Consider the following 57,671-nt stretch of genomic DNA (forward strand, 5'->3'; position numbering starts at 1 on the left):
ACGAAAGAAATTGAAAAAGTTGGCGGAATGGAAATGAACACGGAGCTGATTGTCTCCATGAAGCCTGATCTTGTTCTTGCGCATGCATCAAGTGCCCATAATTCGAATGAGGGTTTAAAACAGCTTAAGGATGCTGGAATAGATGTCCTTGTAGTCAATGATGCACAAAGCTTTGACCAAGTCTATAAGTCTATTGAAATGATTGGACAGGCAACGGGGGAACAGGATAAGGCAAAAGAAATCGTTACGGATATGAAAACGAAGCTCAAGGATATCCAGGAAAAGGCCAAATCCGTAAAGGAAGAGGATAGGAAGACCGTTTTAGTGGAAGTTTCGCCTTCACCGGAAATATACACACCTGGTAAAAATACTTTCATGAATGAGATGCTTACTATCATTTCAGCGGATAATGCTGCTGCAGAATTGGACGGATGGGCAAAAATTGATGAAGAGTCGATGATTGCTGCAAATCCGGATGTCATCATTACAACGTATGGTTATTATACGAAAGATCCAGTTAGTGAAGTGACGGGCCGAAAGGGATGGCAAGACGTAAATGCCGTTAAGAATGGCCAAGTCTTTGATGTCCATTCAGACTTGGTGACCCGTTCCGGTCCACGTTTAATAGAGGGAGTAGAGGAACTTGCCAAATCAGTCTATCCGAACCTATTTGACAACTAAATGGGCTTTTGCTTATTTGATTGCGTTGTTCATTTTGTTATTCGCGATGACGATAGGCATTTCCTTTGGTTCGGTGCCAGTACCGATTCCCGTACTTATACAAATAATCGGCAAGGAGATTTTCCATTTGCCGATTTCTGCTGATCCGGATGTGATGCTTACGAATATCGTGATGAACATCCGCCTGCCGCGTGTATTGCTTGCGGGTTTGGTCGGGGCATCACTTGCGATTGCGGGTGCGGCTTTTCAGGGACTGCTCCGGAACCCGCTCGCTGATCCTTACACATTGGGTATTTCATCAGGAGCATCGGTAGGCGCCGTATTGACAATATTCTTGAATATTTCACTGCCGTTCATCGGTTTATATACTCTTCCGGCATTGAGCATCTTATGCTCAGTGCTCACGATGCTTTGCGTACTGACTTTCGCAAAAAAAATGGATCGATCGATGAAAGTGGAAACGATCATTTTAACGGGAATCATTTTCAGCTCATTTTTAAGTGCCTTCATTTCATTGATGATTGCGCTGACGGGTGATGAATTAAGACAAATCATCGGCTGGCTGATGGGAAGCGTTTCAATGCGAGGTTGGAATTACATTGCAATCATTTTGCCGTTTTTTATCATTGGCTCATTGATTTTGATCATGAATACAAGTGAATTGAATGCGATGACTTTCGGGGAAGACCGGGCAAAGCACTTAGGTGTGAATGTTAAGCGGCGGAAAATGTGGATCTTGATAGCCGGTTCGACATTGACGGGGGCAGCCGTTGCCGTTTCAGGGGCGATTGGCTTTGTAGGATTGGTCATTCCTCATTTTGTCCGAAAGATTTGGGGGCCTGACCATAAACATCTACTTCCTTTGTCATTGTTGGTAGGAAGCGGATTCTTAATATTGGCGGATTTTGTGGCACGAACGATCATTGCCCCATCGGAACTGCCGATCGGGGTGATCACCTCACTTATCGGGGCACCTGCATTTGCGCTGATTTTATTAAAGAGACGGAGAGAAGGGTAAAAACGGATGCTTGAAGTAAGAGGGTTAACAGGTGGATATCATAACAAAGCTGTTTTGGACTCTGTCTCTTTTGATGTACATAAAGGGGAATTATTCGGGATTCTTGGTCCAAATGGCAGCGGAAAAACGACGCTTTTAAGCATGCTTAGCGGGGTGCTCGATTATAAAGGCGGAAGCGTACGGATTAGAGGTAGGGATTTGAAGGATTATTCGTCAAAACAACTTGCACAGGTCATTGCTGTGCTCCCCCAACATTCCTCATTAGCTTTCTCCTATACAGTAAAAGAGACGGTCTCACTTGGGCGATATGCTCATCAATCAGGTTGGTTCCACAGTTGGTCCGCAGAAGATGAATCGATTGTCCAACGAGTTATGGAACAAACGGGAGTAGCTGATTTTCAGGACCTTCATTTTGAACGATTATCAGGAGGGGAGAGACAAAGGGTCTTGCTGGCACAGGCACTTGCCCAAGAGCCGGAAATCCTTTTTTTGGATGAACCTACGAACCACTTGGATCTTTCCTATCAAAAAGATCTTCTGGATCTAATGAGGAAAATGGCAAAAGAGCAGAACTTGACCGTTATTTCAATTTTTCATGATTTGAATTTGGCTGGATTATATTGTGATCGGCTTATGTTGCTTGAGAAAGGGCAGATTCAGGTTGTTGATGTGCCGAACGAAGTGCTCCAACAGGAACGGATTCAGGATGTATATCATACGACGATCGAAAAACATCCACATCCTGGCCTTCCGAAACCGCAGATGTTCATCGTTCCGGAAAAGCATGGCCATGATACTATCCCATTGGAAATCGATGGTTCTTATTTGACAGTCGGTCAAGAGATGATTCAATTGGATTCTCCGATTCCGCTTAGAACGATGTCTTCTGGAGTGACTGGTTCAGGGACGGGCTGGCATAAATATTTTGTGAATAGGCACGTCCATCATGGTTATGATTGCGAGGATCATCATGTTGAAATGGCCGACTATTTAAAGACTCATGGTTTTGAACCTCAGGAAACGGTAGGGATGATGACAGCCGTCTTTCTCGACACGGTTGCTTTCAAGCTATTAAGAGCTGAAGATTTCTCGGTTTTCATTATCGTGACGGCTGGTGTAGGCAATGCTATCGACGCTTCCTTAGCAGACCGGCATTCTTGGAGTTCCGCTCCAGGAACGATAAATACTTGGATATTCGTAAATGGTCATTTGGCAGAAGAGGCTTTCATCCACAGCATAGTTACTGCGACCGAGGCAAAAGTAAAAGCGCTTCATGATTTGCATGTCATGGATAAGGTGACAAATACATGTGCAACGGGAACATCGACAGACAGCATTTTGATTGCGGCAACTCAAAGAGGGGCAAAGCTTCAATATGCGGGCACCATCACTCCGTTAGGGAAGCTGATCAGCCGTGGTGTTTATGATTGTACAGTGGAAGCAGTAAAGAATACTCGGAAACGGATTGAGGATTTATGATTTATCATCATCTTTTTGCAGTTACGCTGGCGTTTTTCCTTGATCTATTAATTGGTGATCCGCCAAATTGGCCGCATCCAGTCAAATGGATAGGAACGATGATAAGCAAGTTGGACCTGGCATTCAATAGAGGGGCATATAAGAAACGGAATGGATTCTTCATGTTGATCATCGTCGTATCGGCGGTGATATTGATTACTGGTCTTACCGTCTATTTGGCTTATCAGATCCACCCGCTTGCAGGCATCCTTTGGGAAGCTGCTGTCATTTCCACTACGATAGCTCAGAAGGGCTTGAAGCAAGCTGGGATGGATGTTTGCAATCCGCTTAATGAACGGGATTTTCCTGAAGCGAGGCTAAAGCTTTCCTATATCGTTGGCCGTGATACTGCTGATCTTGATGAATCCGAAATAGTCAGGGGCACCGTGGAAACCGTAGCGGAAAATACCAGTGATGGGATTACGGCACCGATGTTTTGGGCAGCATTTGGCGGTGCGCCGCTCGCGATGATGTACAGGGCGATTAATACCTGCGATTCCATGGTAGGGTACAAAAATGATAAATATGGGCAATTCGGCTGGGCTTCAGCCAAGCTCGATGATATCGTCAACTGGATTCCCAGCCGCCTCACCGGATTCCTGATGTTGCTAAGCTCGAAATCCGGCCATCATGGATTTGGTGCCAGATGGAAGATATTATTCAATGACGCAAAAAAACATCCAAGCCCGAATAGTGGGTGGTGTGAAGCAGGTGTTGCTGCCATTTTGGGAATACAGCTTGGAGGCCGGAATATGTACAAAGGAGTTGTTTCCGACCGTGCGAGGATGGGAGTTCCGCTTGTTCGATTGGAAGCAAAACATATACCAAAAACGATTACCATCATGCATCGGTCATCATTTCTTTTTCTGCTGATGCTATGGCTAGGGGGACTTATTCTTGACATTACCTTCTCATGGCTCTAATCCTCATTATCTTTACGAAGCGCTGGAAATCGAGATGCCTGAATCGATTATCGACTTCAGTGCTAATATCAACCCATTGGGTCCGCCTTTATGCATAAAGGAACAGTGGTCTGGTTTTTTTGAAGGAATCCTTCAATACCCAGATCCGCATGCCATTGAACTGACAAAAACAATGGCAAAAAAAGAAGCGCTTCCTGAGCAATCCGTTTTGATTGGGAACGGTGGTGCTGAAATCATCATGTTGGTAGCGAACGGATTAGCCAATAAAAGGGTGCTAATCATTCAGCCGGCATTTGCGGAATATGCTGAAGCTTGTTTGGCAGCAGGATGTAAGGTCGATTTTCACCAGCTTGATGCTCCTGAGTGGCAATTGGACTTGGATCGATTGATTCCCCGATTACCCGAATATGATGCAATTTTCTTATGTACGCCTAATAATCCGACGGGTGTTTCATTTAAGCGGGATACAGTTAGGGAATTGATCATTGAATGCCAAAAAGCGGACTGCCTGGTAGTCCTGGATGAGGCTTTTTATGATTTTACTGAGGATGCCTTTAGTTATGCTTCTTTAATCAATATATTTCCACATTTACTCATTCTAAGATCAATGACTAAAATCTTTGCAATTCCGGGTTTGAGACTGGGCTATTTGCTTGCTGCACCTGACATCATAAAACGGGTAAGAAATTATAAACCGCATTGGAGCGTCAACCATGTGGCACTTGAAGTAGGGAAAATCTGTCTTGCAGAAGAGGCTTATTTGAGAAAAACAAGAGACTATATTGCATGGCAAAAGCAAAAACTATTCCGGTTTTATGAGGAGCAAGGGTTGAATGTCTCCGATAGCACAGTCAATTTTTATTTGGTGAAGGATGAATCCTTATCCCTTTTCCCCTTTTTGCTGAAAAAGGGAATCGTACCGCGTCATACCTATAATTTTCCCGGTTTGGATGGAAGGTGGCTTCGGTTTGCAGTGAAGAGTGAACATGATAACGAAGCATTGATGGAGGGGGTAAGACAGTGGAGAAAGCAAGGCTCTGTTTTATAACCGGGGGTGTTCGTTCCGGAAAAAGCAGCTTCGCAGAAAGAAAAGCACTGGAGTATGCACTCCAAACGGATGGGAACTTGCATTACCTGGCCTGTGGCCGTATCAGTGATGTGGAGATGGGTGAACGCATCCTTCGGCACCGGAAGGATAGAGAAAGCAGCCCGATTGCTTGGAAAACTTCTGAATATGCAACGGATATTACAAGGATAGGGGAGGACATTGATCAGGATTCCATCATTCTGCTCGATTGTCTGACAACCCTGCTTGATAACGAGCTATTTGGCCCTGGTATTCCGCTTGAAGAAGAATTTTTAGATAGCGTTTTTTCAAAAATAATAACCGGAATCAATGAGATAAGAAAACAATCCAGCTGTTTAATAGTCGTGAGCAATGAATTGGTGCAGGAACCGATTTTCCAGGATGATTTCCTTCATATATACGGAAAAACACTGGGCCAGCTTCATCAAACGATCGTCGGGCAGGCCGATGAAGCCTATCTTGTAGAAGCGGGAATTCCATTGCGGAAGAAAGGGTGCATGCAGGAATGAGCGGAGTGATCGGGTTTTTAATTAACCTGCAGTTCTTTACGGTTTTTCCAATAAAGAAGCAGCTTCCGATGGAGAAGAAATATATTCACCGTGCCATTCAAACCTTTCCGTTGGTAGGTCTTTTGCTAGGCTTGATATTGGGTGGTGTTTTGTATGCGCTCGTGGAATGGACCCCATTGTCATCGCTTGCGATTGCCTTTTTCCTTTGGTTTTTGACGATGGCATTAACGGGAGGTTTGCATCTCGATGGCTGGATCGATGCAAGTGATGCTTTTTTTTCCTATCAGGATAAAGAGCGGCGATTGGAAATCATGAAGGATTCCAGGACAGGTGCATTCGGTGTCATCTCTGTCATAGTCCTATTGGCCGCCCGGTTTCTATTTATCTATGAAATTGTCCAAAGGGTAAATGAATGGACATACTTCCTGATCATTGCCCTTCCACTCTTAAGCAAATGCGTGATGGGTTATTTGCTCATCCGGATGCCGCTGGCTAAAAAAGAGGGGCTCGGTGCTTTTTTTCAAAGTGCAGTAAAGAAAAGCAGTTTGCCCATTTATTGGCTGTACCTACTTGTAAGTCTGGCGGTTGCCTGGATCATCGATCTTAAGCTTGTCACCTTATTTTTCATCATGTGTCTGGCTGCGGTATTTTTCCTGGTTTATATAAAACGTAAAATCGTCAGTTGGTTCGGTGGGATAACGGGGGATGTACTGGGGGCATCCGTGGAAGGGGTTGAGCTTTGGTTATGGCTGATATTGTGGCTATTACACTACTTCGCCATGGGCTGACGGAAGCAAATGAGCGAAAGGCCTACTTAGGCTGGACCGATTCCCCATTAAGCATCAAAGGAGAAAGGGAAATAATGGAATTAAGAGGCTCTTACCCAAAGTATGAAAAAATTCACAGCAGTGATTTGCACCGCTGTGTGGAAACTGCACGACTGCTGTTTCCACATGCAGTTCCGGTCAAAGATCCTTTGTTCCGTGAAATGAACTTCGGCAGTTGGGAAGGTCGGACGTATCATGAGTTGAAGACAGATCGAGATTATCTAAATTGGCTGGAACGTCCCATGGAGGCCCTTGTGCCCGGGGGTGAAAGCTATCCGGCATTTTCCGAGCGTGTGAATAATGGCTGGAACCATTTGATTGCCTGTAAGGAGAACCGAATTGCCCTAATGACACATGGAGGGGTAATTCGTGATTTACTGGTCCGCCATGCCCCGAAGGAAAAGTCCTTTTTTGATTGGGAAATTTCCCATGGCAGGGGATATGAGCTGATATGGGAAGACCGGGAAAGCTTAAGGAGGGGAGAACGCTGCACTTTGTTACAGGAGGCGCCTATAATGGGAAAACTAAATGGGTAAAGCAATTGTATGGTTTGGAAAATGATGTCCTTTGGCTGTCCGGTTATCGAAAAGAACAGCCTGAATTGAATGGTTTTCAAGGCAAGACTGTTGTATTGCAAGGGTTGGATGCATGGATTCAACAAGATGCAGAAAAGATGGATTCAGATTCGATTCGAAAAAGATGGAAGGAAATCATGGCTGATTGGCGAATATGGGAGAAAGAAAAGGATGAGCACAATTGCATTGTGATCGGTTCTGATATTTCCAAAGGCATTGTCCCGATCGAAGCAAAAGATCGCAGATGGCGCGATGCTTGCGGATGGGTCTTTCAAGATGTAGCATCCATATCCAGTCGCGTTGATATCATCTGGTATGGAATGAACCAGCAAATAAAGTAGAGGAGGCAATTGGGATGAAAATCTATACACGTACAGGGGATAGGGGACAAACAAGCGTAATCGGAGGTCGGCTTGATAAGGATGACATCCGTGTTGAATCTTATGGAACGGTCGATGAAGTGAATAGCTATATCGGTCTTGCGGTGACAGAATTGGATTCAGCGATATTTACGGATGTACTGGCCGATCTAGAGAAAATCCAGCATGAGCTGTTTGACTGCGGCGGTGATTTGGCAACCGTTTCCGAGAAGGCCCCACAAAAGCTGACGGAGGAGGCCATTACCTATTTGGAAGAACGAATAGATGCCTTCATACTTGAAGCGCCGGAATTGGAAAAGTTCATCCTGCCTGGCGGCTCAAAAGCGGCTGCAACCATTCACATCGCCCGTACCGTTACAAGAAGGGCGGAACGATTGGTCGTTTCATTGATCAAGTCTGGTGTGGCCGTTTCACCATTATCACTTCAATATTTAAATCGTTTGTCGGATTACTTCTTTGCCGTTGCACGTGTGATCAACTTCCGTCTTGGTGTGAAAGATGTGGAATATATCCGCAGCGCAAATGTATTCCGTGGAGGGAAAAGGAAGGAAAAAGAGTAAACATGGATGTAAGAAAAATTAGTGCAATTGCTATATTCATTGCCTTATCGGCGGTAGGGGCAATGATTAAAATCCCTTCCCCGATCGGGAGTATCGCTTTGGATAGTTTTCCGGCCCTTTTGGCGGCTGTCATACTTGGACCGGTATCGGGGGCTATTGTAGCTGGGCTTGGCCATATCATTTCAGCGTTATTCGGCGGCATGCCACTTGGGCCATTCCATTTTTTGATCATGGTCGAAATGGCGGTCCTGACATGGATGTTTAGCATTTTATATATAAACGGAAAAAAAATAGGCGCATTTTTCCTCTTCTTTATCGGTAATGCCTTCATTTTAGCCCTGCCTTTCGTATTTCTGATCAGCCCTGGTTTTTACACGTTATTGGTTCCGGGATTGACGGCAGCGACGGCGGTAAATGTAGCATTGGCTGGCCTTTTACTGCCACGCTTGGAGCCTGTCTTGAAAAAAATGATTTTTAAAGATGGACTCGCAGAATGAGTGATTCATTGATTTTGCCATTTTCCGAATCAGATTCTTTGATTATTTCAAGTGATAATAGCGGCGGAATCGGCCTGAAGGAAAAAGATCTTGTCCATGTCCCTTATGAGGTCGTTGGATATTATTCCTTTCGGGTTGCCGTCATGGAATGTTTGGGCGTTGGCGGGAGTCCAGTATCCGTCGTTCTAAATAATTTTTGCGGCGATCAAGCCTGGGAGGACTTGACTAGGGGTGTCAGGAAGGGGCTGAGTGAATTGGGAATGGAGGATCTCCCCATTACAGGCAGCACTGAAAGTAACATGCCGCTTCTTCAATCAGCACTTGGACTTATGGTGATCGGTAAACGAACGAATAAATCCGTTAAAAAGCAGCATCCTTTACGGAAAATAGCTCTGATCGGCAGGCCGCTCGTTGGAGAAGAAGTAATGGACCAGCAAGATTGGGTCGCGCCGTTATCTTTATATAAAAGCCTTTGTGAAATGGAAGGTGTTCAGGCACTTCCAGTCGGTTCAAAAGGGATAGCATATGAATGGGGGCATCTGGATCAAAATGGTGAAGGTGTTTCTGTGCATATAAGTAATAAAGTCGATATTGCAAAATCATCAGGACCATCCACATGCTTCCTCATTGCTTATCCTGAACAACTGGAGGAAGAAATCAAGCACCGATCCGGTCCTCTATTTATTGGTGAATGATATTTCAAGACTGAATCAGGTATCGAGTTTAGTTCACAATGAACTAGTTCGATGCTTTTTTCTTTGAGAGCCATACCTTTATGGATTCCTTTCCTGATTTAAGATGTTTAGTTTTCTTGATCATTATCATGGACAAAGTAAAATGGCACCCATGTAGTGCGTTACTCCTCGCCTCCGTCGTTTTAGGGATTATCGCACGTATGGATATTCCAGATGTTGCAGATGCTGTTCAGACAGGGGCAGGTAAAATAGCACTCATTGTCGGTTTAGGTGCCAAGCTTGGAAAGGCGATGGCCGAGTGTGTAAATAGGAATTCCCATGTTTACTGGACCTGTTTTTGGTTCCTGAATATCTAAAAGAATGGATGGACAAGCACCCGAGGGGGTAGCGGATCAATGCTCCAATATACATAACCGTGTGCACCCAGGTTTCGGCATTACCTTGATCATGATTTTAATGCCGTTCTTACTAATGTTGATCGGAGTTTTCGGTGCTGTGTTTGGTGAAGATTCAATATTGGATGATGGGATTGCCTTCATTGGAAAACCGATCATCTCCTTATGTTTTCTGTGGTTGTTTCATTCTTTACATTAGGATGAGCTAAAGGTTTTAATAAAGAAGAACTATGCCAATTCATGGTCGCCTGCCTCGCCCCAACTGGATCCATCATCTTGATTATTGGAGCCGGCGGTGCATTTAAAAATGCATGGAGGTGAAGCCGGATTTTGGATGATCAAATAGCTTTTTTTAACAGGCGCGCAAACGTTAAAGTCTTGGTCGGTTATGGAAACGATTATATCAGTCGTTTCACTTATCCTAATCTTACTATTGAATTCAATTGTTTAAGAGAAAGGAGCATGATGTAAATATGGGACATTCAGGTTATATGATGGGGATCGATATTGGTACGACGAGTACGAAGGTCGTTCTTTTTTCTAAAGGGGGGGAGGTTGTCCAATCTTGTTCGAGGGGATATCCTCTTCACAGTCCAACTCCTTCCGTTGCGGAACAAGATCCCGAGGAAATTTATAAAGCGGTCATCATTGCAATAGGCGAGGTCATGATTGCAAGCGGAATAGAAAAGCAAGAACTGGGCTTCATATCGTTCAGTTCGGCGATGCATAGCTTGATCGCAATTGGTAAAGACGGCAACCCGCTGACGAATAGCATTACATGGGCAGATAATCGAAGTGTTGTCTATGCGGGGAAATTGAAGGCTTCGGAACAGGGGATGCAATTGTATCACAGAACGGGAACACCCATTCACCCAATGTCGCCAATTACGAAAGTAATGTGGTTAAGAAATGAGCATCCCGGGATTTTTAACGAAACGGAAAAATTTATAGGAATAAAAGAATACATCATCTATAAATTTTTCAATGAGTATGTGATGGATTATTCGCTCGCTTCTGCAACCGGCATGTTCAACTTGAATGACCTGAAGTGGGATGAAGAGGCACTCACCATCGCCGGAATCGGGGCTGACAAGCTGCCGGCGCTTGTCCCTACGACCCATATCCTCTCAGGCTTAAGTGAGGAATTAGCTGCAAAAATGAACATTCATGCTGGTACCCCGTTTGTGATTGGCGCGAGTGATGGCGTGCTTGCCAACTTAGGGCAAAACGCAATCAAGCCAGGAGTTCTGGCGGTGACAATCGGAACGAGCGGTGCGGTAAGGACCGTCAGTGACCGGCCGCTTACCGATCCCAAAGGCAGGACTTTCTGCTATGCCCTTACTGAGAATCATTGGGTAATCGGCGGACCGGTCAACAATGGGGGAATCACCTTCCGATGGGCTCGCGATCAATTGGGCCGTATGGAAATCGAAAAAGCGAAGGCTTCGGGGCAGGACTCCTATGAGATTCTGACGGATATGGCTTCTAATATTGCACCTGGTTCAGATGGGTTGATATTCCACCCGTATATGGCAGGGGAACGGGCACCATTATGGAGTGCCGATGCAAGGGGCTCCTTCTTTGGGTTGGCGCTTCATCACACTCGTGACCATATGGTCCGGGCAGTGCTGGAGGGTGTGATGTATAATTTGTACAGCGTCCTTATTGCTGTAAAGGAGCTGACTGGTGTTCCCGAGAAGATTCATGCAAGCGGCGGATTTGTCCGTTCGAAGCTCTGGCGCCAAATCATGGCTGACATATTCAATCAAAACGTGACAATTCCTGAAAGCTTTGAGAGTTCGAGCTTAGGTGCCGCCGTTCTTGGATTATACGCTTTAGGCGAAATCGAAAGCCTTGATGAGGTTGAGGGTATGGTTGGTGAAACGAATGAACTTGTCCCAATCGAAGAGAACGTTAAAGTGTATGAAGAGTTAATGTCGATTTATTTATCCGTGAGCAGGCAATTGGAAGGCGACTACAAGAGGATCGCTGATTTCCAAAGACGCCACTTAGAATAATTTTTAGGGAAAGCACAGATGAATAAGCACTGTGCTTTTCTTTTTGCCCGGTCTTTAAAATGGTAAGATGGTAGAAAACGATAAGGGGAATTTTCTTATGGGAGCCAGTAAAACGAATGCAATGCGAATTCTTGATAACAAACGTATAGAGTATGGCATGATGAGCTATGATGCCCGCGATGGAAAAATCGACGGGATCACTGTTGCGGACAAGATTGGAAAAGCGCCGGAAACCGTTTTTAAAACTCTGGTTACCCATAACGGACCGCAGCAGCTTTACGTATTTGTCATCCCTGTAGCAACCGAACTGGACTTGAAAAAAGCAGCGAAGGCAGCAGGTGCAAAAAAGATTGAAATGCTTGCGGTTAAAGATCTGCAAAAATACACAGGGTACATTCGGGGAGGCTGTTCCCCGATCGGAATGAAAAGGCAATACCCGACCTTTATCGATGAAAGTGCAACAAACCTGCCTGAAATCATCGTAAGTGGAGGGAAAATCGGTACACAAATCGTATTAAAACCGACAGAATTCCTGGAAGTCACCCAAGCGGAATCTGTAGCCCTCATAAAATAAACTGTTTGCCTTTAGGTATTCACCTATTGGGTCTTTTCATCATACGCTGTCTTGAAGTCATATCTGTATTGTGAGGGAGAGTGTGAAAGTGACAGGAAAAGTGATGAATTATTTTGCTGGGGGCAATACGGCTAAAGGTTTTTATAGTTTATATGATTCCAATTTAAAAGGTCTGGAAAGATTATTCATATTAAAAGGCGGACCTGGTTCCGGTAAATCGACCATTATGAAAAAAATCGGCCAAGAATGGCTGGATAAAGGCTTTGACATCGAGTATTTACATTGTTCATCCGATAATGATTCCATTGATGGAATCATCATACCGGCTTTGAAAATCGGGATCGTGGATGGGACCGCCCCGCATGTGATTGAACCGAAGGCACCAGGGGCCATTGAGGAATATGTCAATCTAGGAGCAGCCTGGGATTCCCAGCAGTTGGCTTCTGAAAGAGCGGCCATCATAAAGTTGACGAATGCGAGAAGCAAGAGTTTCGATAAGGCATATGCCTTATTCGCTGAAGCATTGAAAATACATGATGAATGGGAAGACATTTATAAGGCAAATATTGATTTCGCAAAATTGAATGGGTTGACCAATAAATTGATAGAAAGCTTTTATAGAGATATCGTCCTTAATAAAAAGTCGGATGTTCGCCACCGATTCTTAGGTGCAGCTACACCAAAGGGTGCAGTTGATTTCATCCCCAATATTACTGAGGGAATACAAAAACGGTACTTTTTAAAGGGCCGTCCAGGTTCCGGTAAATCAACGATGCTGAAGAAGATAGCAAAGGCTGCGGAGCAAAGAGGCTTTGATGTGGAAATATATCATTGTGGTTTCGATCCGCATAGCTTGGACATGGTAATCATCCGGGAGGTTGGAATCGCCATATTTGACAGCACATCGCCGCATGAATATTTCCCGAGTTGTGGAGGGGATGAAATCATTGATATATATAAAACGGCCATCCTGCCGGGAACAGATGAAATATATGCCGAACAGTTAAAGGATGTTTCCACTAGGTACCGGACGAAAATGAATGAAGCGACAGCAAATCTGGCTAAGGCAAAAGAGCTGCATGACGAACTCGAAAGGATTTATGTAAAAGCAATGGATTTTACAGCCATCGATGACATTCAAAAAGACATCCACGAACAGATTATTGAACGTGCCCAGGATGTCGATAGAAAAACGATTCTACATTAAGAAAATAAACTGCACCTATCATAGTTAGGTGCAGTTTATTTATATACATAATCGAATTTTCTAATGACTGAAGTCACACCAAGAATATATACGGGTTTGTTAAACGTGTTTATCCACGATCTTTCGGTTAAAATAGGGATTATATTGAAAAAAGGGGCCGATTGAATTGATAAAGACGATTGCGATTGATATGGACGGAACATTGCTAAACAAAATGCAAAAGGTCAGTGAGGAAAATAAACAAGCCATCCAGAAGGCGCAAAGCGAGGGTGTGGAAGTGATCATTGCTACTGGAAGATCCTATGTGGAAGCTAGGTTCGCCTTGGATGAAGCAGGCATCGTTTGCCCTGTCATCTGTGTAAATGGTGCGGCCATCTTCACGGAGGACGGAAAAATTGCCGCTTCCAATCCAATGTCAGCTGCCACTGCCAAAATGGTCGCTGAATTCCTCGAAGCACAAGGGATTTATTTCGAAATATATACGAGCCAAGGGATTTATTCTAAAGACTATGAAAATGCAATATCTGTTTTGGTTGATGTATTCGTTACAGCGAATCCTGACATTGACCCTGAGGACATGCGGAAATATGCAGAGCAGCGTTTACAGCTTGGACAGGTAACTTCCATTTCCGATTATTCCGAGTTATTCAGCCGTTCGAATGAGGAATATTATAAAATCCTCAGCTTCTCAAAGGACTTAACTTTATTAAATCAAATTGCCTCGAAATTGAAAGGACAGGGAGTTACAGTCACTTCATCGGGACGTGAAAATGTGGAAATCATGAGTGAAACAGCCCAAAAAGGTACGGCATTAGAAACATATGTGAATGGAAAATCCGGCTCGATGCAGGAAACGATGGCTATCGGGGATAATTATAATGATATATCCATGTTTGAACGGGTAGGTTTGTCTGTCGCAATGGGAAATGCCCCGCTCGAAATTAAAAAACTGTGTGATGAAGTAACAGGCAGGAATGATGAAGCCGGTGTCGCGGAGGCCATTTTAAAGGTGCTTAAACAGTCAGCCTATTAAACTCATGAATCAAAGGGGGAAAGATTTTGAAAAAATCGCTCTTTTTTTTCCTTATGGCTACATTGATTTTAACTGGTTGTACCATGAATGATGGTGACAGCAAACCCCAGCCGAATCCTGTCAAAGAAGAGGCGGGCACGTTAGGGGAAGACCCGGATGTGCTTGTAACGAACCTGAAGGCCCCATGGTCGATCCAGAAGAATGGCGACACAATGTATGTGTCAGAGCGGGCAGGAACAATCGTTGAATGGGACAAGGATAAGATGACACGGCAAAAGGTCAATCTTAAAAAGACATTGTCAGCTAAAGCGGAAGCCGGGTTGCTTGGGTTTTTGCTAGCTCCCGATTTCTCTAAGAGCGGGCAAGCTTTCGCCTATTATACCTATGAAGAAGGCGGGGATTCCATCAATCGAATCGTCATTTTAGAAAAAAATGATGATAAATGGCAGGAGATGGAGACCTTAATCGACGGAATACCAAGCGGGGACTTCCACCATGGCGGCAGGATCAAGATTGGACCGGATGATAAGCTATACGCAACAACAGGCGATGCAAGAAAAGCTGAAATCGCACAGGACCTGGATTCTTTAGGCGGGAAAATTCTGCGCATGAACCTGGATGGCACCATTCCGAAAGATAATCCTTTCGGGAATTCATACGTCTATTCATACGGTCACCGCAATCCACAAGGTCTGGCCTGGGATGGAGCAGGACAGTTATATGAAAGTGAACACGGAGATTCGGCACACGATGAATTAAATAAAATTGATCCAGGTAAGAACTATGGCTGGCCAGATATAGAGGGCGATGAGCAAAAACCTGATATAGTAATACCATTGATTCATTCCGGTGAGAATACATGGGCTCCATCCGGCATGGCCTATTTTGACGGAAAGCTCTATTTTGCAGCCTTAAGGGGCGAAGCGCTTAAGAGTTATGATGTAAAAAGCGGAAAACTGACTAATATCATTACAGGCTTAGGAAGGATACGTGATGTATTCGTTGATGAAGAATTCCTTTATTTCATAAGCAATAATTCGGACGGCCGAGGAAATCCTGATGAAAAGGATGATAAACTTTATCGTTTGCCACTATCTACCTTAATGGGAAATATGCCCTGAAGTTATCATGAGAAGCTCGGAGATGTGGATTTGTTCGAATGAAATCCTTCCGCAACGCAAGCATCGAATATCGGGAAGCCCCGCTTTTTAATAGCGGGGATTCCTTCTTTTTGTTTATGGCCTCGAAGCATCGACCACGAAGAGCATGGCATGGCCCGCCCCGATTTGACCCATACGATTTCGCCAAATTCACGAGTATTCGCTCGAAACTCACGAGTAAAAGCGTGAAACTCACGAGTATTCGCTCGAAACTCACGAGTATTCGCTCCAAACTCACGAGTAAAAGCGCGAAACTCACGAGTATTCGCTCCAAATTCACGAGTAAAATTGCGAAAGTCACGAGTAACGTCCAAACCCACGGGTATTTACTCCAAATACATAGTGTTTCTCACCAAACTTACAATTAAAAGCATGAGCCTCCTGAATTTTGTCCTGAAGCAATGGAGAAGCTGAGGAAACAGTGTGCATACGATTATTTTCGTTCAGCCGAAAGCTAGACATTTCTAATGAATGGGTGTATAGTTACCTAGGTAACTAATTTACAGGAGGAATACCTTTGTCCTTTAATAATGGTTTTTTTCATCATAACTTACAATTTTCGAGGTCATTTACCAAAAAGTTAAATGAACAATTGGCCAAGGTTGATCTTTTTCATTCCCAATGGTCGATTGTATATTATCTGAGTCAGTTTGGCTGTTCTACACTTGTTGAAATAAGCACATATCTAGATGTGGAGAAACCGACGGTAACCAGGACGGTAAACCGGTTGGAAGAACTTGATTTGATTGAACAAGTCCCAGGGAAAGATAAGCGGGAACGGAGAATACAGTTAACGGAGTCGGGTTTAAGGACTTATCATGAGGCCAAAAAGGTAGTTGAAGAATTTGAACTTCAATTAATGAGCGGTTTGGCTGAAGAAGATCGAGAGGCAACGTTACGAACGTTGGTTTTCCTGAAGGAAAAATTAAAACAATAGTAAGGAAGAAGGATTGAAATGAATCACAAACCGAAACTGTGGACGAAAGACTTCCTGATTGTCTCGTCTGCGAACTTTTTTTTATTTTTAACTTTTTATGTCTTGATGGTGACATTGACCATTTACACGATGGATAACTTTCATGCGTCGCAAGCACAAGCAGGACTTGCTTCAAGTATTTTTGTTCTCGGGGCTGTGCTTGTCAGACCGATTGCAGGGAAAAAAATTGACAAGATTGGCCGCAGAAAGATGTTGCTTGGATCATTGGTTCTATTCCTGGTCGCATCCATTGGCTATTTCCTGGTGAATGGTTTATCCCTCTTGTTGATTGACCGGCTTATTCACGGTTTTGCTTTTGGCCTGGCCACAACGGCGACTGGAACGATTGCTGCAGATATCATTCCGAATGAAAGACGCGGGGAAGGTACAGGTTACTTTGCCATGAGTACAAACTTGGCAATGGCATTCGGTCCGTTTATTGGATTGCTGATTACACAGCATTTCAGTTATTCCATCATTTTCTATGCAGCCTCCTTATTTGCCGCATTTTCTTTAGTTGCATCATTATTCATGAATGTGCCTGAAGGGGAAAAGGGTGGAGCTTCAACACAAAAAGGATTTAAAATCAGTGATTACTTTGAGAAAAGGGCACTGCCCATTTCCATTTTTATTGGATTTGCCGGATTTACCTATTCGAGCATTTTGTCCTATTTAACGTCTTTTGCAAAGGAAATGGATTTAATGGATGCGGCAAGCTTTTTCTTCGTCGTATTTGCTGTATTCCTTTTGGCGTCCCGTCCGTTTACAGGACGTATGTTTGATGTGAAGGGGGAAAATGCAGTCATTTACCCATCGCTCTTACTATTTGCCGTCGGTATGGTCATCCTCAGCCAATCCCATCACGGTATCACGCTTCTGATTGCCGGCGCCTTTATCGGAGTCGGGTATGGTACGTTCCAATCAAGCTGTCAAGCGATTTCGATTAAGGAAGCTCCATCAAATCGGATGGGATTAGCCACATCCACGTTTTTTACAATGTATGACTTCGGTATTGGTGTCGGCCCGTTCCTATTGGGATTCCTTATTCCATTTACAGGGTTCAAAGGGTTATTCATGGGAATGTCAATCTTTGCATTCATACTTATTGGCATTTATTTCTTGGCGCATGGAAAAAAAGCCTCGGCAAGAACGAAAATGCAGCATGAAAAACGCTTGTCCGCCTAATTTTTTTGTTTATGTTTGTATAAAATGAAGAATTTTGGGGATGCTTATATTATGATTGATTTTCCAAAGTATCCCCCTTTTCTCCGCCTGTAATCGACAGGCGTTTTTTTTATGCCATAAACAAAAAAACCGCCTATTGGCGGTTTTCTTAAAATTTATAGGTCCATAATCGTTCTTTGCGGATCCAGTCCAGAAAATCTGCATCCTGATTTTCGAATTTCTCTTTCCAATCGATCACCATTGCCTGCGTTTGCGAACGGTGGGCAGTGAATGCAGCTACCTTTTTTTCTTCGACGGCAGAGATATCCTGGATGATGTCAGGCTGTCCCAATTCGTCAATGCAGTTATTCGAGAAGGCGACACAATGAAGTTTAGGTCTCTCTTTCTCTTCCATCCTTTCCACTGCCCGAACCACAGCACGTGCTGTCGCTTCATGGTCTGGATGGACACTGTATCCTGGGTAAAACGTAATGATCAATGAAGGGTTCAATTCATTGATGGCATCGGTAAATAATGAAGTCAGCTTTTCATCATCTTCGAATTCAATTGTCTTATCACGCAATCCAAGCATGCGTAAATCTTGGATGCCAATCGCATTTGCTGCATCGATCAATTCCTTTTTACGAATTTTAGGCAGCGATTCCCTTGTTGCAAATGGAGGGTTTCCTAAATTACGTCCCATTTCTCCTAAAGTTAAGCATAAATAGGTGACAGGAGTGCCCGCTTCTCTATGAAGGGCAAGCGTTCCGGAGACCGAGAAGGCTTCATCATCGGGATGTGGGAATATAACTAATACATGGCGTTCTTTTTCCAAGGTATATTTCTCCTTCCGTTCTACTTACAGTGAGTATGGTTATCGGTGAATGGGAGTTCTCATCGGAATCATATGATATATATCAAGCAAGTTGTCATCATTCAAAGGGAGTGGGACTGAGCTGCATGGAGACAGCGAGCTTTCCGGAAAAATCAAGGCCTGCCAATAGCAATCTCCCCTGTTCATCCAATTCGAAGTGGTTAACGCCTTCTGCATATACCCAGCCAATATTGAGCTTCAAGCCGATGCGGTAGGGTCCATCCCCAACTATCTTCCCATGTTCATACTGTATAAAAGCGTTACGAATATAGGCACCTGCCGAAAAGAAAGCTTCATCTACATGAGTGGCATAGGCGCCATTTGTCGTTTCAAGGTGAAGATATACATCTTGTCCTGCGAAAGAATCAATGGCATTTTGCACCTCTGTACGGTCTATAGGTTTCATTCTATAATTTCCTCCTTAACTGGGCGGCTAGATAAGCTTTTCCTTCTTTCCATTTTACTAAATAAAAGCAAAAAAAGCGAAAAAGGCCGCTCGATGAATTTGAGCAGCCATTAAACTTGATGTTTTATTTTTGTGTTTTTTCCGCAATTCCATATTTATGGTATGCACCATGATTGACAGGTCCAACATAGTCATTCATCTTCCAAGAATGGCGAACCGCCTCGGTAATGAAGTCTTTAGCAATGAGGATAGCCTCACGCGGGCTTTTCCCTTCAGCCAATTGGGCTGCAATAGCTGCAGAAGAAGAACAGCCGGCACCATGTGTATTGGTCGTTTCGATTTTTTCTGATTCAAGGATTTCGAATTCTTTTCCATCATATAAAAGGTCGATGGCTTTATCAAGATCCAGCTTATTACCGCCTTTGATCAAGACATATTTTGCACCAAGTGCATGAATCTTCTCAGCTGCAGCCCTCATGTCATCAATTGTCTTGATAGGCGCAGTTCCCGCTAACTGAGCGGCCTCGAATAGGTTTGGCGTGACTACAGTTGCACGTGGAACAAGCAGTTCCCGCAGAGCTACGGCCGTTTCAGGGTGCAATACTTCATCCTCACCTTTACATACCATAACTGGATCGATTACGACTTTGTCCAGCTTCAGCTCGTCTATTTTACGGGCAACAAGTTCAATGATTTCCACTGATCCAAGCATTCCCGTTTTCATTGCGTCAATGCCGATTGATAAAATCGTTTCGATTTGGGCTTCCAAAACTTCGACCGGTGTAGGGAATACATTATGCGACCAGCCATTCTTCGGATCCATCGTCACGATTGTCGTTAAAGCGGACATACCGTAAACGCCGAATTCTTGGAATGTCTTTAAATCTGCTTGTAGACCAGCACCGCCGCTCGAGTCCGATCCGGCAACTGTCATAGCTCTTTTCATAGTCATTATGTGACCTCCTCAGGAGAATTAGTTTTCGATATTATCAGCATACCAGTTAATATCCTATTTTTAGAATATACCAAAATTTCTTTTATGTAAAACTTAGTTTTCACCCTAATATAAGTGTCTTAGAGAAAGAAGTGCAATGATCTTGCATAAGTCATTTTTCGGACCTGGAATTCTGGAAATCGGATGGACGGGTAGCCTGCTTCTTTAGCTTTGGACCCCACTTTCCATCCTTTGATATACAAAGTAAAGTTTGAGAAGGTGTCATTATTTTCAAAGTTGATTTAAAATATTTAAATATAGCGGACACATTTAGTATAGCTTTACCGTTCTATGCCGGATTAAACCCAAAAAGGGAGGGAGATTCTTGTGGAATGGACAATGTTGCTTTTAGCTGGTGGGAAATCAAGTCGTATGGGAGTGAATAAGGCCCTGTTGACGATAGGTGGCGTTGTGAACATTTCAAGAGTGGCATCCGAATTGAAAAAGGTATCAGAAAACATCATGGTCATTACGAATACTTTTGAAGAATATCGTTTTCTGCAACTTCCGCTCATTCCGGATTTACATAAAGATCAAGGCCCGCTTGGCGGATTGCATGCAGGGTTGACCTCATCGAAAACGGAGCTTCAGTTTCTTGCAGCCTGTGATATGCCGTTTGTGAGTGCAGAAGCCATAAAGGATATCATCTCCCATCATGAACCTGAATTTGATGCTGTCGTTCCAGAAATAAATGGCAGGCTCCAGCCGCTTTTTGCTGTTTACCATAAAAGGTGCCTTCCTGCATTGACGGAGTGTTTATTAAAACACGAATTAAAAATGAGTCTATTTTTGGAAAAGATTTCGGTGAAAGTCATGAAAGAAACCGACTTTAAGTTATATCGCGAGAATCCTGAACATTTTCAATACCTTTTTTTCAATATGAATACAATGGAAGATTATCAAGTGGCAGGTTATATTGATCAAACTGAATTATATATAAAGGATGGTAGACATGAATTATAATATTTCAAAAGAGCCGATTGTCATCCAGGAAGTGATTGATAAAGTAGTCAAGCGAAATGCAGGTGCCGTAACGACCTTTATTGGTACAGTGAGGGAAATGACGAAAGGAAAAAAGACTCTCTTCTTAATTTACGAAGCGTATGAGCCGATGGCCATCAAGAAATTGGAGCAAATCGGATTTGAGATCAAGGAACGTTGGCCTGATGCAGAAACGGCGATCACCCATCGTGTAGGTAAACTTGAAATCACGGATATCGCAGTGGTTATTGCCGTTAGTACGCCACATCGAAATGATGCATACGAGGCTAACAGGTTTGCGATTGAAAGAATTAAAGAAATCGTCCCGATCTGGAAAAAAGAACACTGGGAAGATGGGGAGACATGGGTAGGAAACCAGTTGGAAACCGTTCCATATCCATCGGGGAAACCGGAAAAGGGGGATATTGATGATTAATGTACTTTTATTTGCCCAATTGAAAGATGAGCTAGGCAAAGAGACTCTTTCTATAGAGGGAAATGGAATGAGTGTGGCGGAGCTAAAAGGAAAAATGAAGGTGGATTTTCAATTGGAAGGTCTAGAAACCGTGATGACGGCAGTCAATGAAGAATTTGCCGATGATGACACACTTCTATCTGATGGAGATACAGTTGCTTTCATTCCACCAGTAAGTGGGGGCTAAAGAGTTCGGAAGGGAGGGTTCACGGTGAAAGAGCGATATTCAAGGCAGACTTTATTCGGCCCCATTGGTGAAGGGGGCCAATTGAAAATTATGAAGAAGCATGTCTTGCTTCTTGGTGCAGGGGCTTTGGGATCTGCTAATGCCGAGGCCCTCACTCGGGCAGGAGTAGGAAAGCTTACCATTGTCGACAGGGATTATGTCGAGACCAGTAATTTACAGCGGCAACAGATGTATACGGAACGGGATGTCGAGGAGAAACTGCCAAAAGCAGAAGCGGCAAAGCGTCATTTGTTTGATATCAATCATGAAGTTGAAGTGAATGCCATCATCATGGACGCAACTGCCCAGAACCTCGAACAGTTGCTTGGTGATGTTGATTTGATATTGGATGCAACCGATAACTTTGAGACACGGATGATTATTAATGATTTATCACAAAAGCTTCATATACCGTGGATTTATGGGGCATGTGTGGGGAGTGTAGGCATGACTTTGACGATCCTTCCCGGACAGACTCCATGTTTGCACTGTTTGCTGAAAGCAATCCCCATTCAAGGAATGACCTGTGACACAGGAGGAATCATATCACCAGCTGTAACGATGGTAGTGGCACACCAAACTGCCGAAGCTTTGAAAATCCTTGTTGAAGATTGGGAATCGGTACGGCCTGCACTTGTTTCTTTTGATCTGTGGAGAAATCAATACCAAACCGTTAAATTGACAAAAGCAAAAAAGAAAGATTGTCTCTCATGCGGGGAGAAGAGGATATACCCCTTTTTAACACTGGAAAATGCAACGAAAACGGCTGTTCTTTGCGGGAGGGATACTGTACAGGTAAGACCGCCAAAACCTTTGGAACTTCAACTCGAGAAACTGGCCAACGATCTGGACGGCAGCGGCTATTTGGTGAAATTCAATCCATTTCTTCTCTCTTGTGAAAAAGCTGGGGAGCGTATCGTCATTTTCAAGGATGGCCGGGCGTTGATTCACGGTACGAAGGACATGGTCCATGCAAAGGCCACGTACCAAAGCATCCTGGGATAATGAGTATAAAAAACGAGGCTGCCGGTTAAGGAGCCTCGTTTTTTTATGAATCCATATAGGGTAATGGTTAGCGGGTATTAGTGTGTAACCCCGTCTTTATTATCTTGTTTGGAAGCAACGATGACTACTTTTCCTTCGTCAAGCACTTCCTCGTAACGTTCTGCCTCCATATCACTTAGGCCAAGGTTGCTCATTCGGTTACGAAGTTCATCTCCGCGTGATTTAAAGAGATTTCCGACAGTATCAAGGAAACCTTGTTCCTTCATTCCGACATCTTCTGTATTTGTATTCTCGGTAAGGTGTTTTGAACGGGTTTTATCATGGGCAAACAAATATACATCGTCTTTCGTATAACCTGTTGTAACTAATTCATCGATTTTTTCCTTTGCTTGTAAACCGTTTTCTACTACATGTACTTGATACATATAAACTCCTCCTTGAATTTAGTGAGATTCTCTTGAATATAGGTAAATGGAATCTTGCTTATTACAGTTGCTTTGCGGCTATAGTAATATATAACCTCATTTGGGCACTGATAAACATTTATATAAAAGAAATTTTTAGTAAGTGGTGAAGCGAAACACCTTCTGAATGCGGTAGGTCAAGTATTTAAAGACAGGCAGTTTCTTCTGGTATGCACTGTAATCCACCGTGTATGTTCCATTTTGATTTGTCCAGAGTCTTTGAAAATAGCTATCGACGTCCTTGGAGATATCCGCATCATTTGGAGCATGGATTTCAACATTCGTTTCAAGATTATAGTCATCTAGATTGCGTGACGTATAATTAGCCGAACCTCCAAGGATAACCGTTTCATCAGCTCTTTGGATCATCATCAACTTTGTATGGAACTGTTCTTTTTCTGTTTTGTACCAGCGGATCGAGATGTTTTCATCCCCCAGTTTTTCGAATTCGGCGGCAACCGGAAGATTGGGAAGCCCGATTTTTTCACTTCCGAAAGCGTTTTGGTTCGGATCCAGTATCATTTGAATCTTCACACCCCGTTTAGCTGCATCCGTTAATGCCTCAACAACTCCGCGATCGGCAATGTAGAACATGGCAAGGTGGATGTTGTCCCCCTTTTTTGCATCCTTAATAGCCTTAAGGACATGTTTATTGATTTTTCCTTCCGTTAGCAGTTGTACTGATATCGGTCCTTTATCTGCTGATGTCCCTTTAAATTCAGGAAATGACTTCGGTCCTCCCGAGAATTCCGAAGCGGCTTCTTCGGATTTAACAAAATCTCCGATGATATTCCCATCCATCTGGAATGCAATATTGGAATGGAATCCACTTGCGTCATGAGGATTGGCAGATGAGATGATGGCCGTTTTTTCAGTGGCGACCACTTTTCGGTGATTGGCTTTGATATTCATCAGTCTAAGATAAGAACGCAAGGTGACCTTTGGTGCGCTTTTAGCCATTGGATTCACAATCCAGCCTTTCCCGCTTTCACCGAACCATTGGAAAAAGGTCCGATATACACCTGAATAGAGAGGGTTCGGATCCCGGAGGCGGTCTAAGTTGGTAACAATGACATCAATGCCATTTTTCTTCATCGTTTCCAAGGCCTCTAGCTGGTAGGCATTATAGGAAGTATTCACTTCATCCGTAATGAAAATGACCTGGAGGCCAGGTTTCTTTTTCTTCTGTTCAACGAGATTATCCTTCAGAGTCTCGGTTAGCTTCGGGAAGTTTATCTTTTCATCATAAAAAGCATTAAACAAAAACATGTCGATTACGATATAAGAATCAGCCTCTTCTATGGCTTGATTTATGGTATTGAAAATTCGCTGCTCATGTTGTATTTCCCCTTGTTCATCGTGATAGGAAAGGTCATAGATGAAATCGATATCCTCGACATGGTGAACCTTTCCTTCATAGGAAATACCATCGGGGAGAGGCTTGTAGCTGTTATAGGCGATTACGAGTGCAAGGACGATCAAAATGCTGACAAGCAGATAAAATCGTTTTCTTTTGTACCATTTTTTCATAGGGAATCCTCCAACATGGTTAAATTGCTTGCTAACTTTCTATTTTCCCACTTTTGGGGTATATAGAAACATAAATCGTAATCTATGGAAAAAGGCAAGGCGATGAAGTTTGATATAATATAGTTTCAAAAAGTGGAGAGGGGCTGTGACAGATGGCAAAGCAATTATTAACAAATGATTGGTGGCCTCTATTGGAAGAGGAATTCAAAAAAGAATATTACCAGGAGCTAAGGGGATTCATAAAGCAAGAGTACAGCCAGCAGGTCGTTCATCCCGATCAGGACGATATTTTCAATGCACTTCACTATACTCCTTATGAAGACGTAAAGGTTGTCATCCTTGGACAGGACCCATACCATGGCCCTGGTCAAGCACATGGCCTTAGTTTTTCAGTTAAGCCGGGGGTTCGCATCCCGCCTTCTTTAAGAAATATTTTTAAAGAGTTACACACAGATCTAGGCTATGAGGTTCCGAATAATGGTTACCTAGTCGAATGGGCAAAACAGGGAGTGCTTCTATTGAATACCGTCTTGACTGTCCGTGAGGGAGAGGCCCACTCACACCGCGGAAAAGGATGGGAAATCTTTACGAATCAAGTTATTCACCTATTGAATGACCGTCCGAAACCTGTTGTATTCATCCTGTGGGGGAAACCTGCACAAACCAAAATCCCATTAATTGATGAGACCCGTCATAAAATCATTAAGTCTGTACATCCGAGTCCGCTGTCGGCATCCCGTGGTTTCTTTGGCACCAAACCTTTTTCCACAACAAATCAATTGCTGGTGGAAATGGGGGAATCCCCAATTGATTGGAAAATCTCGAACCGATGATATAGGCAAGAAAATGAAACGGGTGAATTGTATGGCGTGCCGCCATTTCTATATAACTTGGGATCCCAGTTTTCCAAAGGGCTGCCGTGCTTTTCAATTTAAAACATCAAACCAGCCTTCTCTTGATGTCTTTCATTCTTCAGGACAGCCATGCTTGAAATTTCAAGCCAAGCCAATTAAGAGGTAGGAAATATGCAAGGTGTTTTCTTCTCTGATTTTTGCTATGCTAGTTATGATAGTTCTGACCTGTATATAGACGAGGTGGTAAAGTTGGATATTTCATCAAGACAAATGTTGGATAAAATCGAAGAGCTTGTTTTAAAAGCGAAACAGGCAAATTCAGAGGATAAGGTGCAGGGGTATGTAATCGCCATTAAGTCCCTTTGTGAAGTAATGGTGGATGAAAAAGCGGCGAACATCAGCATGCCGAAGCCAATCACATTGACCCAGCCCGTTATGTCGGCTACACCGAATGTAGAACCGGTTAAAATGGATGAAGCCAATGGGGAGTCCTTGTTCGATTTTTAAATGAGGGAAGGGGAGCGAAATAATTGAAACTGTTCATCATTTTAGGTGCATTGAATGGGTTTATTGCTGTGGCACTAGGTGCATTCGGCGCACATGGACTGGAAGGGAAAATTCCTGATAAATATTTAGAAACCTGGCAAACCGCTGTTCAATATCAAATGTTCCATGCAGTGGGTTTATTGGTAATCGGTTTATTGGCTGGGAAAATCTCAAGTCCGCTGATCAACTGGTCCGGCTGGCTTATGCTAATAGGAATTATCCTGTTTTCCGGAAGCCTATTCGTTCTAAGCGTTACGCAAATCAAAGTCCTTGGGGCCATCACACCGCTTGGCGGGGTTTCATTCTTGGTTGCTTGGGTTTTGATGATCATTGCTGCATATAAATACTTGTAATGAAAAAATTCATTCCAATATAAGAAGAGCCTCAAAATCAAATGGATTCTGAGGCTCTTCTTTTTTGGATTTTCTTCACCTTGGCGAGTAGGTGGCAAGCCCAGCGCCTCCAAATGGATATTCATATTCGATTTCTTCATCAAACGTTATATAATCTAAGTATACCATCGGGATTAAGTATCGTTTTCCCGTTTGAGGGTCGCTTATGATCAAGTGATCGCGACCTGCAGCCTCGATGATTCCTTTGAAGATCTTAGCATTCCATTCCTTGTTGTTTTCAAACGTTGTATAAACAGTGGCTAATTTCCCTTTATTCAATCGCAAGATGTTCTCGATGTATGACGCTTCGATCGGGAGCATGCCAGGTATCTGTGGCCCGGAAGTGGCTGGACTCACCTGCATCGGCATTTGTTGTGGCGTGCCTGCCATAGTGGGCTGTTGTGGCTGGAATCCTTGCTGTTGGAACCCTTGCTGCGGGTAACCTTGTTGCGGGCTAGGATTCTGCTGCCTTAGTTCAGGATCATTATTCTCATAGGGATAATAGGGGCTTCCCCCGTACGGGTAGTTACCATAAGGATTATTTTGTGACATTGCATTCCCTCCTAAATTCAAGGTTTAGTTGATGCTGTGGAATTTGGACAATCCAAGAGTGTGGACTGGGAGAAACTGTGCGATTTATAGCGACCGGTAGTATTGTATATGTTTTCTGGACAATCCCCGGGTGGCTTAAAAAACCACAATGAAAGTTAAGCGATACATAACGGCTGCCGTTCATGATATAAACCATATCCTCTTGCCGGCCAATGAATAGAAGTAACGTTCCTTCACCTCGCTGGAGTCAGGAATTGCCTTGATCAATTTTCCTGATGCTGAATGGGACTGTGAAAAAATAAATTCATCACTATTGAAAATGTATGGGATGTGGATTGGATTTATTCCACAGCCGGGGAAAAATAAAAAGGAGGGGACGCAAAAAAAGCTTCCGGAAACCGGAAGCCCATCGTCTTATACGTATAGGAATGAAGGTACGTTTTCTTCCGGCAGGATATTGCCTACAAAGAAAGAACCAAATGCAGCGTAACGTGCACTCACTTCATCAAAACGCATTTCATAGATTAATTTTTTAAATTGAAGGACATCATCTGCGAAAAGTGTAACGCCCCATTCATAATCGTCAAAACCGACAGAACCCGAAATGATTTGTTTTACTTTACCGGCATAACTGCGGCCAATCAAGCCGTGGGAACGCATTAAGCCTTTGCGCTCTTCCATGGAAAGCATATACCAGTTATCATCGCCATCACGACGCTTGTCCATTGGATAGAAGCATACGTGTTTCGCTTTTGGAAGTATCGGATAAAGTCTTGAACGGACATGAGGGTTCTGGTAAGGGTCCTCACCATCTCCTCCAGCTAAGTAATTGCTCAATTCCACGACGGAAACGTATGAATAAGCGGGAACTGTATATTCGGCAAGCTTCGTTTTATTGAATTCGTTTTCAATTTCATTCAATTCTTCCATGGTTGGGCGGGCAAACATAAGCATGAAGTCCGCTTTCTGACCTACGATGGAATATAGGGCATGGCTGCCTTCATTGTCGCTTTGTGTCATATTCCATTTATCCAGTAAACCTTGGAATTCCGAGATGGCCAATTGGCGTTCGTCGCTTGATAACGTTTTCCAAGAAGCCCAGTCGATCAGACGGAAATCATGTAAACAATACCAGCCGTCCAGTGTTTGTGCTGCTTCACTCATTACGATCACTCCTAAGTCTTATTATAACTTTAATATAACATAGTTTCAGTATAAGGAAATTTATATCAACCCGCAAACACCATCACTGTTTTTCGGTGTTCAAACAATTTTCAAATTTGCGGCGGATTGGCAGGGTACCAAAGTGGCTGGAAATTACCTGGCTGCTAGAGTATTCTTAAAAGAAGACGACTATGGATTTTCACCGGATGGTTAAATATTGAAGGAAAGAGGGAAAACGTATCTAAAAAAGGAGGAAGAGCCAATGGGTGATTTATTTGAAATACTGGAAGCGAAAGTTATGGGGCATAATTTAAAGATCGTTTTTCCAGAAGGGCTGGATGAACGGGTTTTGGGAGCGGCAGCAAGGCTTGCCAAAGCTAAACTGGTGACACCGGTATTGATCGGGGATATCGGGTTGATTCAAGAGAAGGCAAAGGATATGAAAATCTCCCTTGATGCAATCGAAATATATGATCCGAAGAATTATATCATGATGGATGAAATGGTTGAAGCGTTCGTGAAGGTCCGTGAGGGTAAAGCGACCGAGGTACAAGCACGGGAAATATTAATGGATGAGAACTACTTTGGAACCATGCTCGTCCATATGAAACTGGCACATGGAATGGTGAGTGGTGCAACGCATTCGACTGCCGATACGGTTCGCCCCGCCTTAAAGATCATAAAAACAAAGCCAGGCGTCCAAAAAACATCGGGAGTATTCATCATGGTCCGGGATGAAGAAAAATATGTGTTCGCAGATTGTGCGATCAATATAAACCCCGATTCCCAAGATTTAGCTGAAATTGCTATCGAAAGTGCGAAGACTGCACAAATGTTCGATATCGAACCGCGTGTGGCGATGCTGAGCTTTTCGACGAAGGGGTCGGCAACATCCCCCGAAACCTTAAAAGTGGCTGATGCTGTCGATTTGGCAAAAGAAAGGGCCCCTGAAGTCATTCTTGATGGGGAATTTCAGTTTGACGCAGCTTTCGTTCCTTCGGTAGCAAGAAAAAAAGCGCCGGATTCCCTTATTCAGGGGGATGCGAATGTTTTTATTTTCCCAAGTCTCGAGGCAGGGAACATTAGCTATAAGATGGTACAGCGCTTGGGCGGCTTCGAAGCGGTCGGTCCGATCCTACAGGGGCTGAACCGTCCGGTGAATGACCTTTCGAGGGGATGCAGTGAAGAGGATGTATATAAACTGGCTGTCATTACAGCGGCACAGGGATTTGTGGCGCAGTATCAATAGGCAGCCTGAGGATTAAATGTAGAGGGAGATTCGTATGAGTGAAACAGATTCATTATTAATGCAGCAAGAGTGGAGGATTATTGATCAATCTTCCGTTGGGCCTCAGTTTCCAGCCCTGGAGTCCTTTGCGATGGATGATACATTTTGTGCTTCCGTAGGGTCAGGTAAATCAGCGGCCGTAGCGAGGGCGTGGGTACATCATCGAACCATCGTCATGGGTATTCAGGATACGAAGTTGCCTTTTCTTAAAAAGGGACTGGATCATTTAGAAGAACATGGTTTTCAGGCCATCGTGAGGAATTCAGGGGGGCTGGCAGTCGTGCTGGATGAGGGTGTCCTTAATTTGTCGCTCATTTTTCCTGAAAACGAGCAGAAAATTGAAATCAATCGTGGATATGATGCGATGTGGGAGCTTGTCCAATTGATGTTTGCCGATTTCCCGGTCACGATGGAGGCAAGGGAAATCGTCGGTTCCTATTGTCCTGGAAGTTATGATTTAAGTATTAATGGGCAAAAGTTTGCCGGGATATCCCAACGCCGGATCCGCAATGGCGTAGCGGTGCAAATCTATTTGTGTGTCAATGGAAGCGGGGCTGAACGTGCCAGCCTCGTGAAGGGTTTTTATGATGCAGCTAAAGGAAATGCAGAAACCAAATTCGCTTATCCTGATATCGTCCCTTCGGTAATGGCGTCCCTGACGGAATTGTTGGGCGTGCAATTGAGTGTTCAGGACGTTATGCTCAGATTCCTGCATGTATTGAAGGAACATAGTGAAAGGATATTCTCTGACACTCTTTCCGTTCAGGAATGGCCGATGTATGAGGCATACTTGACAAGAGTGGTGGAACGTAATGAAAAAGTATTCGATGCATTAAAGGATTGATATAAAAGAAACCGTTCCAGTAATTCAGGATCGGTTTTTTTCATTAAATACGACTTTAGCATTCACTGAAACTGTAAAAGGCCTGTATGATAGGCGGAGTTCTCGAAACAATGAAAAAAAAGAGCCTTGTCGGCTCCCTTTTTTAAGATAAACATGGGTGAAACGGCCTTTGGCATGTGGTTGATCTATTATAACTGAACCCCACATTATCTTATTACTCGGCCATTTTTTCCAAATTGCCATTCCGGTCCATCTTGAACTTCGTTGCCGGACGTTCCTCTTCCTCTAACAAGACCAGCTTTCTTGCCCGATTCATGATATTCATCAAAGTTTCATAATCTTCCTGCATCAAGCCGCTGTTTTGTTCCAGGTGGCTGATTTTATTCTCCAAATCTTCGTTTCGCTTTTTCAGCCCTTTAATTTCAAGCTTCAATCTTTCATTTTCGGTTTTTAATACTTCAGCTTGAAGCATGCGGGCGTTCATGGATTCCAAATAAGCGATGACGGCCTCGAGGCTCATGGCCGTTTCCAGAGTCACTGGCGTGTGCTGTGTCTTAGGAGCGAGGGCTTCAGCCACAACGAATTCCTCTGCTGCTTCATAATTGGTTGTATCGACTTCGGATTTCACCTCTAGTTCCTCTTCTTGTACATGGGGAACCATTATGTCGGAAATCGTTGGGGACGGCGGTGTATAAAGAAGCCGTTTTTTCCCTCCTTGATCTTTTCCAAGGATCCTTTGCCGCTGCTTACGCTGTTTCTTGGCAAGGGAAAGCGCTTTATCATAATTATGTCGGACAACTGCATTCCAGCGGAATCCGCATGCTGCAGAGGTGCGATTCAACTTATCTCCTACTTCTTCAAAAGCATTAAGCTGAGTGCTGCCTTCCCGCACATGGCGCAATACCGTTTCAGCCAAAAGTAAATCATCTTCTTCTGTCCAGGCGTCTTGACGAACCTTCATTTCTACATACTCCCTTTCTGGTAACTTTTAAAATAAATAACTATATAAAATATCGTGTGGCAGTGATTTATGGAGTGTTCTACTAGCATTTTGGACAAAATCTGGATTTTTTATACAAAAAGGTTAAAAGGATACTAGTTTTTTGATTAATTACATCCTTTTACAGCGGCTGCCCTTTCAAATTCACATGATCAAGCCCTCTTGATATTCATAAGTAGAAGCGGTAAAATACCCTTTAGTCATATAAATGGGTGAAAAATAGTTTGTCATGGAAAGGATGGTGACCGGAGGATGTCCAATGAATTCAGAGTGTGCGATGACTGCTTGGCGGTAAACATTAAAACATTGATCCCGCGTCTTGAAAAGCTTGATCCCGACGCGAAAATTGAAGTGGGCTGTCAATCCTATTGCGGTCCTGGCAGAAAGAAGTCTTTTGCCTTTGTCAATAACCGTCCAGTTGCTGCACCGACAGAAGACGAGTTACTAGATAAAATCAATAAAAAACTAAAGTAGGATCCATGATATATAGGTAGAGTGGATCGTTTGCTTAAGATAAATGGAACAAGTGATCATCACCCAGAATTCAACACACTGCGGTGATTTTTTATTTTCTTATTTTCAAGACAAAATCAGACTGAAACTTCCGTTTTCTTACAAAAGGACCTCTCTTGCTAGCAAGGTGGATGTTAGGGTTTTTTGTCAAAACACGCTATAATGAGTGCATCGAGATTATGAAAAAGAGGGAAGTTCATGGAATATTCCGGCGAAAAATTACAAGAAGAAAAGGTATTCAAGGACCCGGTGCACCGATATATACATGTTCGTGACCGGGTTATATGGGATTTAATAGGGACGAAGGAATTCCAGCGTCTTAGAAGGATCAAACAGCTGGGAACGACTTATTTGACCTTTCATGGTGCGGAACATAGTCGGCTTAGCCATTCGCTTGGGGTATATGAGATTGTCCGGAGAATCGTGGATGATGTTTTCGAGGGCAGACCGGAATGGAAACCTGAGGAACGGTTACTATCCTTATGCGCAGCACTGCTGCATGATTTGGGACATGGTCCTTTCTCTCATTCTTTTGAAAAAGTGTTTGACCTGGATCATGAGCAATTCACGCGGCAAATAATCCTCGGCGATACGGAAGTGAATAAGATCCTCCTTAGAGTTGGACGTGATTTTCCTAAAAAAGTGGCAGAAGTCATAGCGAAAACCTATAAAGGCAAATTAGTAGTCAGCCTGATTTCAAGTCAGATCGATGCTGATAGAATGGATTATTTACAGCGTGATGCTTACTTCACTGGCGTTAGTTATGGACATTTCGATATGGAAAGGCTTTTGCGTGTAATGAGGCCAAGGGAAGAACATGCCGTCATAAAACAAAGCGGGATGCATGCGGTTGAGGATTACATCATGAGTCGCTACCAAATGTACTGGCAGGTTTATTTCCATCCAGTTACGAGAAGTGCGGAGGTCATACTTACCAAGATTCTACATAGGGCGAAGCATTTATATGAATCCGGTTATGAGTTTGCTCAAGAACCGCACCATTTTTATTCATTGTTCAAGGGAGAAGTGACTTTAACGGACTACTTGAAAATGGATGAAGCGGTGATGCTCTATTATTTCGAAGCATGGGAAGAGGAGAACGATGCGATTTTAAAAGATTTATGCACTCGCTTCGTTAACCGTAAACTATTTAAATATGTGGAATTCCATCCATCGAACAGTCAAATGAACAGGTTGATGGAATTAAGGACGCTATTCAAGAAGGCAGGCATCGATCCGGATTATTATCTTGTCGTCGATTCTTCATCAGATCTGCCGTATGATTTTTACCGGCCAGGTGAGGAAGAGGAGAGACTGCCGATTCACTTGCTGAAAAATAATGGCGAAATTCGTGAATTATCACGTGAATCCGAAATTGTCGATGCAATTTCAGGGAAAAGAAGAACGGATCATAAGTTGTATTATCCAGCGGATTTATTGCGTGATGAATCTACGAAGAAAAATATAAAAAAACAGATTCGTAAGCTTTTGGAGCTATCGGATTAAAGTGGTACATTTTTGGTGAGGAGTGACGAGCCTTGTTTAAGGATCATGCAAACATTATCAATGCAATTTCTACTGCAGGTGAAATCTCGGGTCGGAAAAAGTTGCAAAAAATCGTTTATATCGCGAAGAAGCTTTCCTTCCCATTTCATGAAAAGTTTCAATTTCACTTTTACGGACCGTATTCGGAGGAGTTGACCTTACGGATTGAAGAGCTCTGCGAAATGGGTTACTTGAATGAAGTGAGGGAAAAAAAAGCAGGCTATTATCAATATTGTTATTCGATAACGGATGCCGGCCAGGATTTCCTATCCATACAGGAAGTGGAGATGCCGGCACTTGAGGCATGCTTATTGGATATGAACGAACAGAATGCCCGGTTTTTGGAGCTGGTTTCAACGGTGTTATACTTCGACACGCTTGAAAAAGAGGAAGTCACCGAGAAGATTTTCACGCTGAAAAGCAAACAAAAATATACGCTTGAAGAAATTGATGAGGCATATGAATATATTGAGCAGTTAAAAACAAAAGCTAAGCCGAATTGACGGCTTAGCTTTTCCCCATTATGTAAAGCTTATAAATCGCTTTTACGGACACCGGCTACCGCTAAATGATTTTTTGACATTTCTTCAATGAAAATCGTCACGGCTTCAGCTGGTGCTCCAGTTGTTTCCGTAACGGCTGCAGTCACCTTTTCGACTAAAGCCTTTTTTTGTTCGTCTGTACGGCCTTCAAGCATTTTGACTGTTACATATGGCATCTCTTTTCCCCCTTCCTCTCTTATCTTGTAGTGTTTCACAATGGAAAAAGAATTGCAAGACACGGAAGTCAGAGTTTTTTCACTTCTTGGACTTTTGATGTATACTAACGGTAATAAACAATGGGGGAGAAGCTATCGATGCAATTCTTGGAGCAAATAGAACGGTTTTTGGTTTATCCTTTGGAGCAGCTTCCATATGTCATTGTGTCACTGTTAATCGCTTTTACGGTTCATGAATTTTCCCATGCTTATGTGGCCTATAAGTTCGGTGACCCGACTGCAAAAAATGAAGGAAGAGTCACATTGAATCCGATTTCCCATTTGGATCCGATCGGGACATTGCTGATATTAATAGCCGGATTTGGTTGGGCGAGACCTGTGCCGGTTAATCGTTTTCATTTCAAGAATCCAAAATTGGCAGGAGTGCTCGTCTCTTTTGCCGGTCCGTTCAGTAATTTGATTGTTGCAATTTTTGGGTTTTTAATCTTTTACGGATTGCTTGCAGCAGGCGTTGGACCTGATTTACCATTTTTCGTCGAGCCTTTCTTAAATATACTCATAAATTTAAATGTCCTTTTATTTGTATTTAATCTGATACCGCTGCCGCCGCTCGATGGCTATAGGATCGTACAGGATCTTGTTTCAGCGGACTTTCGGGCAAAAATGACCCAGTATGAACAATATGGCTCCCTGATTTTTTTGATTCTGATCATCACACCGCTTGGCGATTATACAATCAGACCGATTTTGGATACTGGCATTAAATTTGTAGGAGGCATCTTGAGTCAATTTTTTTCACTTTTGTTTTTTTAACCAATAATAAGGAATGACAAACGATAAAGGGGGATACAAACATGGAAGAACAACCAAAGAAAAAGGTAGGCTTCAATATTATAAAAAACGACCCTACAGAAGGTCATGGCGGATATGGAGCAGGGGTTTTAACGCTCGATAATATTTCGCCGGTCATCATCGATGTGGATGCAGGTGAAGCGGAGGTCGATATCGGCGCGATGCATGCAAGAAGTGCAGTGGAAAAAGGGATCAAGTTTTTAAAGACTAAAGAGGAAGTCCCGAATGCCAAACCTTACTGGCTTGTTTGGGTGACCATTGAAGCCACTCAAAACGGTCCGCACTATGCAGGTGTGACAGCATGTGAAATGATGGTCGACAGGTCAATTAGACGCGGTTACAAATCGCTTCCGGAGCATGTCAACCGGATGGATAAATCGCTGAAACGAAAAATCATCGTCGAGGACATGGACGATAAATCAAAGCGTGTGCTTGCAGACTTCCTGAAAAACCATGATGAAGGAATGTGGGAGCGCTCTTCAGATCAGCTGAAGGAGTCTTTGACGGTTTGAATCTTGTTTAATGGATGAAATGTTAAGTTTAGTGAAAAATGCACTTGTAGGAAAGCGATAAAATCAGTAAACTTAAAGACAGCAGTTTAGTCACTGTGGAACTAGGACAGAAAAACCCCCGAAGCCTTTGCCGGCTTCGGGGGTTTTTCGTTATCCCCAAGGTTTTAAGACTTTTTTGTACCACGGGGCCTTTTTATGTTCTTCTTCTTTTGGGGCATGTTTCGGATCCTCACCCTTAAAGTGCTCGGCACAGTATTCGACAGGTTCGGTTCCTTTAACATAATAAGTCAATCTTGAAACAGGACAATCCTTTGTGGCCAATTTTCCGCTAACGGGATTCACCTTCACCCCGATTACGTTTTTGGTTTCCTTAAACGATTTTGCCGGTTTCCCTTGCAGGCCCTTCTCCATATAGGAAGCCCAGATTTTCTTTGCATAGCCCTTTTCTGCAGGGATCTCGATCTTTTTGCCTTGATCATATCCAGTCCATACTCCTGCAACAAGCCCCGGTGTGTAACCGATCATCCAGCTATCCGTCGGGGTGGACCCTGATTTGCCGGCATATGGGCGGGTTAGCTGGGAATTGATGGTGCTGCCGGTCACCTTTGTATAGCCATTTAAGGTTTCATCGAAAACACCCGTAAGCATCTGGGTCATGACAAATGCCTTGTCCTCATCCAAAATCTGTTCCGGTTTCTCATTTTCATCAAAAATCACTTCACCTTTTTGATTTTCAACTTTTTTGATAAACACGGGCTTAACCTTCTTGCCGCCGTTGGCCAGAATGCTGTATGCGTTCACCATTTCAATCGCCCTTACACCTGACGTACCGAGTGCCAGGGAAGGAACCGCATCCATCTTTGCCGTGATTCCGAAACGTTGCGCCGTATCGACCAATGTCTGTTCCCCAAGGAACAAGTGCGTTTTTACGGCGAAGATATTATCGGAAAGAGCAATGGCTTGGGCCATCGTGATTTCGCCTTCCGCATATTGATGGTTGTAATTATGCGGTGTGTATGATGAGTGACCATTATCGAAAGAAAATGTAGTTGTCTCGCTCTTTAAGGTGGTGGATGGTGTGAACCCGTTCTCCAGCGCTGAATAATATAGCAATGGCTTCATGGTTGAACCAGGCTGGCGAACGGCCTGTGTAGCTCGATTGAATGGCGACTCGGCATAATCTTTACCGCCGACGAGCGCACGGACCTCCCCGGAATCAGGATCCATTGCCACGATCGAGGCTTGAATGCCTGAAGACTTGGGTATGGTATTGGAAAGAACCTCTTCGGCTGCATCCTGTTGGGTTTCGTCCAGTGTGGTGTAGACCCTAAGCCCGCCGAGCTCGATCGTCCGGTCATCCAAATGAAGCTGGGACTTTAAAGCTTGTTTGACGGCATCTTGGAAATAGGGAGCGGTCTTATTGGTGACCGTTCCGTGCTCGCCCTTTAATGTAAGGGATGTCCGCAATGCTTCCGCAATATTTTTTCCTGAAATGTAGTTTTGGTTTTTCATGGCTTGCAGGACAACTTTCTGCCTGGATTTCGCTTTTCCAAAGTTATCCAATGGTGAATAGTTTGACGGCCCTTTTGGTATTCCGGCCAGCATGCTCGCTTCAGGAAGAGTCAAATCCTTGGCATCCTTGCCAAAGTAATATTGACTTGCAGCTTGGGCTCCATATGCGCCGTGGCCATAGTAAATCGTATTTAAATAGCCTTCTAGAATTTCCTTTTTGGAGTAGTTCATTTCTAAACGTATCGTATAAAAAGCCTCATTAAACTTACGCGACCACGTTTTGTCATGCCCAAGAAACAGGTTCCTGGCATACTGCTGGGTTATGGTGCTTGCACCCTGGACTTTGGACATTGCCTTAATATCAGCAAGGATGGCACCGCCGATCCGCTTTATATCAAATCCATTATGAGTGTAAAACTGGCGGTCCTCAACGGCGACAGTCGCTTGGATGAGCTGTGGTGAAATCGATTCCATTCCGGCCCAATAACGTTTCTGGCCATTATCTGTTTCACCGATCACATTTCCATTATCACTATAATAGAGAGTGGACTGCGGTACGACCAAAGGGGGAGGACCTAATATTTTTGCATAAATCAGTAAAGAGAGAAGCAATACAAAGAGTATTGTGAGCCCGATTGTGGCAAGGATGATGAAGGCCCGTACATATTTAGTTGTCCTTTTAAATCGTTCGCTTGGAATCAATTCCATTGCTTTCACCTCTCTTATCAGGTAAGAATCTAGTATCTATTACTATTATGGAAAAAAAAGAAAATTTTAAACATAAGAACTGCATTTATGAAATTTATCTTGCAATTCTGCTAGATTCGTCTATAATTTTTCTAGCTAATGACTATACCGATTTTGGGGAACCTATAAGGTAACTGACAATATGAAATGGAAAAGGAGCGTTAATAAATGAGCATTTGGTTTACTGAAAAACAAACAGAGAATTTTGGTATTACGATGAAAGTGAATCGTACTTTACATACGGAGCAAACTGAGTTTCAAAAGCTTGATATGATTGAAACGGAAGAGTGGGGCAATATGCTATTGCTGGATGACATGGTAATGACTTCACAGCGCGATGAATTCGTTTACCATGAAATGGTAGCCCATGTTCCTTTATTTACCCATCCTAATCCAGAAAACGTTTTGGTTGTAGGCGGAGGGGACGGAGGAGTTATCCGTGAAATCCTAAAACACCCAAGCGTAAAAAAAGCTACATTGGTTGATATCGATGGGAAAGTTATCGAATACTCAAAGAAATTCCTGCCTGAAATTGCAGGCATGCTTGAAGATCCGCGTGTAGACGTACAAGTTGGGGATGGTTTCATGCACATCGCCAAAAGTGAAAATGAATATGACGTGATCATGGTTGACTCGACTGAACCTGTCGGACCTGCTGTCAATTTATTCACAAAAGGTTTTTATGCCGGGATTTCCAAAGCTTTGAAAGAAGACGGGATTTTTGTGGCACAATCCGACAACCCTTGGTTTAAAGCGGACTTAATTCGCGATGTACAACGTGATGTGAAAGAAATATTCCCAATCACCAGCCTGTATTTAGCGAATATCCCGACATATCCAAGCGGCCTTTGGGCATTCACGATCGGGTCGAAAAAATATAATCCATTAGAAGTGACTGAAGATCGTTTCCACGAAATGGAAACTAAATATTATACAAAAGAACTTCATAAAGCAGCATTCGTTCTGCCTAAATTCGTTCAAGATTTAGTGAAATAAGGGAGGCATGGACCATGAAATTCGATGAAGCCTATTCAGGCAATGTATTCATTAAAAGCCACCCTGTTTTTGAGGAATCAGAAGCTGTACTATACGGCATGCCGATGGACTGGACGGTAAGTTTCCGTCCGGGTTCTCGATTCGGCCCTACCCGGATTCGTGAAGTTTCGATTGGTTTGGAAGAGTACAGTCCATATTTAGATCGTGAATTAGAGGAAGTTAAATTCTTTGATGCCGGGGATATTCCATTACCATTCGGCAATCCGCAGCGCAGTATCGATATGATTGAAAAATTTGTCGACAGCGTGTTGGATGCAGGTAAGTTCCCAATGGGCATGGGAGGGGAACATCTTGTCACATGGCCAGTCATTAAAGCCATGTTCAAAAAGTATCCCGATATGGCCATCATCCATATGGATGCCCATACAGATTTACGTGAGGATTATGAAGGGGAGCCGCTTTCCCATGCGTCCATCATCCGTAAATCCGCAGAACTTATCGGCCCGAAAAATGTATACTCTTTCGGCATTCGTTCCGGTTTGAAGGAAGAATTCCAATGGGCAAAAGAAAATGGCATGCACATCTCTAAATTTGAAGTTCTTGAACCTCTGAAAGAAGTACTGCCGCAGTTAGCTGGTCGTCCTGTATATGTGACGATCGACATCGATGTTCTTGATCCTGCGCACGCGCCAGGGACAGGCACCGTTGATTGTGGAGGCATCACTTCCAAAGAGCTTTTGGCTTCGATTCATGAGATAGCACGGTCCGAGATTAATGTAGTCGGCTGCGATTTAGTAGAAGTGGCACCGATTTATGATCCATCCGAGCAAACTGCGAACACGGCGAGCAAGCTGATTCGCGAAATGATTCTAGGTTGGGTTCAAAAAGGTTAAGGATGGAAGGCTTGACTGTTCCCGTTTTTTTGCGGGAATGGTCTTTTTTTATCCATTCAGGAAAAGAATTTTATACCGGAAGGACCCTTTTTGAATAATTCCGCCTCAATGAGTCATTATTGCGTTAAAATCGAATGAATGGCAACAACATGATTTCGACAGTTTATCCCCACATTTTTGGATTTACACTTTATTTTCCGCTCCAAGTTGAAACTTCCTTGAAGAATATTTATACTTATAAAGTTAAGAACGACATGATGAAGGAAGTGTAGCTTTGACTCTTCATGATATAGATAAGCATGCTATTAAAGTGACTTTACAGACAAAAATCATGCACGGATCGGAAACGGAAACGTATGAGCTGGTGACATTTGGTACAAAAATGTATAAAGGTGCAGATTTATATTTGCAATATAAAGAGGAAAATGAAGCCGGTCAAACACAAACGACCATCAAGCACAAACCGGATGAAACGATCCTGCTTAGAAATGGCGCCGTTAAAATGAGGCAGCTTTTCCGCCTGCAGGAAGCGACAAATGGACATTATGAAAGTATATATGGCAGGTTAGGTTTACGGACGACCGCGAAGAAGATACATCATCAATGGGATGAACAGACCAAACAAGGGAAACTTGTCCTTAAATATACGTTACATATGCAGGGAAGCGAACCCGGTCAATATGAGATGACGATTTCCTACAAGGAGGAAGCATAGCGCATGAATATAGTAAAAGAGGTACAGGAAAAACTGAAAGAAGAGATTAAAGCGGCAGTCATTAAAGCCGGGTTGGCAACGGAAGAGCAGATTCCAAATGTTGTATTGGAACTGCCAAGAGATAAGACACACGGAGATTATTCCACGAATATGGCCATGCAATTAACGAAGATTGCAAGGAAAGCGCCAAAGATGATAGCAGAGGCAATCATCGAAAACTTTGACAACTCAAAAGCATCCATCGAAAAAATCGAGATTGCAGGACCTGGTTTCATCAACTTCTACATGAATAATTCCTATTTGACAGAATTGGTTCCTGTCATTTTGAAAGTGGATGAAGCATATGGGGAAAGTGACTTTGGTAAAGGCGAAAAAATCCAAGTGGAGTTCGTTTCCGCGAACCCGACCGGTGATCTTCACCTTGGTCATGCCCGTGGTGCAGCAGTAGGTGATACATTATGTAATGTCCTCTCTAAAGCAGGTTATGATGTTTCACGTGAATACTATATCAATGACGCAGGAAACCAAATTAATAATTTGGCCATTTCCATAGAAGCCCGTTATTTCCAGGCACTTGGCCTCGAAAAGGATATGCCGGAGGGCGGCTATCATGGCGAAGATATCATTGGCATCGGTAAAACGCTTGCCAGTGAATTTGGGGATAAATATGTAAATGCCGATGAAAAGGAACGTTTTGAATTTTTCCGTGAGTACGGCTTGAAATATGAAATGGAAAAACTGAAAACGGACTTGGCTAATTTCCGTGTCGGATTCGATGTATGGTACTCCGAAACATCTCTATATCAAGACGGTAAAATTGATGAGGCACTCAAAGTGTTGAGGGACAGGGGCCATGTCTACGAGGAAGATGGGGCTACATGGTTCCGCTCTACTGAACTAGGCGATGATAAAGACCGGGTGCTTATTAAGCAGGATGGGTCTTACACATATCTGACACCGGATATTGCCTATCACCGTAATAAATTGGAGCGCGGCTTTGAAACGCTGATCAATATCTGGGGTGCAGACCACCACGGCTATATACCGCGTATGAAAGCGGCGATCGAAGCATTGGGGTACAAACGCGAGCAGCTTGAAGTGGAAATCATCCAGCTTGTTCACCTGTACAAGGATGGCGAGAAAATGAAGATGAGTAAGCGTACCGGTAAAGCAGTTACGATGCGTGACCTTATTGATGAAGTGGGTCTCGATGCAACCCGTTATTTCTTTGCGATGAGAAGTGCGGATACTCATATGGATTTCGATTTGGATCTTGCGGTTTCACAGTCCAATGAAAACCCTGTTTATTATGCACAGTATGCCCATGCCCGGATTTCCAGCATTTTACGCCAAGGTGTGGAACAAGGGATCAGCTATGAGGGCGTCACTGATTTCACTGCCCTAGCTACTGAAAAAGAAGTGGAGCTTTTGAAGAAATTAGGAGAATTCCCGCAGGCAATTGCGGAAGCAGCCGAAAAACGGATGCCTCACCGCATGACGAATTATATATTCGACCTGGCTTCTACATTCCACAGTTTCTACAATGCAGATAAGGTTTTGGATGTTGAAGAGATGGAAAGAAGTAAGGCGCGTTTAGGACTGGTCAAATCCGTCCAAATTACCTTAAAGAATGCATTAGCCATCATCGGGGTATCGGCACCGGAAAAAATGTAATGGAAAAAGCGGCTGTTTCTAACGAAACAAGCCGCTTTTTTTTTAGGTTAATTAGCACTCGACAGCACCGCCGCTTACCCTTTTTACACCACGAACCTTAGCTATATCTTCAATCAGCTGCAACATTGCCCGATCCTTCATCTTGGCCTCGATCATGAAATCGACGTCCTGTCCAAGATCCTTAAGCACTTTAAAAAGGGGCATGATGAAGTCCAAATCGATATAATCTGCATGCGAGCGAAATTCACCTGCCGATTTTGGGGATGAAATATGAATCTTTGGTACCGCTCCTGCTTGTCTCCAAGTGGCGAATACCTCGGTGAGCAGTTCGTTAAGCGGCTCATCTGAAAGATTTGCGAGATGATGGTGATAATCGAATACAAGTGGGATGCCTTCCCCCTTACATACGCTCAGGGTTTCAGATGCTGTATAGGTTTTATCATCATTCTCAAAAGTCATTCTTTCCTTGACGTGCATAGGCAGCGATTTAAGGTTGTCATGAACCCTTACAAGGGCGGACTCTTTATCACCATAGGCCCCACCGACATGGATATTGATGAAAGAGGTGTCCGCAATGCCCATTGCATCAAGCATTTTATAATGGAACTCCATATCTTTTACGGCATTTTGTGTAATCTCGGGTTTTGGGCTGGTAAACAGCGTAAACTGATTGGGATGAAAGCTGATCCTCATCTTGTGTGCAGTGGCCCAATCACCAAGCTGTTTCCACTCTTTTTTTAAAGGTGTAACGAAATCCCATTCTATTTCGGGATGTGTGGCTAAAGGAACAATGGAACTGGACATACGGTATATTTCTATTTGGTGTGCCGTGTTATATTGAAGGACCCTTAAGGTATTTTCAATGTTCTGCCTTGTCACATCCAGGAGTTTTTCCATTCCTTTTTCGGCGCCAAGTGAACTATATCGCTTGTAAGTAAGTGTCTTAGCCGGAGAAGCTTCCCATAAACAGGTGGCATTGGATACGAATCCAAATCTTATTTTCATTATATTTTTCTCCTTGAGGAACGGGATGTCAAAGAAAAGGAGAAAGGATGGTAGCCAGCGATTCTTTTGCTGAACGGACTACATTCATGTTGGAAAGCGCGTCCCCGTTTAGCGGCTTGGATTCGGCTAGGTCCACCGCCAACTCCTTTTCTACATCTTCTATGAATGTCCGGTCAAATACGATGCAATTGATTTCACTATTTAAAAAACAACTGCGTTTATCAAAATTAGCCGTGCCGATATCACACATTATATCATCAATCAGAATCACTTTAGAATGGTAGAACCCTTTTTGGAATTGCATGATTTCAGCGCCTTCTTTTATTAGTACCCGGAAATAGGGGAAAGAAGCTTCCTTGACAAGGGCATGGTCTGAAATTTCAGGTACGATGATCGTAACGGAAACATTGCGTGCAAGTGCTTCCCTTAATTCTTGAAATAAAGTTTCACTGGGAATGAAATATGGAGTCCCGATAATGATTTTTTTATTGGCTTGCCGAATTATGTGTGTAAGTGACTGTTCAAGATCACTGCCATTCGTGACGACAAACTGCTGTGCCTGCGTTCCGGGAGTCAATGTCGGGAAATAGGCAGGCGTTCCTCTGTAATCCTCGTTTGTATCATAGAACCAATCCGAGAGGAAGACTTCCTGAAGGTCCTTTACACCTTCCCCGGTCATTTTTAAATGGTAATCTCTCCACGGGTTCAGCTTCTCCCCTTGGTTTATATACTCCTTACCGATATTAAAGCCGCCAAGATAGCCGATTTTTCCATCTATCACCGTGATCTTACGGTGATTTCTTTTTTGTATTGTATAGAAAAGGAAGGGGAGTTTCGGTTTAAAGCTGAAAGAAAAATGAACACCGCTTTTAGTTAGCTCCTGAATGATTTGGCGGGACATCTTTTTACTTCCTACCCAATCGGCTAAAAGCCGCACTTCCACGCCCTCTTCCGCTTTTGATTGCAGTAACTTCAAAAAGTCCTTGCTGAATTTATCATTTTTTACAATATAAAAAAGAATATGGATGGAATCCTTAGCTTGCTCTACTTCCTTCATGTAATCATCAAACAGGAGTTTCCCTGATGTGAATACAGTCATGTCGCTGTTCCGAGGCGGGTATTTTATGTTGGTTGCGTGCTTCAAATAACGCTTATGCCCTATCTTGAGATCAACCCAGCACCAAGAGAAGATCAATAAAAATATAGAGGCAATCGTAGTGATTATCTTCAAAAAAAATCCCCCCTAAATGATTATATTTAGTTTGGCTCTAATTCCCTGTTAGTAACCATTTAAAAGTGGGGAGAGGGTTCTCATTTTTTTTAGAATGAAGAAGGGTAATACGAGAAACTGTCGAATTATAATATTAAGGTGCAGAAAAATTAAATGGTTTTAGAAAGAAAAAAGTTGACTGAATGCTCATTCATTATATAATGGAGTTAATCAAATTTCAGAAAAATGCCAAATTTCCCAAAAAGGTACCTGGCATTTTGCAATTTACTAAAGAGGGGGAAAGACTGCATGGAAATGAATGGTTTACTGTGGATCAACTTAGTTGCATTCCTGTTTGTAACCGCTTACGCCGCCGGTTTGTTTGTCTACTTGATAAAGACCCGTATAGCTTATATAAAACTTGGCAAAAAAGTGGAATTCGATAACCGTGTGAAAGATCGTCTTGTTAAAATAGGGGTTTATGTATTTGGACAGAAGAAGCTCTTTAAAGATAAAAAGAGCGGGATCATTCATGCCATGTTATTTTATGGTTTCATTTTAGTGCAATTTGGTGCACTTGACTTTTTCGTTAAAGGCTTAAGACCGGGGTGGCATTTACCGTTTGGCCCTGTTTATCCAGCCTTTACTTTCTTTCAGGAAATTGTGACGCTCACCGTTCTTGTTGCAATCCTGTGGGCGGCATACCGCCGTTATGTCGAAAAGCTCGTTCGCTTGAAAAGGGATTTCAAAGCCGGTTTGGTTGTCATCTTCATCACCGGTATCATGATCACCGTATTACTGGGGAATGGAATGGGAATGATCTGGCATGGACACGATGCAACTTGGTCAGAGCCAGTCGCATCAAGCATCGCTTTCTTATTCGGCTGGATGGGGTCAACAGCGGCAACAGTCGTTTTTTATGTAGCTTGGTGGCTGCATTTACTGATCATATTATCTTTCCTTGTTTATATCCCGCAATCTAAGCATGCTCACTTGATTGCCGGTCCGATAAATGTATTCCTGAACCGACTGGATAATCCAGGGAAGTTGAAACCGGTTGATTTGGAAGAAGAGGTTTTCGACAAAGAAGGCAATCAATATTACGGTGCCAAATATATCGAAGATTTGACGCAGTACCAAATGGTGGACCTCTATGCATGTGTGGAGTGCGGGCGCTGTACGAATATGTGCCCGGCTACAGGCACCGGTAAAATGCTGTCACCGATGGATATCATAATCAAGATGCGTGACCATTTAACAAATACAGGCGCTGCCGTTACAACGAAGCAGCCATGGGTGCCATCTTTTGTTTTTGGGAATACGAAGGGAAATAAGATAGCTTTGGCTGGTGCCGCACAGGGGGCGCAGGAATCTGCTGCAGCAACCGAGGCTTACAGTCCGAGCCTGATTGGCGAAGTCATAACGGAAGAAGAGCTTTGGGCTTGTACCACATGCCGGAATTGTGAAGATCAATGCCCCGTAATGAATGAACATGTCGACAAAATCATCGATATGCGCCGTTACCTAGTGTTGACAGAGGGCAGACTTGATCCTGATGCGCAACGTGCCATGACGAATATTGAGCGTCAAGGAAACCCGTGGGGACTGAACCGTAAAGAGAGGGAAGATTGGCGAAGCCTTCGGGAAGATGTCAGCATCCCTACCGTGAAGGAATTAAAAAAGGCAGACGAAGAATTCGAGTATTTATTCTGGGTAGGTTCAATGGGATCGTACGATAACCGTAGCCAGAAGATTGCCCTTTCCTTTGCTAAACTATTGAATGAAGCGGGCGTCAAATTTGCAATTCTCGGAAATAAGGAGAAAAACTCAGGGGATACTCCGCGTCGATTGGGTAATGAGTTTGTCTTTCAGGAGCTTGCTATGAAAAATATAGAAGAATTCCAGAAGAATGAGATTAAGAAAATCGTGACGATCGATCCGCATGCATACAATATCTTTAAGAATGAGTATCCGGATTTTGGCTTGGAAGCGGAAGTGTACCATCATACTGAACTGTTAGCCACACTTGTCAGTGAAGGCAGGTTGGTGCCTCAGTATCCCGTGAATGAGACGATTACATTTCACGATTCCTGTTACTTGGGAAGGTACAATGAAGTTTACAGCCCACCTCGTGAAATCTTGCAATCCATCGATGGTGTGAAACTTATTGAGATGGAACGTAATCGCGAGAAGGGAATGTGCTGTGGAGCTGGAGGCGGTTTGATGTGGATGGAAGAGGAAACAGGAAACCGCATTAATGTGGCCCGTACCGAACAAGCGCTAGCCGTCAGTCCAACAGTGATCAGTTCAGGGTGTCCTTATTGCCTGACCATGCTATCTGATGGGACAAAAGCAAAAGAAGTTGAGGAAAATGTTAAAACGTATGATGTAGCTGAACTACTGGAAAAAGCGGTCATTGGTGAAAATAAATCGATTGCCTCTTAATTTTAAATGGAATTGCCTGCTTCTTCTAAATGGGTTGGATTAAATGGAAGCAGGCAATATTTTCAAATTTTTATAAACTAAATATTTTCATTTTTGAGAAAAGTGTGTAATATAATATATTATAAAGCGCTTACAACACTATTTTTTTTTACTCCAAATTGAGCGAGCGTTCAATCAATGTTACTTATAGGGGGAAATAATGATGGCGAAAACAGTGATTATTAGCGGTGTGAGAACACCTTTTGGTAAATTTGGCGGTGGTCTTAGCAGTTTGACGGCATCACAACTTGGTGGAATAGCAATCAAAGAGGCACTTGTTCGGGCAGGGATCGAAGGCAGCCTGGTAGACGAGGTCATCATGGGGAATGTGCTTCAAGCAGGCCAAGGCCAAATACCGTCCCGTCAGGCAGCCCGACATGCTGGATTGCCTTGGGAAGTGAAAACGGAAACCATTAATAAAGTATGCGCATCAGGACTTCGCAGCGTCACATTGGCTGATCAGATCATTCGCTTAGGAGAAGAAGAAATCATTGTTGCCGGCGGAATGGAATCGATGAGCAATGCGCCTTATATCCTTCCGAAAGCAAGGTGGGGACTAAGGATGGGTGATGGGGAACTGAGGGATACGATGATTTCAGATGGACTAAGCTGCAGCTTTACGGGCGTCCATATGGGGACTTACGGAAACAGTACTGCCGAGGATCTTGAAATCACCCGTGAGGAACAAGATAGCTGGGCTTACGAGAGCCACCAAAAAGCGATAAAGGCAATCGATGGCGGTATTCTCGCAGAAGAAATCATTTCCGTACAGGTGCCGGTACGAAAAGGTGAACCAATTACCATTGAACATGATGAAGCTCCAAGAAAAGATACAACTGCCGGGAAGTTAGCTAAATTAGGTCCAGCCTTCAATAATGAGGGGACCATTACGGCAGGTAATGCACCGGGTGTCAATGATGGGGCAGGTGCACTTGTATTGATGAGTGAGGAACGTGCGGAAAAAGAAGGGAAAACACCTTTTGCCTATATTTTAGGTCATGCAGAAGTGGCAGTGGAAGCAAAGGACTTCCCTAAAACGCCAGGTTTGGTCATAAATGAACTCCTGAAGAAGACAGATAAATCGATAGAGGAAATTGATTTGTTTGAAGTGAACGAAGCATTTGCAGCGGTTGCACTGGCCAGTGGGAAAATTGCCAACATCGAGCCGGGAAAAGTGAATGTTAACGGAGGGGCTGTAGCATTAGGTCACCCAATCGGGGCGAGTGGTGCCCGCATCATCATTACGCTGATGCATGAACTGAAACGCCGCGGAGGGGGATTGGGCATCGCAGCGATCTGCAGTGGCGGCGGTCAAGGAGATGCCATCTTAATTGAAGTGCCTAAGCAAGGATAATAGTTTCATAGATAAATGAGGGGGGATTTTCATGGGCATTCAAAAAGTGATGGTCATTGGTGCAGGACAGATGGGATCTGGCATTGCCCAGGTCTGTGCAATGAGCGGTTACGAAGTTCTTTTACACGATTTAAAAGTTGAATATGTGGAAAAGGGGTTAGGGACAATTACCAAGAACCTTTCCCGTCAGGTTGAAAAAGGGAAAATGGAATCCGGGGAGAAAGATGCAATCCTTTCCCGGTTGACTTCATCGACGAATTTGAAAAATGCGGCTGCGGTAGATTTAGTGATTGAAGCTGCGGTGGAAAACATGGAAATAAAAACAAAAATATTCGCCGAGCTGGATGAAATCACACCGCAACACGTCATTCTTGCATCCAATACTTCTTCGCTTCCGATAACCGAGATAGCCGCTGCCACGAAAAGGCCGGAAAAGGTAATTGGCATGCATTTTATGAACCCCGTTCCAGTCATGAAACTGGTTGAGGTCATTCGAGGCCTCGCTACATCGGATGAAGTTTATAAAGAAGTTGAAAAGATGGCTGAATCCTTGAACAAGGTACCGGTGGAAGTCAATGATTTTCCAGGTTTTGTAGCTAATCGGATTTTAATGCCGATGATCAATGAGGCCATCTATACACTATATGAGGGCGTAGCTACCAAAGAGGCGATCGACGACGTAATGAAAATGGGAATGAACCATCCGATGGGCCCGCTTACTCTAGCTGACTTCATTGGGCTGGACACATGCTTGTATATAATGGAAACCCTTCACCAAGGGCTGGGAGACGATAAATACCGACCGTGTCCGCTGTTAAGAAAATATGTAAAAGCTGGGTGGCTAGGCAAGAAATCAGGACGGGGCTTTTACGAATATAACTAATCATGGAAAGATGTGCAGCTATGGGGGGATGAAGGATGGATTTCAAGTTTACAGAAGAACAGGAAATGATGCGGAAAATGGTAAGCGCTTTTGCGGAGAATGAGATCACTCCTCATATCGAGGCAATGGAAACAGGCGTGTTTCCAAAAGCGATTCTGCAAAAAATGGGTGAGCTTGGTTTGATGGGAATTCCGATTTCAGAAGAATACGGTGGCGCGGGTATGGACTTCATGTCTTATATCATTGCCATCAATGAGATTTCCAAAGTAAGTCCCACTCTCGGTGTCATACTGTCCGTTCATACTTCTGTTGGAACAAATCCAATCGTTTATTTTGGAACGGAAGAGCAGAAGCGAAAGTATGTGCCCAAGTTAGCCGCTGGTGAATATTTAGGCGCCTTTTGCTTGACTGAGCAAAGCTCAGGTTCCGATGCTGCGAGTTTGAAATCGAAGGCAGTGGCAGTCAAGGAAGGCGGAGAATATCGAATAAATGGGTCCAAGGTTTTTATCACCAATGGCGGGGAAGCGGATGTGTTTATTGTTTTTGCTTCAACCGACCCTCAGAAGGGAAGCAAGGGAATCTCTGCTTTTGTCGTGGAAAAAGGGACGCCAGGCTTAATCATCGGCAAAGATGAACGTAAAATGGGCCTTCATGGCTCGAGCACCGTGCAGGTAACGTTCGAGGATATGAAAATCCCTACAGCCAATCTCCTTGGCAAAGAAGGTGAGGGCTTTAAGATCGCAATGGCCAACCTGGATGCCGGAAGGATCGGGATTGCCGCTCAAGCGCTGGGAATTGCTGAGGGTGCCATGGAACATGCTGTAAAATATGCAAAAGACAGGGTGCAATTCGGCAAACCTATTGCACAACAACAGGGAGTTGGTTTCAAACTGGCCGAAATGGCAACGGGCATAGAAGCTTCGAGGCTACTGGTCTATCGGGCGGCTTATTTACGCTCGCAGGGATTGAAGTGCGGTAAAGAGGCGGCAATGGCTAAGCTATTCGCTTCGAGAACGGCTGTCGATGTGGCGATAGAAGCAGTCCAAGTGTTCGGAGGCTATGGATATACAACTGAATATCCGGTCGAACGCTATTTCAGGGATGCAAAGGTAACTGAAATTTATGAGGGTACCAGCGAAATACAGAGAATGGTCATCAGTAAGAATCTATAATCACGAAAAATTTGGAGGGCATATTCATGCAATTTAAACTAACGGAAGAACATGAAATGATCAGGAAAATGGTGCGCGACTTTGCCCAGAATGAAGTGGCTCCGACCGCTGCCGAAAGGGATGAAGAAGAACGATTTGACCGTGAGATCTTCGATAAAATGGCCGAGCTTGGATTGACTGGGATTCCATGGCCTGAGGAATACGGCGGAATCGGCAGTGATTACTTAGCCTATTGCATAGCGATTGAGGAACTTTCCCGCGTTTGCGCATCCACTGGGGTGACTTTATCAGCCCATACTTCGCTCGCAGGATGGCCAATATATAAATTTGGGTCTGAAGACCAAAAACAAAAATACCTTCGCCCGATGGCACAGGGTGAAAAAATCGGTGCATACGGACTGACTGAACCTAGCTCAGGCTCAGACGCAGGCGGTATGAGGACGACTGCAAAGCTTGTAGGTGATGAATATGTCATCAGCGGTTCAAAAATCTTCATTACGAACGGCGGGATCGCGGATACATATGTCGTCTTTGCATTGACAGACCCTGAATCGAAACAAAAAGGAACGAGTGCTTTTATCATTGAAAAGGACTTCCCAGGATTCAGTGTTGGTAAAAAAGAGAAGAAGCTTGGAATCCGTTCATCACCGACCACGGAAATCATCTTTGATGAGTGTCGAGTACCTAAAGAAAATCTCCTTGGAAAAGAAGGAGAAGGCTTTAAAATTGCGATGATGACGCTTGATGGCGGCCGTAATGGAATTGCAGCCCAGGCCGTAGGCATAGCCCAAGGTGCATTGGATGCCGCGGTTGATTATGCAAAAGAGCGCGTCCAATTCGGCAAGCCAATTTCTGCACAGCAAGGAATCGGTTTTAAATTGGCGGATATGGCAACGGGTGTTGAGGCTTCAAGGCTATTAACCTATCAGGCAGCATGGTTGGAATCAGTGGGCCTTCCTTATGGAAAAGAATCGGCGATGTCCAAACTTTTTGCTGGTGATACAGCAATGAAAGTGACGACGGAGGCCGTGCAGGTTTTCGGGGGTTATGGATATACAAAGGATTATCCAGTGGAACGGTATATGCGCGATGCGAAAATAACCCAGATTTACGAGGGTACACAGGAAATTCAAAAGCTGGTCATCTCACGTATGGTTACTAAATAAGGTTGAAACTGAGGTTTTCCGATGAGGCACTGCCTTTACCGGAATTCCCTTTTCAATTTCTTCAGAATGTCTTTGAAAATTGAATAACGGGCTTTCAAAAGGAGTTTGGAAATGGAAAAAAGAGAGGTTCTTGCATCTGTAAAGGATGAGCGGCTGGTTGAAAAAAGGCGTACACAAATGATTAAAGGAGCAGTTACCCTTTTTAAGGAAAAGGGATTTCACCGTACGACTACCAGGGAAATTGCCAAAGCTGCAGGCTTTAGTATTGGCACGTTATACGAGTATATCCGAACCAAGGAAGATATATTATATCTCGTTTGTGACTTTATCTATGATGAAGTCCAGGAAAAGCTTCAGAAAGAAATAGAACAGAGTGACGGGACACTTGAAAGTTTGAAGCTGACGATCGCCTATTTTTATAAAGTGATGGATGATATGCAGGACGAAGTGCTGGTCATGTATCAGGAAGTGAAGGCCCTGACGAAAGATGCTTTACCATATGTTCTGAACAAAGAAATTCGGATGGTTGGCATGTTCGAAAAAGTGATAACGAAATGTGTCGAGAATGGGGAGCTCTCGTTAACGGAAAAACAAATAAGCCTTGTTTCACATAACATTTTCGTTCAGGGACAGATGTGGAGTTTTAGAAGATGGGCTTTGCATAAACAGTATACGCTTCAAGAGTATGTTGAACTGCAGACGCAATTATTGATTCAAAATGTATCGGGTTCCAAAAAGCACTGATATAAATAAGTTTCAATAAGGAGGAGCTATATGAGTACAGTTGAGGTGTATAAACCGAAGAACCATATTAGATTCGTCACAGCTTCGAGTTTATTTGATGGGCATGACGCATCCATCAATATAATGAGGAGAATCCTTCAGTCCAGCGGGGCGGAAGTTATTCACCTAGGTCATAATCGTTCGGTAGAAGAGATCGTGAATGCGGCCATCCAGGAAGATGTTCAAGGCATAGCCATGTCATCTTACCAAGGCGGACATGTGGAATATTTTAAATATATGTATGACCTGCTGAAGGAAAAGGGAGCCGAGCACATTCGGATTTTTGCCGGGGGCGGCGGGGTCATCATCCCAAGGGAAATTAAAGAACTGCATGATTATGGGATTGCCCGTATTTTTTCGCCTGATGAAGGACGGGAATATGGGCTTCAAGGAATGATAAACGTATTGATGGAGGAATGTGATTTCTCGACAGTCAAACCATCTTTACAAGAACGTTTTGATGAATTGATTGCTGGGGGAACAAATGCCATTGCCCAATTTATTACCTTTGCCGAAAATAGACTCGATGTTTTACAGGAATCAGCGGCAGCGGTGGAGAGTCTTTTTGAGCAGATCAAGACTTCCGAAAAGAAGGTTCCCGTACTAGGAATTACAGGGACTGGCGGCGCTGGAAAAAGTTCATTGACGGATGAATTGATACGAAGGTTCATTAACGAAATTCCAGATGAGAGAGTCGCCATCCTATCTGTGGACCCGACCAAACAGAAAACGGGCGGTGCCCTGCTGGGTGACAGGATCAGAATGAATGCGATCTTTTCAGAGCGTGTTTACATGCGGAGCCTAGCCACGCGCCATTCAAAAAGTGAGTTGTCTTTGGCGATAAAAGATGCCATTTCAGTCGTGAAGGCAGCTGGCTTCGATTTAATCATCGTCGAAACGAGCGGAATTGGTCAGGGAGATGCAGAAATTGCCGAAATATGCGATGTATCCATGTATGTAATGACGAGTGAATTCGGTGCACCCTCTCAACTTGAAAAAATCGATATGATTGATTATGCAGACTTGATAGTCATTAACAAATACGAACGCAAAGGCTCCGAGGATGCAAAAAACCAAGTTCAAAAGCAATACCAAAGGAGCCGTACACTTTTTGATCAGGATCCATCGGAAATGCCAGTATACGGTACGATCGCTTCTCAATTCAATGACCCGGGTACCAATGCATTATTCGCTGCACTGATTGAAAAGCTTAATGAAAAATCAGGGACGGTTTGGAGTACGTCCTTTTCGAAAGAAGCGGATGTTTACAAGCAAAATGTCATCATACCCACTGACCGTCGGTATTATTTACGTGAAATCAGTGATACGGTCAGATCGTATCATAAGCGTGCGGCTGACCAGGTACGTATTGCCCGGAGGCTTTTCCAGCTTGAAGGGGCAATTGATGCAATTAAGGAAAATGATAACAATGACGAGATGGTGTCTTCTTTAGAAAAACTGAAAAAGGAAACTGCTTTGAATTTATCACCTGAATCTAAAAAAATCCTTTCTGGATGGATGGATTTAAAAGAAAAGTATGCAGGAGAGCAGTTTGTAACGAAAGTCAGGGATAAAGAAATCGTAACAAAGCTAAAAACCAAAAGTTTATCAGGTTTAATGATTCCAAGAGTATCACTGCCTAAATACGTGGATTATGGAGAGATCTTAGGATGGGTATTCCGTGAAAACGTTCCGGGCTTCTTTCCTTACACAGCGGGAGTCTTTCCATTCAAGCGTGAAGGGGAAGACCCGAAGCGGCAATTTGCCGGTGAAGGATCGCCCGACCGAACCAACAGGCGTTTTCATTATTTGTCAAAGGATGATACCGCTAAACGGCTTAGTACGGCTTTCGATTCTGTAACTTTATATGGCGAGGACCCTGATCACCGGCCTGATATCTATGGAAAGGTAGGGGAAAGCGGAGTCAGCATCTGTACGTTGGATGACATGAAAAAGCTGTATGCAGGCTTTGACCTTTGCCACCCCTCAACATCTGTTTCCATGACCATCAATGGACCGGCACCAATCATTTTGGCCATGTATATGAATACTGCAGTCGATCAGCAGATTCAACGGAAAGAAGAAGAGCTGGGCCGTCCCCTTACTGAAGCAGAAGCTGAAGAAGTGCAGGCTTATACCCTTCAAACGGTACGGGGAACTGTTCAAGCGGATATTCTGAAAGAGGACCAAGGCCAGAATACATGCATCTTCTCTACGGAATTTGCTTTAAGGCTAATGGGGGACATTCAAGCATATTTCATCGATCGGAAAGTCAGGAACTACTACTCTGTATCCATTTCCGGTTATCACATTGCAGAAGCGGGTGCCAATCCCATTTCACAGCTGGCTTTTACATTAGCGAATGGCTTTACTTACATCGAATATTATTTAAGCCGCGGAATGAATATTGATGACTTTGCCCCGAATTTGTCGTTCTTCTTCTCAAATGGGCTCGACCCGGAATATACGGTTATCGGGAGGGTGGCAAGAAGGATTTGGGCGACAGTCATGAGGGATAAATATGGTGCGAATGACCGTAGCCAGAAGCTCAAATACCATATACAGACTTCTGGGCGCTCCCTTCATGCGCAGGAAATTGATTTTAATGATATCAGGACGACGCTTCAGGCTTTAATGGCACTGCAGGATAACTGTAACTCCCTGCATACTAATGCGTACGATGAAGCCATCACGACGCCTACCGAAGAATCCGTGCGCCGCGCAATGGCCATACAAATGATCATTACAAAGGAGCATGGTCTCTCAAAAAATGAAAACCCGATGCAAGGTGCCTTCATCGTAGAGGAATTGACGGATCTGGTTGAAGAGGCCGTCCTGCAAGAGTTTGATCGCATCAACGATCGAGGCGGTGTCCTGGGTGCAATGGAGACGCAGTATCAGCGCGGGAAAATCCAGGATGAATCGATGCATTACGAAATGAAAAAGCATACGGGAGAATTGCCGATCATTGGTGTCAATACGTATTTGAATCCAAATCCTCCTTCCGAAGAAGCGGTGAACAGCATGGAAATTGCCCGTGCAACAAAGGATGAAAAAGAAGGGCAAATCATGAATCTCCGGGCATTCCAGGAAAGAAATAAGGAGTTCACGGATGAGGCGCTAACTAAACTGAAATTGGCAGCCATGAATGGAGAAAATATCTTTGCCGAACTCATGAACTGCGTGAGAGTGGCCAGTCTGGGTCAGATAACGAGGGCGCTTTATGATGTAGGCGGTCAATATCGAAGGAATATGTAAAACCAAGAAGGGGCCCGAACGTTTATGGGCCTCTTTTTTAAATAATTCCCCTCTTTTTTAACAAAATGAAGATTTTACCTTATAATTATTTGGAAAAGGGGCAAAAATGAAGAATCAGCCCTATTGGAGTTGAGGAAATGAACCTGAAAATGATTGGATTAATCTCAGGTTACATTCTTGCCCTCATTTTTTATTTGAACTGTATGAGCATCAACTGGGCGCCATTTCTTTTTTTATCCTGACGGTTGTCTTTTTTACCGCAGCGTATCGTCAGAAATCCAAAAAGAAAAAGGAATGATATTTACCTTTTTGGTTTTCTTTGAATGATAGACAATTAGGTAAATGTGTGAAAGTATCATATAGAACTAGCATAAACCCAATTAGATTGTTTATAATGGAGTATATGTCTAGCAGGAATTGTCGTTATTTTATCGAAATACTGTTTTAGATTATTTTTTTATGTGAAAAAACACGGAATTCAGTGTTTGAATAGAGAAGGGAAGTGCGGAATTTGAGTTTAAAACAATACTCAAAAGAGCAATTGTTGGAAATGTCCTTAATAGAGATGGCATATGATTTGTTAGTGGAAAGAAATGAACCGATTCCATTTAAAGACTTAATAAGTGAATTAGCTTCGCTCCACCATTTATCTAAAGCGGAAGTGGAAAAGAAAATTGCACAATTCTATACGGATTTAAATGTGGATGGCCGTTTCACTTCACTTGGAGACAACCGCTGGGGATTGAAAACATGGTACCCGGTTGACCAAATCGAAGAAGAAGTCGTACATGTTGTAAAACCTAAAAAGAAAAAGAAAGCCAAAAAGGCAGCTGTCGTTATTGACGATTTCGATGAACTGGAAGACGAAGACCTTGACTTTGAAGAAGATATCGATGATCTGGACGAAGATGAAGATGACGACGATGATGATATTCTAGGTTCTCCAGTCATCGACGAAGTGCTTTTGGATGATGACGTGGATGATGACGACGATCTGGAAGAAGAAATAATCGAAGATGATGCATTTGTCCTGGAAGATGATGAAGATGAAGACGAAGACGCAGATGACTTGGATGAAGAGGATGAGAAATAAATAATCGCCCTTGACTTTTTGAGGCGAAATTTGTAGAATCATTTTTGGGCTCCTTAAAAAAGGACACAATGATTAAATTATATCGCTCCCTTACTTTTATTGTAAGCGGAGCGTTTTTGTTTTTAATGATGGAATGAATAAATGACATCATTTTTTTATTTTTAAAATGATTTCTCGTAGAATTGTAAAAACTATAGAGAACATTATTATGTTTACGTCATTTAAGGAAATTTATTCTTGTTCATGTATCCTGCATGACTCTCACTAAAGACCTTTAAGTGATTAATGGTTTGTACTGGTTTACGGTTTTTTAGCTTTTAACCGCCCATGTGGCGGAAGATTCGATTCAGGTTCCGATTCAACGATGTGAAGAACAGAATTGGAAGAAAACATTCTATAGGAGGATATAAGATGACAAAATATATTTTTGTGACAGGTGGAGTAGTTTCTTCCTTGGGAAAAGGGATAACGGCCGCTTCTTTAGGTAGATTATTAAAAAATAGGGGATTGAATGTTACGATCCAGAAGTTTGACCCTTATATTAACTTGGATCCTGGTACGATGAGTCCATATCAACATGGTGAAGTGTTTGTAACGGATGATGGTGCTGAAACGGATTTGGATTTGGGACACTATGAGCGTTTCATTGATATCAACCTTGGTAAACACAGTAATGTGACTACAGGAAGGATTTATTCGACCGTCCTGAGGAAAGAACGCCGTGGCGATTATCTAGGTGGAACGGTTCAAGTCATTCCCCATATCACGAATGAAATTAAAGAACGCGTTTTCCGTTCAGGCAATGAAACGAATGCTGATATAGTCATCACTGAAATTGGCGGTACTGTAGGGGATATCGAGTCTCTTCCATTCCTTGAAGCGATTCGCCAAATCAAGAGTGATATCGGTATCAATAATGTTATGTATATCCATTGTACACTGGTTCCTTACATCAAAGCTGCTGGTGAAATGAAAACAAAACCGACACAGCATAGTGTAAAAGAATTACGCAGTCTTGGCATTCAGCCAAATATCATCGTTGCACGTACAGAAAGCCCGATTTCACAAGATATGAAGGATAAAATCGCTTTATTCTGCGATATCGATAAAAAATCCGTTATCGAATGTCTTGATGCGGATACACTTTACTCCATCCCTCTTGCGCTCCAAGCACAAAATATGGACCAAATCGTT

The 57,671-nt window shown here is 43.3% G+C and carries 63 protein-coding genes (2 of these 63 running past the window's edge); 50 read left to right on the plus strand and 13 right to left on the minus strand.

Annotated features, from left to right (window positions below; genetic code table 11):
* The 21 genes from N0M92_RS11660 to N0M92_RS11760 form a co-directional block, all read left to right on the plus strand.
* Positions 1-681: the 3' portion of an ABC transporter substrate-binding protein gene (locus tag N0M92_RS11660; RefSeq protein WP_260285898.1), read on the plus strand. The gene continues 291 nt to the left of window position 1, outside the view; only the last 681 of its 972 coding nucleotides appear in the window; the start codon falls outside the window, past its left edge; the stop codon is at positions 679-681.
* Positions 644-1,699, plus strand: a complete 1,056-nt coding sequence (locus tag N0M92_RS11665) for a FecCD family ABC transporter permease (RefSeq protein WP_260285831.1) — start codon at positions 644-646, stop codon at positions 1,697-1,699. Before N0M92_RS11660 ends, N0M92_RS11665 begins: the two co-directional genes overlap by 38 nt.
* Positions 1,700-1,705: 6 nt before the next feature.
* Positions 1,706-3,178 (plus strand): heme ABC transporter ATP-binding protein, encoded by a 1,473-nt coding sequence (locus tag N0M92_RS11670; RefSeq protein ID WP_260285832.1) that lies wholly within the window; start codon positions 1,706-1,708, stop codon positions 3,176-3,178.
* Positions 3,175-4,140, plus strand: a complete 966-nt coding sequence (cbiB, locus tag N0M92_RS11675; RefSeq protein WP_260285833.1) for an adenosylcobinamide-phosphate synthase CbiB — start codon at positions 3,175-3,177, stop codon at positions 4,138-4,140. The genes N0M92_RS11670 and cbiB overlap by 4 nt, the downstream gene beginning before the upstream one ends.
* Positions 4,115-5,188, plus strand: a complete 1,074-nt coding sequence (gene cobD, locus N0M92_RS11680) for a threonine-phosphate decarboxylase CobD (RefSeq protein ID WP_260285835.1) — start codon at positions 4,115-4,117, stop codon at positions 5,186-5,188. Before cbiB ends, cobD begins: the two co-directional genes overlap by 26 nt.
* Positions 5,161-5,736: a bifunctional adenosylcobinamide kinase/adenosylcobinamide-phosphate guanylyltransferase gene (locus N0M92_RS11685; RefSeq protein ID WP_260285837.1), complete on the plus strand. Its 576-nt coding sequence runs from the start codon at positions 5,161-5,163 to the stop codon at positions 5,734-5,736. Before cobD ends, N0M92_RS11685 begins: the two co-directional genes overlap by 28 nt.
* Positions 5,733-6,524, plus strand: coding sequence for an adenosylcobinamide-GDP ribazoletransferase (cobS, locus tag N0M92_RS11690; protein ID WP_260285840.1), 792 nt, complete (start codon positions 5,733-5,735; stop codon positions 6,522-6,524). Before N0M92_RS11685 ends, cobS begins: the two co-directional genes overlap by 4 nt.
* Positions 6,482-7,099 carry a histidine phosphatase family protein gene (locus tag N0M92_RS11695; protein WP_260285841.1) on the plus strand — a complete coding sequence of 206 codons (618 nt, stop codon included), beginning with the start codon at positions 6,482-6,484 and terminating at the stop codon, positions 7,097-7,099. The genes cobS and N0M92_RS11695 overlap by 43 nt, the downstream gene beginning before the upstream one ends.
* Positions 7,100-7,104: 5 nt before the next feature.
* On the plus strand, positions 7,105-7,479 hold the full coding sequence (locus N0M92_RS11700; RefSeq protein ID WP_260285842.1) for a bifunctional adenosylcobinamide kinase/adenosylcobinamide-phosphate guanylyltransferase: 375 nt from the start codon (positions 7,105-7,107) through the stop codon (positions 7,477-7,479).
* A 14-nt stretch (positions 7,480-7,493) separates the two neighbouring features.
* Entirely contained in the window at positions 7,494-8,078 is a 585-nt protein-coding gene (locus N0M92_RS11705) for a cob(I)yrinic acid a,c-diamide adenosyltransferase (protein WP_260285844.1), read from the plus strand.
* Between the two features lie 2 nt (positions 8,079-8,080).
* A complete protein-coding gene (locus N0M92_RS11710) occupies positions 8,081-8,575 on the plus strand; it encodes an ECF transporter S component (RefSeq protein ID WP_260285845.1) in 495 nt (164 codons plus the stop codon).
* A complete protein-coding gene (locus N0M92_RS11715) occupies positions 8,572-9,270 on the plus strand; it encodes an ATP-binding protein (protein WP_260285846.1) in 699 nt (232 codons plus the stop codon). The genes N0M92_RS11710 and N0M92_RS11715 overlap by 4 nt, the downstream gene beginning before the upstream one ends.
* Positions 9,271-9,350: 80 nt before the next feature.
* Entirely contained in the window at positions 9,351-9,626 is a 276-nt protein-coding gene (locus N0M92_RS11720) for a GntT/GntP/DsdX family permease (protein WP_260285847.1), read from the plus strand.
* A gap of 4 nt (positions 9,627-9,630) precedes the next feature.
* Complete coding sequence (locus N0M92_RS11725; RefSeq protein ID WP_260285848.1) at positions 9,631-9,864, plus strand: GntP family permease; 234 nt, start codon at positions 9,631-9,633, stop codon at positions 9,862-9,864.
* A gap of 41 nt (positions 9,865-9,905) precedes the next feature.
* Entirely contained in the window at positions 9,906-9,986 is an 81-nt protein-coding gene (locus N0M92_RS11730; protein ID WP_260285899.1) for a hypothetical protein, read from the plus strand.
* A 67-nt stretch (positions 9,987-10,053) separates the two neighbouring features.
* Positions 10,054-10,116: a hypothetical protein gene (locus tag N0M92_RS11735; RefSeq protein ID WP_241663316.1), complete on the plus strand. Its 63-nt coding sequence runs from the start codon at positions 10,054-10,056 to the stop codon at positions 10,114-10,116.
* 22 nt (positions 10,117-10,138) lie between these two features.
* Positions 10,139-11,683 (plus strand): gluconokinase, encoded by a 1,545-nt coding sequence (gntK, locus tag N0M92_RS11740; protein WP_260285850.1) that lies wholly within the window; start codon positions 10,139-10,141, stop codon positions 11,681-11,683.
* 97 nt (positions 11,684-11,780) lie between these two features.
* Positions 11,781-12,257 (plus strand): Cys-tRNA(Pro) deacylase, encoded by a 477-nt coding sequence (ybaK, locus tag N0M92_RS11745; protein WP_260285852.1) that lies wholly within the window; start codon positions 11,781-11,783, stop codon positions 12,255-12,257.
* An 88-nt stretch (positions 12,258-12,345) separates the two neighbouring features.
* Entirely contained in the window at positions 12,346-13,464 is a 1,119-nt protein-coding gene (locus tag N0M92_RS11750) for a PRK06851 family protein (RefSeq protein WP_260285853.1), read from the plus strand.
* A gap of 166 nt (positions 13,465-13,630) precedes the next feature.
* Positions 13,631-14,497 carry a Cof-type HAD-IIB family hydrolase gene (locus N0M92_RS11755; RefSeq protein WP_260285854.1) on the plus strand — a complete coding sequence of 289 codons (867 nt, stop codon included), beginning with the start codon at positions 13,631-13,633 and terminating at the stop codon, positions 14,495-14,497.
* Between the two features lie 26 nt (positions 14,498-14,523).
* Positions 14,524-15,618, plus strand: a complete 1,095-nt coding sequence (locus N0M92_RS11760) for a PQQ-dependent sugar dehydrogenase (RefSeq protein WP_260285855.1) — start codon at positions 14,524-14,526, stop codon at positions 15,616-15,618.
* Between the two features lie 5 nt (positions 15,619-15,623).
* On the opposite strand, the gene N0M92_RS11765 is transcribed toward N0M92_RS11760, so the two are convergent.
* Positions 15,624-15,977, minus strand: coding sequence for a hypothetical protein (locus tag N0M92_RS11765; RefSeq protein ID WP_260285856.1), 354 nt, complete (start codon positions 15,975-15,977; stop codon positions 15,624-15,626).
* 197 nt (positions 15,978-16,174) lie between these two features.
* Here N0M92_RS11765 and N0M92_RS11770 point away from each other — a divergent pair, with 197 nt between their 5' ends.
* Both N0M92_RS11770 and N0M92_RS11775 read left to right on the plus strand, forming a co-directional pair.
* Positions 16,175-16,594: a MarR family winged helix-turn-helix transcriptional regulator gene (locus N0M92_RS11770; protein WP_260285857.1), complete on the plus strand. Its 420-nt coding sequence runs from the start codon at positions 16,175-16,177 to the stop codon at positions 16,592-16,594.
* A gap of 18 nt (positions 16,595-16,612) precedes the next feature.
* Complete coding sequence (locus N0M92_RS11775) at positions 16,613-17,818, plus strand: MFS transporter (protein WP_260285858.1); 1,206 nt, start codon at positions 16,613-16,615, stop codon at positions 17,816-17,818.
* A 148-nt stretch (positions 17,819-17,966) separates the two neighbouring features.
* On the opposite strand, the gene bshB2 is transcribed toward N0M92_RS11775, so the two are convergent.
* From bshB2 to pdxK, 3 genes are all read right to left on the minus strand, one after another.
* Entirely contained in the window at positions 17,967-18,632 is a 666-nt protein-coding gene (bshB2, locus tag N0M92_RS11780; RefSeq protein ID WP_098370231.1) for a bacillithiol biosynthesis deacetylase BshB2, read from the minus strand.
* Between the two features lie 97 nt (positions 18,633-18,729).
* The gene (locus tag N0M92_RS11785; RefSeq protein WP_076368396.1) at positions 18,730-19,077 is read right to left on the minus strand and encodes a YojF family protein; all 348 of its coding nucleotides are present in this window, start codon (positions 19,075-19,077) and stop codon (positions 18,730-18,732) included.
* Between the two features lie 124 nt (positions 19,078-19,201).
* The gene (gene pdxK, locus N0M92_RS11790) at positions 19,202-20,029 is read right to left on the minus strand and encodes a pyridoxine/pyridoxal/pyridoxamine kinase (protein ID WP_181762157.1); all 828 of its coding nucleotides are present in this window, start codon (positions 20,027-20,029) and stop codon (positions 19,202-19,204) included.
* Between the two features lie 369 nt (positions 20,030-20,398).
* Here pdxK and mobA point away from each other — a divergent pair, with 369 nt between their 5' ends.
* The 4 genes from mobA to N0M92_RS11810 are packed head-to-tail and all read left to right on the plus strand — an operon-like array spanning position 20,399 to position 22,758.
* Positions 20,399-21,034, plus strand: coding sequence for a molybdenum cofactor guanylyltransferase (gene mobA / locus N0M92_RS11795; RefSeq protein ID WP_260285859.1), 636 nt, complete (start codon positions 20,399-20,401; stop codon positions 21,032-21,034).
* On the plus strand, positions 21,024-21,488 hold the full coding sequence (locus N0M92_RS11800; RefSeq protein ID WP_260285860.1) for a molybdenum cofactor biosynthesis protein MoaE: 465 nt from the start codon (positions 21,024-21,026) through the stop codon (positions 21,486-21,488). Before mobA ends, N0M92_RS11800 begins: the two co-directional genes overlap by 11 nt.
* On the plus strand, positions 21,481-21,714 hold the full coding sequence (moaD, locus tag N0M92_RS11805; protein WP_098370228.1) for a molybdopterin converting factor subunit 1: 234 nt from the start codon (positions 21,481-21,483) through the stop codon (positions 21,712-21,714). Before N0M92_RS11800 ends, moaD begins: the two co-directional genes overlap by 8 nt.
* A gap of 24 nt (positions 21,715-21,738) precedes the next feature.
* Positions 21,739-22,758, plus strand: a complete 1,020-nt coding sequence (locus N0M92_RS11810; protein ID WP_260285861.1) for a MoeB/ThiF family adenylyltransferase — start codon at positions 21,739-21,741, stop codon at positions 22,756-22,758.
* A gap of 77 nt (positions 22,759-22,835) precedes the next feature.
* Here the strand turns inward: N0M92_RS11810 and N0M92_RS11815 are convergent, their stop codons facing one another.
* Together N0M92_RS11815 and N0M92_RS11820 are read right to left on the minus strand one after the other, a co-directional pair.
* Positions 22,836-23,183, minus strand: a complete 348-nt coding sequence (locus N0M92_RS11815; RefSeq protein WP_260285862.1) for a general stress protein — start codon at positions 23,181-23,183, stop codon at positions 22,836-22,838.
* 135 nt (positions 23,184-23,318) lie between these two features.
* Positions 23,319-24,752, minus strand: a complete 1,434-nt coding sequence (locus N0M92_RS11820) for a phospholipase D family protein (RefSeq protein ID WP_260285863.1) — start codon at positions 24,750-24,752, stop codon at positions 23,319-23,321.
* A gap of 152 nt (positions 24,753-24,904) precedes the next feature.
* Here N0M92_RS11820 and N0M92_RS11825 point away from each other — a divergent pair, with 152 nt between their 5' ends.
* The 3 genes from N0M92_RS11825 to N0M92_RS11840 all read left to right on the plus strand — a co-directional run bounded on the left by N0M92_RS11825 (position 24,905) and on the right by N0M92_RS11840 (position 26,505).
* Complete coding sequence (locus N0M92_RS11825; RefSeq protein WP_260285866.1) at positions 24,905-25,585, plus strand: uracil-DNA glycosylase; 681 nt, start codon at positions 24,905-24,907, stop codon at positions 25,583-25,585.
* 270 nt (positions 25,586-25,855) lie between these two features.
* Positions 25,856-26,113: a YwdI family protein gene (locus tag N0M92_RS11835; RefSeq protein ID WP_076368544.1), complete on the plus strand. Its 258-nt coding sequence runs from the start codon at positions 25,856-25,858 to the stop codon at positions 26,111-26,113.
* A gap of 23 nt (positions 26,114-26,136) precedes the next feature.
* Positions 26,137-26,505, plus strand: a complete 369-nt coding sequence (locus N0M92_RS11840; protein WP_076368389.1) for a DUF423 domain-containing protein — start codon at positions 26,137-26,139, stop codon at positions 26,503-26,505.
* 75 nt (positions 26,506-26,580) lie between these two features.
* On the opposite strand, the gene gerQ is transcribed toward N0M92_RS11840, so the two are convergent.
* Together gerQ and hemQ are read right to left on the minus strand one after the other, a co-directional pair.
* A complete protein-coding gene (gene gerQ, locus N0M92_RS11845; protein WP_260285868.1) occupies positions 26,581-27,096 on the minus strand; it encodes a spore coat protein GerQ in 516 nt (171 codons plus the stop codon).
* 414 nt (positions 27,097-27,510) lie between these two features.
* On the minus strand, positions 27,511-28,260 hold the full coding sequence (hemQ, locus tag N0M92_RS11850; RefSeq protein ID WP_260285869.1) for a hydrogen peroxide-dependent heme synthase: 750 nt from the start codon (positions 28,258-28,260) through the stop codon (positions 27,511-27,513).
* 262 nt (positions 28,261-28,522) lie between these two features.
* Here hemQ and pta point away from each other — a divergent pair, with 262 nt between their 5' ends.
* Both pta and N0M92_RS11860 read left to right on the plus strand, forming a co-directional pair.
* Complete coding sequence (pta, locus tag N0M92_RS11855; RefSeq protein WP_260285870.1) at positions 28,523-29,509, plus strand: phosphate acetyltransferase; 987 nt, start codon at positions 28,523-28,525, stop codon at positions 29,507-29,509.
* 34 nt (positions 29,510-29,543) lie between these two features.
* Positions 29,544-30,392: a lipoate--protein ligase family protein gene (locus N0M92_RS11860; RefSeq protein ID WP_260285871.1), complete on the plus strand. Its 849-nt coding sequence runs from the start codon at positions 29,544-29,546 to the stop codon at positions 30,390-30,392.
* A 214-nt stretch (positions 30,393-30,606) separates the two neighbouring features.
* Here N0M92_RS11860 and N0M92_RS11865 read toward each other — a convergent pair whose 3' ends face one another.
* Entirely contained in the window at positions 30,607-31,353 is a 747-nt protein-coding gene (locus N0M92_RS11865; RefSeq protein WP_260285872.1) for an RsfA family transcriptional regulator, read from the minus strand.
* Between the two features lie 291 nt (positions 31,354-31,644).
* Here N0M92_RS11865 and N0M92_RS11870 point away from each other — a divergent pair, with 291 nt between their 5' ends.
* The 3 genes from N0M92_RS11870 (at position 31,645) to N0M92_RS11880 (ending at position 33,953) form a co-directional block, all read left to right on the plus strand.
* Entirely contained in the window at positions 31,645-31,866 is a 222-nt protein-coding gene (locus N0M92_RS11870) for a DUF1450 domain-containing protein (RefSeq protein WP_048683566.1), read from the plus strand.
* Between the two features lie 237 nt (positions 31,867-32,103).
* A complete protein-coding gene (locus tag N0M92_RS11875; RefSeq protein WP_192207285.1) occupies positions 32,104-33,411 on the plus strand; it encodes an HD domain-containing protein in 1,308 nt (435 codons plus the stop codon).
* 32 nt (positions 33,412-33,443) lie between these two features.
* Positions 33,444-33,953, plus strand: coding sequence for a YwgA family protein (locus tag N0M92_RS11880; protein WP_076368383.1), 510 nt, complete (start codon positions 33,444-33,446; stop codon positions 33,951-33,953).
* 29 nt (positions 33,954-33,982) lie between these two features.
* Here the strand turns inward: N0M92_RS11880 and N0M92_RS11885 are convergent, their stop codons facing one another.
* Entirely contained in the window at positions 33,983-34,168 is a 186-nt protein-coding gene (locus tag N0M92_RS11885) for a 2-hydroxymuconate tautomerase (RefSeq protein WP_034315897.1), read from the minus strand.
* A gap of 138 nt (positions 34,169-34,306) precedes the next feature.
* Here N0M92_RS11885 and N0M92_RS11890 point away from each other — a divergent pair, with 138 nt between their 5' ends.
* The gene (locus N0M92_RS11890) at positions 34,307-34,981 is read left to right on the plus strand and encodes a site-2 protease family protein (protein WP_397443840.1); all 675 of its coding nucleotides are present in this window, start codon (positions 34,307-34,309) and stop codon (positions 34,979-34,981) included.
* A gap of 41 nt (positions 34,982-35,022) precedes the next feature.
* Complete coding sequence (locus tag N0M92_RS11895) at positions 35,023-35,532, plus strand: YwhD family protein (protein WP_260285873.1); 510 nt, start codon at positions 35,023-35,025, stop codon at positions 35,530-35,532.
* A gap of 150 nt (positions 35,533-35,682) precedes the next feature.
* Here N0M92_RS11895 and N0M92_RS11900 read toward each other — a convergent pair whose 3' ends face one another.
* Complete coding sequence (locus N0M92_RS11900) at positions 35,683-37,752, minus strand: transglycosylase domain-containing protein (protein ID WP_260285874.1); 2,070 nt, start codon at positions 37,750-37,752, stop codon at positions 35,683-35,685.
* 207 nt (positions 37,753-37,959) lie between these two features.
* On the opposite strand from N0M92_RS11900, the gene speE reads away from it, so the two are divergent.
* The 4 genes from speE to argS all read left to right on the plus strand — a co-directional run bounded on the left by speE (position 37,960) and on the right by argS (position 42,069).
* Positions 37,960-38,787 (plus strand): spermidine synthase, encoded by an 828-nt coding sequence (gene speE, locus N0M92_RS11905; RefSeq protein ID WP_192207283.1) that lies wholly within the window; start codon positions 37,960-37,962, stop codon positions 38,785-38,787.
* Positions 38,788-38,801: 14 nt separating this feature from the next.
* Complete coding sequence (speB, locus tag N0M92_RS11910; protein WP_192207282.1) at positions 38,802-39,680, plus strand: agmatinase; 879 nt, start codon at positions 38,802-38,804, stop codon at positions 39,678-39,680.
* Between the two features lie 274 nt (positions 39,681-39,954).
* On the plus strand, positions 39,955-40,395 hold the full coding sequence (locus tag N0M92_RS11915; protein ID WP_260285876.1) for a DUF1934 domain-containing protein: 441 nt from the start codon (positions 39,955-39,957) through the stop codon (positions 40,393-40,395).
* Positions 40,396-40,398: 3 nt separating this feature from the next.
* Positions 40,399-42,069: an arginine--tRNA ligase gene (gene argS, locus N0M92_RS11920; RefSeq protein ID WP_260285877.1), complete on the plus strand. Its 1,671-nt coding sequence runs from the start codon at positions 40,399-40,401 to the stop codon at positions 42,067-42,069.
* 51 nt (positions 42,070-42,120) lie between these two features.
* On the opposite strand, the gene uvsE is transcribed toward argS, so the two are convergent.
* Both uvsE and cls read right to left on the minus strand, forming a co-directional pair.
* Positions 42,121-43,074: a UV DNA damage repair endonuclease UvsE gene (gene uvsE, locus N0M92_RS11925; protein ID WP_260285878.1), complete on the minus strand. Its 954-nt coding sequence runs from the start codon at positions 43,072-43,074 to the stop codon at positions 42,121-42,123.
* 28 nt (positions 43,075-43,102) lie between these two features.
* Entirely contained in the window at positions 43,103-44,305 is a 1,203-nt protein-coding gene (cls, locus tag N0M92_RS11930; protein WP_260285879.1) for a cardiolipin synthase, read from the minus strand.
* 294 nt (positions 44,306-44,599) lie between these two features.
* Here cls and N0M92_RS11935 point away from each other — a divergent pair, with 294 nt between their 5' ends.
* From N0M92_RS11935 to N0M92_RS11975, 9 genes are all read left to right on the plus strand, one after another.
* A complete protein-coding gene (locus N0M92_RS11935) occupies positions 44,600-46,729 on the plus strand; it encodes a heterodisulfide reductase-related iron-sulfur binding cluster (protein WP_260285902.1) in 2,130 nt (709 codons plus the stop codon).
* Positions 46,730-46,931: 202 nt separating this feature from the next.
* On the plus strand, positions 46,932-48,122 hold the full coding sequence (locus N0M92_RS11940; RefSeq protein WP_260285880.1) for an acetyl-CoA C-acetyltransferase: 1,191 nt from the start codon (positions 46,932-46,934) through the stop codon (positions 48,120-48,122).
* Positions 48,123-48,153: 31 nt separating this feature from the next.
* The gene (locus N0M92_RS11945; RefSeq protein ID WP_260285881.1) at positions 48,154-49,005 is read left to right on the plus strand and encodes a 3-hydroxybutyryl-CoA dehydrogenase; all 852 of its coding nucleotides are present in this window, start codon (positions 48,154-48,156) and stop codon (positions 49,003-49,005) included.
* 35 nt (positions 49,006-49,040) lie between these two features.
* Positions 49,041-50,177, plus strand: coding sequence for an acyl-CoA dehydrogenase (locus N0M92_RS11950; RefSeq protein WP_260285882.1), 1,137 nt, complete (start codon positions 49,041-49,043; stop codon positions 50,175-50,177).
* A 26-nt stretch (positions 50,178-50,203) separates the two neighbouring features.
* Positions 50,204-51,343 (plus strand): acyl-CoA dehydrogenase, encoded by a 1,140-nt coding sequence (locus N0M92_RS11955; RefSeq protein WP_192207274.1) that lies wholly within the window; start codon positions 50,204-50,206, stop codon positions 51,341-51,343.
* A 111-nt stretch (positions 51,344-51,454) separates the two neighbouring features.
* A complete protein-coding gene (locus N0M92_RS11960; RefSeq protein WP_098370208.1) occupies positions 51,455-52,087 on the plus strand; it encodes a TetR/AcrR family transcriptional regulator in 633 nt (210 codons plus the stop codon).
* Between the two features lie 30 nt (positions 52,088-52,117).
* Complete coding sequence (gene icmF, locus N0M92_RS11965; RefSeq protein ID WP_260285884.1) at positions 52,118-55,384, plus strand: fused isobutyryl-CoA mutase/GTPase IcmF; 3,267 nt, start codon at positions 52,118-52,120, stop codon at positions 55,382-55,384.
* 511 nt (positions 55,385-55,895) lie between these two features.
* A complete protein-coding gene (rpoE, locus tag N0M92_RS11970; RefSeq protein ID WP_260285886.1) occupies positions 55,896-56,477 on the plus strand; it encodes a DNA-directed RNA polymerase subunit delta in 582 nt (193 codons plus the stop codon).
* Between the two features lie 411 nt (positions 56,478-56,888).
* On the plus strand, positions 56,889-57,671 hold the 5' portion of the coding sequence (locus tag N0M92_RS11975) for a CTP synthase (RefSeq protein WP_260285887.1). 825 nt of this gene lie beyond the right edge of the window; the window shows 783 of its 1,608 coding nt (coding positions 1-783); its start codon is at positions 56,889-56,891; its stop codon lies off the right edge, out of view.

This window comes from Peribacillus aracenensis (genome assembly GCF_025175645.1).
Lineage (GTDB): Bacteria > Bacillota > Bacilli > Bacillales > DSM-1321 > Peribacillus > Peribacillus aracenensis.

What these genes read in the sequence shown, in the direction of transcription:
- moaD (WP_098370228.1), top strand. Translation starts at nt 21,481, where the DNA reads ATGATTAATGTACTTTTATTTGCCCAATTGAAAGATGAGCTAGGCAAA.
- N0M92_RS11870 (WP_048683566.1), top strand. Translation starts at nt 31,645, where the DNA reads ATGTCCAATGAATTCAGAGTGTGCGATGACTGCTTGGCGGTAAACATT.
- N0M92_RS11875 (WP_192207285.1), top strand. Translation starts at nt 32,104, where the DNA reads ATGGAATATTCCGGCGAAAAATTACAAGAAGAAAAGGTATTCAAGGAC.
- gntK (WP_260285850.1), top strand. Translation starts at nt 10,139, where the DNA reads ATGGGACATTCAGGTTATATGATGGGGATCGATATTGGTACGACGAGT.
- uvsE (WP_260285878.1), bottom strand. Translation starts at nt 43,074, where the DNA reads ATGAAAATAAGATTTGGATTCGTATCCAATGCCACCTGTTTATGGGAA.
- gerQ (WP_260285868.1), bottom strand. Translation starts at nt 27,096, where the DNA reads ATGTCACAAAATAATCCTTATGGTAACTACCCGTACGGGGGAAGCCCC.
- N0M92_RS11670 (WP_260285832.1), top strand. Translation starts at nt 1,706, where the DNA reads ATGCTTGAAGTAAGAGGGTTAACAGGTGGATATCATAACAAAGCTGTT.
- N0M92_RS11945 (WP_260285881.1), top strand. Translation starts at nt 48,154, where the DNA reads ATGGGCATTCAAAAAGTGATGGTCATTGGTGCAGGACAGATGGGATCT.
- N0M92_RS11950 (WP_260285882.1), top strand. Translation starts at nt 49,041, where the DNA reads ATGGATTTCAAGTTTACAGAAGAACAGGAAATGATGCGGAAAATGGTA.
- ybaK (WP_260285852.1), top strand. Translation starts at nt 11,781, where the DNA reads ATGGGAGCCAGTAAAACGAATGCAATGCGAATTCTTGATAACAAACGT.
- N0M92_RS11820 (WP_260285863.1), bottom strand. Translation starts at nt 24,752, where the DNA reads ATGAAAAAATGGTACAAAAGAAAACGATTTTATCTGCTTGTCAGCATT.
- N0M92_RS11695 (WP_260285841.1), top strand. Translation starts at nt 6,482, where the DNA reads ATGGCTGATATTGTGGCTATTACACTACTTCGCCATGGGCTGACGGAA.
- N0M92_RS11730 (WP_260285899.1), top strand. Translation starts at nt 9,906, where the DNA reads ATGGTCGCCTGCCTCGCCCCAACTGGATCCATCATCTTGATTATTGGA.
- hemQ (WP_260285869.1), bottom strand. Translation starts at nt 28,260, where the DNA reads ATGAGTGAAGCAGCACAAACACTGGACGGCTGGTATTGTTTACATGAT.
- N0M92_RS11785 (WP_076368396.1), bottom strand. Translation starts at nt 19,077, where the DNA reads ATGAAACCTATAGACCGTACAGAGGTGCAAAATGCCATTGATTCTTTC.
- pta (WP_260285870.1), top strand. Translation starts at nt 28,523, where the DNA reads ATGGGTGATTTATTTGAAATACTGGAAGCGAAAGTTATGGGGCATAAT.
- N0M92_RS11860 (WP_260285871.1), top strand. Translation starts at nt 29,544, where the DNA reads ATGAGTGAAACAGATTCATTATTAATGCAGCAAGAGTGGAGGATTATT.
- N0M92_RS11800 (WP_260285860.1), top strand. Translation starts at nt 21,024, where the DNA reads ATGAATTATAATATTTCAAAAGAGCCGATTGTCATCCAGGAAGTGATT.
- N0M92_RS11720 (WP_260285847.1), top strand. Translation starts at nt 9,351, where the DNA reads ATGGATTCCTTTCCTGATTTAAGATGTTTAGTTTTCTTGATCATTATC.
- speB (WP_192207282.1), top strand. Translation starts at nt 38,802, where the DNA reads ATGAAATTCGATGAAGCCTATTCAGGCAATGTATTCATTAAAAGCCAC.
- N0M92_RS11775 (WP_260285858.1), top strand. Translation starts at nt 16,613, where the DNA reads ATGAATCACAAACCGAAACTGTGGACGAAAGACTTCCTGATTGTCTCG.
- N0M92_RS11710 (WP_260285845.1), top strand. Translation starts at nt 8,081, where the DNA reads ATGGATGTAAGAAAAATTAGTGCAATTGCTATATTCATTGCCTTATCG.
- N0M92_RS11940 (WP_260285880.1), top strand. Translation starts at nt 46,932, where the DNA reads ATGGCGAAAACAGTGATTATTAGCGGTGTGAGAACACCTTTTGGTAAA.
- cobS (WP_260285840.1), top strand. Translation starts at nt 5,733, where the DNA reads ATGAGCGGAGTGATCGGGTTTTTAATTAACCTGCAGTTCTTTACGGTT.
- argS (WP_260285877.1), top strand. Translation starts at nt 40,399, where the DNA reads ATGAATATAGTAAAAGAGGTACAGGAAAAACTGAAAGAAGAGATTAAA.
- icmF (WP_260285884.1), top strand. Translation starts at nt 52,118, where the DNA reads ATGAGTACAGTTGAGGTGTATAAACCGAAGAACCATATTAGATTCGTC.
- N0M92_RS11825 (WP_260285866.1), top strand. Translation starts at nt 24,905, where the DNA reads ATGGCAAAGCAATTATTAACAAATGATTGGTGGCCTCTATTGGAAGAG.
- N0M92_RS11890 (WP_397443840.1), top strand. Translation starts at nt 34,307, where the DNA reads ATGCAATTCTTGGAGCAAATAGAACGGTTTTTGGTTTATCCTTTGGAG.
- N0M92_RS11815 (WP_260285862.1), bottom strand. Translation starts at nt 23,183, where the DNA reads ATGTATCAAGTACATGTAGTAGAAAACGGTTTACAAGCAAAGGAAAAA.
- N0M92_RS11705 (WP_260285844.1), top strand. Translation starts at nt 7,494, where the DNA reads ATGAAAATCTATACACGTACAGGGGATAGGGGACAAACAAGCGTAATC.
- N0M92_RS11865 (WP_260285872.1), bottom strand. Translation starts at nt 31,353, where the DNA reads ATGAAGGTTCGTCAAGACGCCTGGACAGAAGAAGATGATTTACTTTTG.
- N0M92_RS11960 (WP_098370208.1), top strand. Translation starts at nt 51,455, where the DNA reads ATGGAAAAAAGAGAGGTTCTTGCATCTGTAAAGGATGAGCGGCTGGTT.
- N0M92_RS11955 (WP_192207274.1), top strand. Translation starts at nt 50,204, where the DNA reads ATGCAATTTAAACTAACGGAAGAACATGAAATGATCAGGAAAATGGTG.
- N0M92_RS11725 (WP_260285848.1), top strand. Translation starts at nt 9,631, where the DNA reads ATGGATGGACAAGCACCCGAGGGGGTAGCGGATCAATGCTCCAATATA.
- N0M92_RS11935 (WP_260285902.1), top strand. Translation starts at nt 44,600, where the DNA reads ATGAATGGTTTACTGTGGATCAACTTAGTTGCATTCCTGTTTGTAACC.
- speE (WP_192207283.1), top strand. Translation starts at nt 37,960, where the DNA reads ATGAGCATTTGGTTTACTGAAAAACAAACAGAGAATTTTGGTATTACG.
- pdxK (WP_181762157.1), bottom strand. Translation starts at nt 20,029, where the DNA reads ATGACTATGAAAAGAGCTATGACAGTTGCCGGATCGGACTCGAGCGGC.
- N0M92_RS11900 (WP_260285874.1), bottom strand. Translation starts at nt 37,752, where the DNA reads ATGGAATTGATTCCAAGCGAACGATTTAAAAGGACAACTAAATATGTA.
- N0M92_RS11895 (WP_260285873.1), top strand. Translation starts at nt 35,023, where the DNA reads ATGGAAGAACAACCAAAGAAAAAGGTAGGCTTCAATATTATAAAAAAC.
- N0M92_RS11885 (WP_034315897.1), bottom strand. Translation starts at nt 34,168, where the DNA reads ATGCCATATGTAACAGTCAAAATGCTTGAAGGCCGTACAGACGAACAA.
- N0M92_RS11715 (WP_260285846.1), top strand. Translation starts at nt 8,572, where the DNA reads ATGAGTGATTCATTGATTTTGCCATTTTCCGAATCAGATTCTTTGATT.
- cbiB (WP_260285833.1), top strand. Translation starts at nt 3,175, where the DNA reads ATGATTTATCATCATCTTTTTGCAGTTACGCTGGCGTTTTTCCTTGAT.